The organism is Brachymonas moutaii (nom. illeg.), from assembly GCF_049977365.1.
GTDB lineage: Bacteria > Pseudomonadota > Gammaproteobacteria > Burkholderiales > Burkholderiaceae_C > Brachymonas.
Genome location: NZ_JBNGEN010000011.1, coordinates 1 through 52340, shown reverse-complemented (window position 1 = coordinate 52340; position 52340 = coordinate 1). Strand labels below are relative to the sequence as shown.

Annotated in this window: 45 protein-coding genes and 2 tRNA genes; 23 read left to right on the top strand and 24 right to left on the bottom strand. The window is 66.8% G+C overall.

The genetic code is table 11. From position 1 onward, the window contains the following. The first annotated feature begins 39 nt into the window (after positions 1–39). The 11 genes from ACP2WS_RS10690 (at position 40) to ACP2WS_RS10640 (ending at position 10391) form a co-directional block, all read left to right on the top strand. Entirely contained in the window at positions 40–1122 is a 1083-nt protein-coding gene (locus ACP2WS_RS10690) for a pilus assembly protein PilM (protein ID WP_426460775.1), read from the top strand. Then, on the top strand, positions 1119–1739 hold the full coding sequence (locus tag ACP2WS_RS10685; RefSeq protein ID WP_374493779.1) for a PilN domain-containing protein: 621 nt from the start codon (positions 1119–1121) through the stop codon (positions 1737–1739). The genes ACP2WS_RS10690 and ACP2WS_RS10685 overlap by 4 nt, the downstream gene beginning before the upstream one ends. Before the next feature lie 3 nt (positions 1740–1742). Further along, the gene (locus tag ACP2WS_RS10680) at positions 1743–2462 is read left to right on the top strand and encodes a type IV pilus inner membrane component PilO (RefSeq protein ID WP_374493778.1); all 720 of its coding nucleotides are present in this window, start codon (positions 1743–1745) and stop codon (positions 2460–2462) included. Next, positions 2459–3022: a pilus assembly protein PilP gene (locus tag ACP2WS_RS10675; RefSeq protein ID WP_426460770.1), complete on the top strand. Its 564-nt coding sequence runs from the start codon at positions 2459–2461 to the stop codon at positions 3020–3022. The genes ACP2WS_RS10680 and ACP2WS_RS10675 overlap by 4 nt, the downstream gene beginning before the upstream one ends. Positions 3023–3027: 5 nt before the next feature. Beyond that, positions 3028–5103 carry a type IV pilus secretin PilQ gene (gene pilQ / locus ACP2WS_RS10670; protein ID WP_426460769.1) on the top strand — a complete coding sequence of 692 codons (2076 nt, stop codon included), beginning with the start codon at positions 3028–3030 and terminating at the stop codon, positions 5101–5103. 200 nt (positions 5104–5303) lie between these two features. Beyond that, positions 5304–5921, top strand: a complete 618-nt coding sequence (locus tag ACP2WS_RS10665) for a shikimate kinase (protein ID WP_426460768.1) — start codon at positions 5304–5306, stop codon at positions 5919–5921. A gap of 81 nt (positions 5922–6002) precedes the next feature. Next, on the top strand, positions 6003–7199 hold the full coding sequence (gene aroB / locus ACP2WS_RS10660) for a 3-dehydroquinate synthase (protein WP_426460767.1): 1197 nt from the start codon (positions 6003–6005) through the stop codon (positions 7197–7199). A gap of 21 nt (positions 7200–7220) precedes the next feature. After that, a complete protein-coding gene (locus ACP2WS_RS10655; RefSeq protein WP_426460766.1) occupies positions 7221–8414 on the top strand; it encodes a deoxyguanosinetriphosphate triphosphohydrolase in 1194 nt (397 codons plus the stop codon). 30 nt (positions 8415–8444) lie between these two features. Beyond that, the gene (locus ACP2WS_RS10650; protein ID WP_426460765.1) at positions 8445–9074 is read left to right on the top strand and encodes a DUF1415 domain-containing protein; all 630 of its coding nucleotides are present in this window, start codon (positions 8445–8447) and stop codon (positions 9072–9074) included. Between the two features lie 4 nt (positions 9075–9078). Then, complete coding sequence (locus ACP2WS_RS10645; protein WP_426460764.1) at positions 9079–10077, top strand: class I SAM-dependent methyltransferase; 999 nt, start codon at positions 9079–9081, stop codon at positions 10075–10077. Positions 10078–10151: 74 nt separating this feature from the next. Then, positions 10152–10391, top strand: coding sequence for a DUF2789 domain-containing protein (locus ACP2WS_RS10640; RefSeq protein WP_374493765.1), 240 nt, complete (start codon positions 10152–10154; stop codon positions 10389–10391). A 160-nt stretch (positions 10392–10551) separates the two neighbouring features. On the opposite strand, the gene ACP2WS_RS10635 is transcribed toward ACP2WS_RS10640, so the two are convergent. After that, positions 10552–10866, bottom strand: coding sequence for a PsiF family protein (locus ACP2WS_RS10635; protein WP_426460763.1), 315 nt, complete (start codon positions 10864–10866; stop codon positions 10552–10554). 269 nt (positions 10867–11135) lie between these two features. On the opposite strand from ACP2WS_RS10635, the gene ACP2WS_RS10630 reads away from it, so the two are divergent. Beyond that, positions 11136–11789, top strand: a complete 654-nt coding sequence (locus tag ACP2WS_RS10630) for a DUF1345 domain-containing protein (protein ID WP_374493763.1) — start codon at positions 11136–11138, stop codon at positions 11787–11789. A gap of 94 nt (positions 11790–11883) precedes the next feature. Here ACP2WS_RS10630 and ACP2WS_RS10625 read toward each other — a convergent pair whose 3' ends face one another. The 5 genes from ACP2WS_RS10625 to ACP2WS_RS10605 all read right to left on the bottom strand — a co-directional run bounded on the left by ACP2WS_RS10625 (position 11884) and on the right by ACP2WS_RS10605 (position 20351). Beyond that, positions 11884–12195 (bottom strand): hypothetical protein, encoded by a 312-nt coding sequence (locus tag ACP2WS_RS10625; RefSeq protein ID WP_426460762.1) that lies wholly within the window; start codon positions 12193–12195, stop codon positions 11884–11886. A 214-nt stretch (positions 12196–12409) separates the two neighbouring features. Then, positions 12410–12484 (bottom strand) — tRNA-Arg (locus ACP2WS_RS10620). A gap of 64 nt (positions 12485–12548) precedes the next feature. Next, positions 12549–16811: a translocation/assembly module TamB domain-containing protein gene (locus ACP2WS_RS10615; RefSeq protein WP_426460761.1), complete on the bottom strand. Its 4263-nt coding sequence runs from the start codon at positions 16809–16811 to the stop codon at positions 12549–12551. A 110-nt stretch (positions 16812–16921) separates the two neighbouring features. Next, positions 16922–18997 (bottom strand): autotransporter assembly complex protein TamA, encoded by a 2076-nt coding sequence (locus tag ACP2WS_RS10610; protein WP_426460760.1) that lies wholly within the window; start codon positions 18995–18997, stop codon positions 16922–16924. A 169-nt stretch (positions 18998–19166) separates the two neighbouring features. Further along, positions 19167–20351, bottom strand: coding sequence for a vWA domain-containing protein (locus ACP2WS_RS10605; RefSeq protein WP_426460759.1), 1185 nt, complete (start codon positions 20349–20351; stop codon positions 19167–19169). 300 nt (positions 20352–20651) lie between these two features. Here ACP2WS_RS10605 and ACP2WS_RS10600 point away from each other — a divergent pair, with 300 nt between their 5' ends. Both ACP2WS_RS10600 and ACP2WS_RS10595 read left to right on the top strand, forming a co-directional pair. Next, positions 20652–21218: a hypothetical protein gene (locus ACP2WS_RS10600; RefSeq protein WP_374493754.1), complete on the top strand. Its 567-nt coding sequence runs from the start codon at positions 20652–20654 to the stop codon at positions 21216–21218. 185 nt (positions 21219–21403) lie between these two features. Further along, on the top strand, positions 21404–22138 hold the full coding sequence (locus tag ACP2WS_RS10595; protein ID WP_426460758.1) for a hypothetical protein: 735 nt from the start codon (positions 21404–21406) through the stop codon (positions 22136–22138). A 92-nt stretch (positions 22139–22230) separates the two neighbouring features. Here ACP2WS_RS10595 and ACP2WS_RS10590 read toward each other — a convergent pair whose 3' ends face one another. From ACP2WS_RS10590 to ACP2WS_RS10565, 6 genes are read right to left on the bottom strand one after another with little or no spacing between them, the layout of a single operon-like run. Then, on the bottom strand, positions 22231–22848 hold the full coding sequence (locus ACP2WS_RS10590) for a GNAT family N-acetyltransferase (RefSeq protein WP_426460757.1): 618 nt from the start codon (positions 22846–22848) through the stop codon (positions 22231–22233). 40 nt (positions 22849–22888) lie between these two features. Then, positions 22889–23812, bottom strand: a complete 924-nt coding sequence (locus ACP2WS_RS10585) for a cation diffusion facilitator family transporter (RefSeq protein WP_426460756.1) — start codon at positions 23810–23812, stop codon at positions 22889–22891. A gap of 18 nt (positions 23813–23830) precedes the next feature. Next, the gene (locus ACP2WS_RS10580; RefSeq protein WP_374493748.1) at positions 23831–24676 is read right to left on the bottom strand and encodes an AAA family ATPase; all 846 of its coding nucleotides are present in this window, start codon (positions 24674–24676) and stop codon (positions 23831–23833) included. Between the two features lie 59 nt (positions 24677–24735). Then, positions 24736–25596, bottom strand: coding sequence for a hypothetical protein (locus ACP2WS_RS10575; RefSeq protein ID WP_374493746.1), 861 nt, complete (start codon positions 25594–25596; stop codon positions 24736–24738). A gap of 39 nt (positions 25597–25635) precedes the next feature. Further along, positions 25636–26499 (bottom strand): PPK2 family polyphosphate kinase, encoded by an 864-nt coding sequence (locus tag ACP2WS_RS10570; protein ID WP_426460755.1) that lies wholly within the window; start codon positions 26497–26499, stop codon positions 25636–25638. A 55-nt stretch (positions 26500–26554) separates the two neighbouring features. Further along, on the bottom strand, positions 26555–26995 hold the full coding sequence (locus ACP2WS_RS10565) for a DUF1841 family protein (RefSeq protein ID WP_374493743.1): 441 nt from the start codon (positions 26993–26995) through the stop codon (positions 26555–26557). 154 nt (positions 26996–27149) lie between these two features. Here ACP2WS_RS10565 and ACP2WS_RS10560 point away from each other — a divergent pair, with 154 nt between their 5' ends. From ACP2WS_RS10560 to ACP2WS_RS10550, 3 genes are all read left to right on the top strand, one after another. Continuing rightward, positions 27150–27833 carry an AAA family ATPase gene (locus ACP2WS_RS10560; RefSeq protein WP_426460774.1) on the top strand — a complete coding sequence of 228 codons (684 nt, stop codon included), beginning with the start codon at positions 27150–27152 and terminating at the stop codon, positions 27831–27833. Between the two features lie 148 nt (positions 27834–27981). Further along, entirely contained in the window at positions 27982–28578 is a 597-nt protein-coding gene (locus ACP2WS_RS10555) for a malonic semialdehyde reductase (protein ID WP_426460754.1), read from the top strand. A 34-nt stretch (positions 28579–28612) separates the two neighbouring features. Next, complete coding sequence (locus ACP2WS_RS10550) at positions 28613–29524, top strand: DUF5672 family protein (RefSeq protein ID WP_374493738.1); 912 nt, start codon at positions 28613–28615, stop codon at positions 29522–29524. A gap of 52 nt (positions 29525–29576) precedes the next feature. On the opposite strand, the gene trmL is transcribed toward ACP2WS_RS10550, so the two are convergent. Together trmL and ACP2WS_RS10540 are read right to left on the bottom strand one after the other, a co-directional pair. After that, complete coding sequence (gene trmL / locus ACP2WS_RS10545; protein WP_374493737.1) at positions 29577–30050, bottom strand: tRNA (uridine(34)/cytosine(34)/5-carboxymethylaminomethyluridine(34)-2'-O)-methyltransferase TrmL; 474 nt, start codon at positions 30048–30050, stop codon at positions 29577–29579. A gap of 15 nt (positions 30051–30065) precedes the next feature. After that, complete coding sequence (locus ACP2WS_RS10540) at positions 30066–30866, bottom strand: ComF family protein (protein ID WP_426460753.1); 801 nt, start codon at positions 30864–30866, stop codon at positions 30066–30068. Between the two features lie 121 nt (positions 30867–30987). Between ACP2WS_RS10540 and ACP2WS_RS10535 the strand changes: the two genes are divergently transcribed. The 3 genes from ACP2WS_RS10535 (at position 30988) to ACP2WS_RS10525 (ending at position 34001) form a co-directional block, all read left to right on the top strand. Beyond that, entirely contained in the window at positions 30988–31914 is a 927-nt protein-coding gene (locus ACP2WS_RS10535; protein WP_374493734.1) for a methyltransferase domain-containing protein, read from the top strand. A gap of 133 nt (positions 31915–32047) precedes the next feature. Next, entirely contained in the window at positions 32048–32674 is a 627-nt protein-coding gene (locus ACP2WS_RS10530) for an SCO family protein (RefSeq protein WP_426460773.1), read from the top strand. A 145-nt stretch (positions 32675–32819) separates the two neighbouring features. Further along, positions 32820–34001, top strand: a complete 1182-nt coding sequence (locus ACP2WS_RS10525; protein WP_374493732.1) for an aminotransferase-like domain-containing protein — start codon at positions 32820–32822, stop codon at positions 33999–34001. 129 nt (positions 34002–34130) lie between these two features. Here ACP2WS_RS10525 and ACP2WS_RS10520 read toward each other — a convergent pair whose 3' ends face one another. Then, positions 34131–35675, bottom strand: a complete 1545-nt coding sequence (locus ACP2WS_RS10520; protein WP_426460752.1) for an aminotransferase-like domain-containing protein — start codon at positions 35673–35675, stop codon at positions 34131–34133. Positions 35676–35875: 200 nt separating this feature from the next. On the opposite strand from ACP2WS_RS10520, the gene ACP2WS_RS10515 reads away from it, so the two are divergent. Further along, positions 35876–36535, top strand: a complete 660-nt coding sequence (locus ACP2WS_RS10515) for a LysE family translocator (protein ID WP_426460751.1) — start codon at positions 35876–35878, stop codon at positions 36533–36535. Positions 36536–36557: 22 nt separating this feature from the next. Here the strand turns inward: ACP2WS_RS10515 and priA are convergent, their stop codons facing one another. Then, positions 36558–38759 carry a replication restart helicase PriA gene (gene priA, locus ACP2WS_RS10510; protein ID WP_426460750.1) on the bottom strand — a complete coding sequence of 734 codons (2202 nt, stop codon included), beginning with the start codon at positions 38757–38759 and terminating at the stop codon, positions 36558–36560. A 1707-nt stretch (positions 38760–40466) separates the two neighbouring features. After that, a complete protein-coding gene (gene hemE, locus ACP2WS_RS10505) occupies positions 40467–41606 on the bottom strand; it encodes a uroporphyrinogen decarboxylase (RefSeq protein ID WP_426460749.1) in 1140 nt (379 codons plus the stop codon). Positions 41607–41890: 284 nt separating this feature from the next. On the opposite strand from hemE, the gene ACP2WS_RS10500 reads away from it, so the two are divergent. Next, positions 41891–42397, top strand: coding sequence for a hypothetical protein (locus ACP2WS_RS10500; RefSeq protein ID WP_374493724.1), 507 nt, complete (start codon positions 41891–41893; stop codon positions 42395–42397). A gap of 121 nt (positions 42398–42518) precedes the next feature. On the opposite strand, the gene ACP2WS_RS10495 is transcribed toward ACP2WS_RS10500, so the two are convergent. From ACP2WS_RS10495 to ACP2WS_RS10485, 3 genes are all read right to left on the bottom strand, one after another. Next, a complete protein-coding gene (locus ACP2WS_RS10495; protein ID WP_374493722.1) occupies positions 42519–43253 on the bottom strand; it encodes a hypothetical protein in 735 nt (244 codons plus the stop codon). Positions 43254–43258: 5 nt separating this feature from the next. Further along, positions 43259–43705, bottom strand: coding sequence for a CoA-binding protein (locus ACP2WS_RS10490; protein ID WP_374493720.1), 447 nt, complete (start codon positions 43703–43705; stop codon positions 43259–43261). Positions 43706–43789: 84 nt separating this feature from the next. Beyond that, positions 43790–46090, bottom strand: coding sequence for a protein-disulfide reductase DsbD family protein (locus tag ACP2WS_RS10485; RefSeq protein WP_426460772.1), 2301 nt, complete (start codon positions 46088–46090; stop codon positions 43790–43792). Between the two features lie 234 nt (positions 46091–46324). Between ACP2WS_RS10485 and ACP2WS_RS10480 the strand changes: the two genes are divergently transcribed. Beyond that, complete coding sequence (locus ACP2WS_RS10480; protein WP_426460771.1) at positions 46325–47161, top strand: creatininase family protein; 837 nt, start codon at positions 46325–46327, stop codon at positions 47159–47161. Positions 47162–47208: 47 nt separating this feature from the next. Here ACP2WS_RS10480 and ACP2WS_RS10475 read toward each other — a convergent pair whose 3' ends face one another. The 4 genes from ACP2WS_RS10475 to ACP2WS_RS10460 form a co-directional block, all read right to left on the bottom strand. Continuing rightward, entirely contained in the window at positions 47209–48120 is a 912-nt protein-coding gene (locus ACP2WS_RS10475; protein ID WP_374493718.1) for an alpha/beta hydrolase, read from the bottom strand. Between the two features lie 195 nt (positions 48121–48315). Then, a tRNA-Thr gene (locus tag ACP2WS_RS10470) sits at positions 48316–48391 on the bottom strand. A gap of 108 nt (positions 48392–48499) precedes the next feature. Then, positions 48500–50104, bottom strand: coding sequence for a phospholipase D family protein (locus tag ACP2WS_RS10465; protein WP_426460748.1), 1605 nt, complete (start codon positions 50102–50104; stop codon positions 48500–48502). A 49-nt stretch (positions 50105–50153) separates the two neighbouring features. Continuing rightward, positions 50154–52055: an ATP-binding cassette domain-containing protein gene (locus tag ACP2WS_RS10460; RefSeq protein WP_426460747.1), complete on the bottom strand. Its 1902-nt coding sequence runs from the start codon at positions 52053–52055 to the stop codon at positions 50154–50156. Positions 52056–52340: the final 285 nt, after the last annotated feature.

Genomic DNA, 52340 nt, shown 5'->3' with positions numbered 1-52340 from the left:
TATCTTTTTTCAAAACACCGCAGCAGCAGGGGGGCTCCGTTGAGCATACTTGACAATCTGCTTCGCAGAAAACCGCCGGCCATGCTCGGACTGGACGTGGGTTCCGCCAGCGTGCGCCTGGTGGAGCTGGATCGTGATGCCGCCGGCCACTGGGTACTTGAGCGCTGTCTGGCCGAGCCCCTCGAAAAGGGGGCTGTGGGAGCCGACGGCCAGATCGAGCAGTTCGATGTGGTGGTCGACACCATCCGCCGTGTGGTTCTCAAGTCCGGCACCAAGGCACGACAGGTTGCGGCAGCCCTGCCGGCCTCCGCCGTCATCGCCAAGAAGGTCGTGCTGCCCGAAGGGCTGCGCGAAGATGAGCTCGACCAGCAGGTCGAAGGCGAAGCGGGGCAATACATTCCCTTCCCGCTGGAGGATGTCAGTCTTGACTACTGCATCATGGGGCCCTCCATGGTGTCGGCCGGCGACGTGGACGTGATGATCGTGGCGGCGCGCCGCGAGCGTGTGGATGACATGCAGGCCGTGATGAGCGCCGCCGGGGTCGAGCTCAAGGTGCTCGACGTGACGGCCTACGCCGCACAGCTGGCCGGCGGGCGGCTGGTGTCGACCCTGCCCAAGGGCGGGCGCGACGCGCTGATTGCCCTGGCCCATGTCGGAGCCGAAAGCACCACCGTGTATGTCATGCGCAACGATGAGGTGCTGTTCGAGCGCGAGCAGACCTTCGGGGGCATCCAGCTGACCCAGCACATTGCCAAGTACTACGGCATGACCTTCGAGGAAGCCGAGGCCAAGAAGGTCAATGCCCAGCTGCCCGACGATTATTCGCATGTGGTGCTTCAGCCCTTCATGGAGCGGCTGGCCCAGGAGCTGCAGGCGGCATTGCAGTTCTTCTACAGCAGCACGCCCTATCACAAGGTGGACTACATCATGCTGGCAGGAGGATCTGCCGCATTGCCCAAGCTCACCGAGGTCATTACCGCGGCAGCCGATGTGCCCTGCCTGCTGGTCAACCCCTTTGACGGCATGACCATGGGCCCGGCGCTCAAGGACCGCAAGCTGCGTCGTGATGCACCTGGCTTCCTGACGGCATGTGGTCTGGCCATGCGGAGATTCGCATCATGATTCTGGTGAACCTGCTTCCCCATCGCGAGGCGGCGCGCAAGCGTCGCCAGCAGATGTTCAATGTGGTGCTGGGCATGGCCGGAGTGGCTGGCTTGGCACTGGCCGGGCTGGTCTATGCCTACTACCAGATCCTCATTTCCCAGCAGGAAGGGGTGAATACCTTCATCAAGGCGGAAAACAGCGCCCTCGATGTGAAGATCAAGGACATCCAGAACCTGGAATCCGAGATTGCCGCCCTGCACGAGCGGCAGCAGGCGGTGGAAGGTCTGCAGCAGCAGCGCAACGATCCGGTGCAGCTCTTCAATGAGCTGGCAGCCAAGCTTCCTGACGGTGCCTATCTCACCAGCATCAAGCAGACCAAGGACACGGTGGCCATTGCCGGTGTGGCACAGTCGAATGAACGGGTGTCCGAGTTCCTGCGCAACCTGAGGGATTCCACGCTGCTGGCCAAGAGCCCCCAGCTGGAAGAAACCACGGTGCAGGACGTCACGCTGCCTAACAACAAGGGCAAGAGCAAGGCCTATGGCTTCAAGATGACCCTGACGCTCAAGCAGCCAGAAACCAAGGATGCACCGGCTGGCAAGCCCAGGGCGCCTGCAAGTGCGAACAAGGGGTAAGGCATGGCAACACTCAAAATCAAGAAGGACATCGATTTCGTCGAGCTGCGCGAGCGGATCGCGGAACAGTTCCGTGGCCTTGACACCAGCAATCCTTCGTCCTGGCCCCTTCTGCCGCGCATCCTGCTGTGCGTGGGCGTGGCACTGGTGGTGTTTGCCGGGGCCTGGTATTTCCTCATCAACGATCAGATGGATGAACTGGCCAAGCGTCAGAAGCAGGAGACCGAGCTCAAGAAGGACTACGTGGATAAGTACGCCAGGGTCGTCAACCTGGAGCCGCTGCGCAAGCAGCGCCAGCAGGTCGAGCAGTATGTGGTGCAGCTCGAGAAGCAGCTGCCGGGCCGTGCCGAAATGGATGCACTGCTCTCCGACATCAACCAGGCCGGTGTGGGGCGGAGCCTGCAGTTCGAGTTGTTCAAGCCAGCCAAGGAAGAAATCAAGGACTACTATGCCCTGCTTCCCGTCGACATCAAGGTGTCCGGCAGCTTCCCTGACGTGGCCGGATTTGCGGCAGACATTGCCCATCTTTCGCGCATCGTGACCCTCAGCAACATCGAGGTCACGCAGGCCAAGGAAGGCGGTGCGCTGGGGCTCCATGCCACGGCGAATACCTACCGCTATCTGGACAAGAGCGAAATGGCCGTGCAGCAGCAGAACGCCAAGGGCAAGAAGGGCGGTGCACCGGCTGCATCCGCCTCGCAACCCGCAGGAGGCAAGCCATGAACCACACCCTGTTCCGTGCGTCGCTGAGCGTGCTGGGCGTTTCGCTGGCGCTGGTGGGATGCAGCAATTCCACCATCGACGGCACCAAGGAGTGGATGCAGCAGCAGCAGCGTGCAGCCCGTCCGTCGGTGCGGCCCTTGCCCGAGCCCAAGCCCTATGTGGCCCTGGATTACAAGGCGCCCCAGCAGGGGGCCGATCCCTTCAGCTTCGACCGTCTGGCGAATGCCCTCGGCATCAATGCAGCAGCAGCCAACAACCCCCTGCTGCTCAAGGAGCAGAACCGGCGCAAGCAGCCGCTCGAATCCTATCCGCTGGACACGATCTCCTATGTGGGCATGCTGCAGAAGAACGGCCAGCCGATCGCACTCGTGAAGGTCGATACCCTTCTGTATCAGGCGCACGTGGGGGACTACATGGGCCAGAACTACGGGCGCATCACTGAAATCAAGGAAAATCAGGTCACGCTGCACGAAATCGCGCAGGATGCGGCCGGTGAATGGATCGAGCGCACAACCACGCTGGATCTGCAAGAGGGCACCAAAGAGGGAACCAAGAAATGAAAACCATGCGTCATCCTTTTGGCAGGCTGGGCATGCGCTGTCTGGTGGGGCTGGCTGCAGTCGTCGTCAGCGCGGCAGCCATGGCACAGAATGCCATCGAACACGTCTCTGGCTCCCTGCAGGGCGGTACCGAAGTGGTTCGCATCGACATGGCAGAGCCGCTGTCCAAGGTGCCGGAAGGCTTCGTGGTACAGAGTCCGGCACGGATTGCACTCGATTTTCCGGGCGTGGGCAGCAAGCTGCCGCGCGGCATGATCGAGCTCAACCAGGGCAATCTGCGGTCTGCCCAGGTCGTGCAGGGCGGTGAGCGTTCCCGTGTGGTGCTGAGCCTGAAGCAGGCCACCAATTACCGCGCCACCATCAGCGGCAAGACGGTGCTGATCACGCTCGATCCCGTGGCAGCAGCCACGGTTGCGAATGTGGCTCCCCGCACCTTTGCCCCCAGCGTCAACCGGCATGTGATGGGGCTGCGGCACATCGACTTCCGCCGTGGCGCGGACAACAGCGGCCGCATCGTGGTGGATCTGCCCAGCAGCCAGGTGGGCGTCGACATCAAGCCGCAAGGCCAGAATCTGGTGGTGGACTTCCTCAAGTCCTCGCTGCCGCCTTCCCTCAGCAAGCGTCTGGACGTGACCGACTTCGGCACCCCGGTGCAGAGCGTGACCACGACCCAGACCGGCGACCGGGTGCACATGGTCATTGCTGCGCGCGGGGAGTGGGAGCATTCTGCCTACCAGAGCGACAACCAGCTGGTCATCGAGGTGCATCCGCTGCAGACCGATCCCAACAAGCTGACCCAGGGGCGTGGCTATCACGGCGAGAAACTGTCGCTCAACTTCCAGAACATCGAGATCCGGGCGCTGCTGCAGGTCATTGCGGACTTCACGAACTTCAACATCGTGACTTCCGACTCGGTCAACGGCAGCGTCACGCTGCGGCTCAAGGACGTTCCGTGGGATCAGGCACTCGACATCATTCTCCAGGCCAAGGGTCTGGGCATGAAGAAGAGCGGCAACGTGATCTGGATTGCGCCCAAGGACGAGCTAGCCGCCAAGGAAAAGCAGGAACTGGAAAACCGCAAGGCGGTCTCGGATGTCGAGCCGCTGCAGACACAGTCCTTCCAGCTCAACTATGCCAAGGCCGTGGACATCGCCAAGGGGCTGAGCGGACAGAGCAGTTCGGGCGGTTCGGGCAACTCGACCAAGATGCTGAGTGCACGGGGATCGGTGATCGCCGAATCGCGGACCAACCAGCTGTTCGTGACGGATGTGCCTTCGGTGCTGGAGCAGGTGCAGGCCCTGGTGCAGAAGCTCGATGTGCCGGTGCGTCAGGTCATGATCGAGGCACGCATCGTGGAGGCCACCGACAGCTGGGGGCGTTCGCTGGGGGCCAAGCTGGGGATCAACGGGACGACTGGCACTGGACGAGGGTCTTCCACCAGTGGAGGCATCGGAATCGATACCTCGAATTCCACCAACGGCGGCACGCTGTTCAATCTGCCGGCCACGGCACAGAACGGCTACAGTGCGGCAGCCATGGCGGTGTCGATCTTCTCGTCGGGTGCCTCCCGTTTCCTGACGCTGGAAATCTCTGCGCTGGAAGCGGACGGCGAGGGCAAGGTGGTGTCGAGTCCCCGTGTGGTGACGGCGGACCAGACCAAGGCCATCATTGAGCAGGGTACGGAGCTGCCCTACCAGTCCGCCACGTCGAGTGGTGCCACTTCGGTGCAGTTCCGCAAGGCCAACCTCAAGCTGGAGGTGACGCCGCAGGTCACGCCCGAAGGCAATGTGATCATGGATGTCGACGTGACCAACGATTCGGTCGGACAGGCCACGACCGATGGCTACGCCATCAACACCAAGCATGTCCAGACCAATGTCCTGGTCGAGAATGGCGGAACGGTGGTGATCGGCGGCATCTACACCATGACCAACAACAAGGACGTGACCAAGGTGCCGCTGCTCGGCGACATCCCGATCCTGGGCAACCTCTTCAAGAACACGACCAAGTCGACCAAGAAGACGGAACTGCTGGTCTTCATCTCTCCCAAGATCGTCAGCTCGCGGGCTGCGATGCAGTGAGAGACCGAGAGCACGTGCGACCACAGAAAGGGGCCGGGGAACCGGCCCCTTTTTCTATGGGGCGGCGAGCGTTTCGTTTCAGGTGCATGTGAGGGGACGGATGCTGTCCTTGCACGGGGGCGCTGTTCTGGCCAGAGGTGTCGTTCTAGAATGCCGACTCTCCCTGTCCATCGATCTTCATGCATTGTGAGGCGAACGTCGTGATCATTCTCATCGGCATGCCCGGCTCGGGCAAGTCCTCGGCGGGCCGACATGTGGCCCGGCGCTTTGCGCTGCCCTTCATCGACACCGACCAGGCCATCGAGGAGGAGATCGGCATGTCGATCCGGACTTTTTTCGAGGCCGAGGGCGAGGAGGCCTTCCGGAATCTGGAGACAGCGATGCTGCGCCGGCTGGTGGAAGAGGGCCGCCCGTGCGTGCTGTCCACCGGGGGGGGCTCGGTGTTGCGACCCGAGAACCGTGCGCTGATGCGTCAGGGAGGTACGGTGCTGTATCTGCGCGCCACGCCCGACGAGCTGTTCCGGCGGCTGCGACACGATACCAAGCGGCCGCTGCTGCAGGTGGGCAATCCGCGCGGCAAGCTGCAGCAGATGCTCAAGGCACGCGATCCCCAGTACCGTGATGCAGCGCATTATGTGATCGAGACGACCCGGACGCCGGTGCAGACGCTGGTCAATCACATTGCCATGCAGCTGGAAATGGCCGGCATGGCTCCGCAGGATGGGGGCGACGAGCCTCCGGAGGCATTGCCCCAGCAGCGATCGGAAGGGGGCAGCTCCTGCTCCTCGCCGGAACACCTGCAGCAGGCAGTGCGCTGAGCACCGGAAAAAACGCGGGTGCAATGGGCCCCGCGAGGGTGTCGTGATGGGAAAGGGCCGTTCCTGCGTCACAATGCCAGCATGACCCTCTCCACTGCTTCCGATACTGTTTCCCTCTCCCGTTTCGAAACCCTTGTGCCGCTGCCCGCATGGCAGGCGGGTGGTGCAGGCGTCAGCGCCCAGGTGCCGATTGCGCTGGGGGATCGCAGCTATGCGATCGATATTTCCAGCGGGGGGCTGTACAGCCCGCAGACCTGGGAGGGGCTGCCCAGGGCCAGTCATGCCATGATCGTGAGCAACACCACGGTGGCTCCCCTGTATGCCGATGCGCTCGTGGCGCAACTCGCAGCGCACTATGCCCACGTGCATGTGCTGGAACTGCCGGATGGCGAGGCGTACAAGACCTGGGAATCGTTGCAGCAGATCTTTGATGCCCTGCTGTCACGGCAGTGTGACCGCAAGACGGTGCTGTTCGCGCTCGGGGGGGGCGTCATCGGGGACATGACTGGATTTGCCGCTGCCTGCTACATGCGGGGAGTGCCTTTTGTGCAGGTGCCTACCACGCTGCTTGCCCAGGTCGACTCCTCGGTGGGGGGCAAGACCGCCATCAACCATCCGCTGGGCAAGAACATGATCGGGGCGTTCTACCAGCCCCGCAGGGTGGTGGCGGATATGCGCACGCTCGATACGCTGCCGGACCGCGAATTGAGCGCCGGGCTGGCCGAAGTCATCAAGTACGGACCGATCGCGGACATGGCCTTCATGGAGTGGCTGGAGACGCATGTCGAAGCCCTGCGCGCGCGCGATGCACAGGCGCTGGCCGTGGCAGTGCGGCGCAGCTGCGAGATCAAGGCCTGGGTGGTGGGGCAGGACGAGCAGGAGGGCGGCATGCGGGCCATCCTCAATTTTGGCCATACGTTCGGACACGCCATCGAAGCGGGTCTGGGATTTGGCGTATGGCTGCATGGGGAGGCGGTCGGATGCGGCATGGTGATGGGGGCCGAGCTGTCCTGCCGGTTGGGACTGGTGGATGCGGCTTTCGTGCAGCGGCTGCGTGCGCTGGTGGAGCGGGCAGGTCTGCCGGTGGTGGCGCCCCGTCTGGCGGAGGCGGAGGACGCCAATGTGCAGGCCTGGCTGCATCACATGCAGGTGGACAAGAAGGCGGAGGCCGGGCATATCCGTTTCGTGGTGCTGGCCCATCCGGGGGAGGCTGCGCTGGCCACCGCCCCCGATGCCATGGTGGCCGAGGTCATCGCAGCCTGCTCGGCATCCCGCTGAGGCGCGGCACAGGGCACGCGCATGGCGGTCTACATTCCTGATCTGCACGACGAGGTGCGCGAGGCGCTGGGGGTGGCGCCCGAGGGCCATGCGCCCTGGGCTGCGCATCCCCTGCATTCGCGTGGGCGGCGACATGCCGAACCGGCGGCCCCGACGCGGGGAGATTTCCAGCGTGACCGGGATCGCATCGTGCACTCGTCGGCATTCCGGCGTCTGGTGTACAAGACGCAGGTGTTCCTGAACCACGAAGGGGATCTGTTTCGCACCCGGCTCACGCACAGCCTGGAGGTCGCGCAGCTGGGGCGCAGCATCGCCCGCGCCCTGGGGCTCGACGAGGACCTCACAGAGGCCATTGCGCTCGCGCATGACCTGGGGCATACCCCCTTCGGGCATGCGGGGCAGGATGCGCTGCATGCGTGCATGAAGGACCACGGCGGGTTCGAGCACAACATGCAGAGCCTGCGGGTGGTGGACGTGCTGGAGCAGCGCTATCCGGATTTCGATGGGCTCAATCTGTGCTTCGAGACCCGCGAAGGCATTCTCAAGCATTGTTCGGCCCGCAACGCCCGGTGGCTGGAGGAGCGCGAGCCGGGTGGGGTGGGGCGGCGTTTTGTCGATGGCACACGCCCCGGGCTGGAAGCGCAGCTGTGCAATCTGGCCGACGAGATCGCCTACAACGCCCATGACATCGACGACGGTCTGCGCAGCGGACTGCTGCAATGGGAGCACGTGCTGCAGGTGCCACTGGTGGCTCGCCACCATGCGCGGGTGGTGCGCGAGTGGCCGCAGCTGGCAGGACGCAGGGTGCTGTACGAAACCATCCGGCGCATGCTCAGCGAACAGGTGTATGACGTGATCGACGCGACCCAGGCGGCCCTGAAGGAGCACCGTCCGATGTCGATCGACGACGTGCGGCAGTGTCCGCCGCTGGTCGGCTTCAGTGCCGCCATGCGGGAGGAGTCGGCGCGGCTCAAGCAGGTGCTGCTGCATTCGCTCTACCGCCATCCGCATGTGATGCACACCATGGAGCAGGCGCAGCAGGTGGTGCGTGATCTGTTTGCGCATTACCGTGCACACCCCGAAGCCATGAAACCCGAATTTGCATGCCGCCAGGATACCGAACGGGCCGTGGCGGACTATATTGCAGGCATGACCGACCGCTTTGCGCTCCGGGCCCATCAGGAGCTCACCGGACGCGAGTGGCAGGTGGCCTGAATCCCCGCCCTGGATCTGGAGGAATTTGTCATGTCCGAGAATGTTTCGCATCCTGCCCATCCCCTGACCGATCAGGTGCGTGCCGATACGCTCGAATGGGTGGACAAGGCCGTGATCGGCCTCAACCTGTGTCCGTTTGCCAAGGGATCGGTAGGCAAGGGGCGGCTGCAGGTGACGGTAAGCGCCGCCCAGACCGAGGAGGAAGCGCTGCAGGCCGTGCACGACGAGCTGGTGGCACTGGCCTCCTGTGCACTGGAAGAGCGCGAGACGACGCTGCTGGTGTTTCCGGCCATGTTCGACGATTTTCTGTATTTCAACGACTTTGCCGGGGCAGCAGAGGAAATTCTGGCGGACCTGGAGCTGGAGGGGGTGTTGCAGATTGCCACCTTCCATCCGCGCTACCAGTTCGATGGCACCGAGGAAGACGACATCGGCAATGCCACCAACCAGGCCCCCTATCCCACGCTGCACCTGCTGCGCGAGGAGAGCATCGATCTGGCGGTCGATACCTATCCGGATGTCGAAGGCATACCGGACCGCAACATGGCCCTGCTGGAGGAGATGGGGCATGAAGGCTGGGAAAAGCTGGGCATCACGGCCCATGTGACCCCGGAGGAGTGGGTGTCCCGCTGCCCGGTGCATGGGCATACACAGGAATGAACGCATGAATGACACACGGACTGTCCGCCCACGCGGACAGGAGCGCTCTCGCCACGCGGCGGCTGGCAAGGCCGAGGCACGGCAGGAGCAGGTGCGGCAGGCCCTGCGGCCGGGGCAGTCGATCGAGCTGCTCAAGGAGCTGCACATCCTGACCCGCGAAGGCGAGCTCAACCAGGATTCGCGGCGCAAGCTCAAGCAGGTCTATCACCTCTACGGATTCATCGAGAAGATCCTGCAGGATCTGGAGGCAGGGGGACGGCAGGAGGTCACGCTCGCCGATCACGGGGCAGGCAAGTCCTATCTGGGCTTCATCGTCTATGACCTGTATTTCTCGCAGCGTACGGGTGGCACGATCTACGGCATCGAGACTCGACGCGAGCTGGTGGAGCGGTCGCAGGAGCTCGCGCGCCGACTCGGATTCGAGCGCATGGCCTTTCTGCCGCTGACCGTGCAGGAGTCCGAGCACAGCGCGGAGCTGCCCGAGCAGATCGACGTGGTGACGGCCCTGCATGCCTGCGACACCGCCACTGACGACGCCATTGCGTTCGGGCTGGCCAAGCATGCGCGCGACATGGTGCTCGTGCCCTGCTGTCAGGCCGAAGTGGCCTCGTGTCTGCGACAGGGCAAGGCCCTGCAGCTGGCACGCACTCCGCTGGCGGAGCTCTGGCGGCATCCGCTGCACACGCGTGAAATCGGCAGCCAGATCACCAACGTGCTGCGCTGTCTCTACCTCGAATCGCAGGGGTACAGCGTCACCGTGACGGAGCTCGTGGGCTGGGAGCACAGCCTCAAGAACGAGCTGATCCTGGCCCATTACACCGGCCATCGCAAGCGCAGTGCGGCCGAACGCATGCAGGCCATTGCCGAGGAGTTCGGGCTGCATGAGCTGCTGGCCAGACGCTATCCCCGGGTGGCCGAAGTGCTGACCGCAGATGCCGCACATGCCGCCTCCGCTCCGGAGCCGGGGCTGTCCCCGCAGGTTCCCGAAGACGGCCGGATATGATGCAGAGGCAGTTCCCTTTTTGCTGATCCGCCGCGCAGGCGATGCGGATCTTTCCCTTTTCCGAGGAGCACACCATGTATACCGGTAACTACGATATGCCCGCCCTGTTCGAGCAGCTGGGGCTCGATGCCAGTCCCGAGGGTATCGAGACCTTCATTGCCAAGCATCGCACGCTGAGCAATTTTGTTCATCTTCATGAAGCCCCTTTCTGGACTGCCAGCCAGGCACGCTTTCTGCGCGAGGAGCTGTGCCGGGACGGCGGATGGGCCGAAGTGGTCGATGAGCTCTCGGAGCGTCTGCGCCGCAGCGCGTGAGCCTCTGCGCCGGGCATGTTCCGGCACACCGCCGGTCACGCCCATCATGCCCGCCATGACAAAGAGCGCCTCTCGCGAGGCGCTCTTTGTGTTTCGGGCGGCAGGACCATGTGCACACCCGAGACCCCGCCCCGGCATCGAGGAATGCCGGGAGAGGGGCTTACTTGCTCAGGCAGGACTTCATGAAGGCCTTGCGCTCGTCGCCCTTTTTGCCGGCGGCGTTCTTGTTGCAGACCTTCATCTTGTCCTGCTGCGTCAGGGGCTTGGCTGCCGGAGCGGGAGCCGAAGCGGCCATCGGGGCGGCAGGCTTGGCAGACAGGCAGGACTTCATGAAGGCCTTGCGTGCTTCGCCGGTCTTGTTGGCGGCCTTGGCCTGGGCGTTGCAGGTGCCCATGAGCTGTTGCTGGGGCGTCAGGGCGAAGGCGCTGCCGGACATGGCCAGGGCGAGTGCGCCCAACAGAATCACTTTACGCATGGAACATGCTCCTTGTAGGTGGATGGAAACGCCCTCACTTCCGGGCAGTTCGATTGCACCACAAGTCCGTGACAGGAGACAGGCCCAGTCCGGCAGACTGTCGAAAATTCCCGCACAGGAGCTGTCGGGCCTCTCTCGGCCCGGCTCAAGTGTGGCGAAATGACAAAAAATGAAGGTCCTGCCTGCAGGACAATGAAGGCTTCTCCGAAGGGCCTGTCGTCTGCCGTATCGCACGGCCGAGGCAGGATGCCCGTGCTTTCAGGAACATCATGAAGACCCTGCGTTCGCATCCCCGCCTTTTTGCCAGCATTGCGCTGGGCATGGCCGTGGGAGGGTTGCTGCCCTATGTGTGGCATGCCCGTCCGAGCACGCATTTTCTGGTGGCCTGGAACGCGGGGGTGCTGGTGTATCTGCTGGCGGTGCTGCAGATGTGCTGGGGAGCGAGCGTGGACCGCATCCGGCGGCACGCCAAGCTCCAGTCGGAGGCGAGGGGGGTGACCGTGGCGCTGTCGGCCGTGGCCATCGTGCTTGCGCTGGTGGCCGTGGTGGCCCAGCTGGCCACTGCCAAGGACATGCACGGCATTTCCCGGGTGGCGCATGTGGGCCTCACGGCGGTCACGGTGTGCATGGCATGGCTTTACATCCACACCATGTATGCGCTCATCTATGCGCATGACTACTACGAGGCCCTGCGCATCGACTGCAAGGCCAATCCGGGGCTGGAGTTCCCGCGCACGCCGCTGCCGGACTACATGGACTTCTTCTACTGTGCCTTCATCATCGCCACGTCAGGGCAGACGGCCGATGTGGAGTTTTCCAACCGGCATATGCGGCGCACGGGACTCGTGCACTGCGTGATTGCCTATGCCTTCAATGCCGTGGTGCTGGCCATGACGATCAACATCGCCGCCAGCTTTTTCTGAGCGACAGGCATGAAAAAGGCCGCCTGGTGGCGGCCTGTGGAGGAGTGGCAACAGGGGGCTGGCAGCAGCGTGCGCAGCTCCCTGGGCCAGTGCCTTACGGACGGGGAGCGGGCATGCCCACACCCATGCCGGGGCGGTGCTCGGCGCGCATGGCGCGGTGTTCTGCCCGGCGCTCATGGCGCAGGGCACGGCGTTCGGCGCGGTGTTCACGGCGCAGCTCACGGCGTTCGCGGTGAATTTCGCGGCGTTCCATGCGGCGTTGCTGGCGCACGTCGCGATGGGCTTGGTGGGCGGCTTCGGCGCGGGCCATGCCGGGAGCGGCAGCCGGAGCGGACATCTGGGCAAAGCTGGGAGTGCTCAGGGCCGTCACGACGGCAGCACATGCGATAGCGAGGAATTTCTTCATCTGACCTTCTCCAAGTCATCAAGACCGCAAACCCTGCGGTGGGGTAACTGTCTGGATGCATTGTGCGACAGGAACAGCCCGAAAAAACCGCGCGCGCGCAACCAATGTCAGGTATTTGTCACTGTGTGTTGACAATGTCACGTGGCCCAAGCCGGGCCCGTGACAAGGACCATAAAAAACCCGCGATGCCGGAGGCGGCATGCGGGCAGATGGGTGGCGCCCCCGACAGGAATCGAACCTGTATCTAGCGCTTAGGAGGCGCTCGTTCTATCCATTGAACTACGGCGGCTGTCGCGCGGCAGGGGCCTGTGCGATGTGCCGCCATTGTAGCCCCAGAGCGTTTGCTGGGCAGGTCAGTGAAGGTGGTCGTAGCTGATGGTGTAGATGAGGGAGATGGCGCTTTCGGTGCCGGTCTCTCCGCGCAGCTTGAGGTGGCGGGTGAGGTCGTAGAAGAAGTAGAGGGTGCCCATGGTGGCGTCGAGGGAGCGTTCGTAGGCCATGGAGAAGTTGCGGCTGAAGTGCTTGCCGAGGGTGACGCTGCTGCCGGCGAGGCCACTGGAGGTGGTGCTGCTGGACGAGGTACTGCTGGTGGTGTTGCCGAAGGAGAGCTGGTCGAGGCCCAGGGCGTCGGCGAGTTCGCCGGTGAGGCCCTTGCCGTCCTGTCCGGCCAGCAGGGCGAGCGCGGCCTGCTGGAGCAGGGCGGTGTCGGCGGTGCTGCTGGAGGAGCGGCCGAGGACGAGCCAGGAGAGTTTTTCGGGCTCGGTCATCTCGGGGTCGGAGAAGAGCTGCACCGTGGGGTGCTGGGCGGTGCCTCGCACGCGCACGCCGACCTGCACGTCGCTGGACAGGTTGGGGCGCACGGCGGAGATGTCGAGGGTGGGGTTGCTGGCGGCGCCGGTGAAGATGAGGCGGCCGCTGCTGATGGTGAGCTCCTGCCCATAGGCGCGGAAGGTGCCACGGTCGGTGCGGATGGTGCCGTTGAGGCGGGGCAGGGCGTTCAGGGTGGGGCCGTTGTCGATGGTGAGCTGGCCGCGCAGACGGGTGTCGAGGCCGCGGCCGCGCACGCGCAGGTCGTCTCCCATGTCGAGGGTGACGTGGATGTCGGGCACGATGCCGTTGTTCTGCGCGGAGGCCGATCCGGAGGATGGAGCAGTCTGTGCCGGGGTGGTCGTGGGGGCGCTGGAGGTGGAGGAGTTGTCCCGGGCGGTGGCCTGCGTGGCGCGGGGGTGGCGCTTGCTGGGCAGGACGATGACGTCGTCATCGAGGCTGGGGGCGGTGTCGGTGGGCAGGACGAAGTAGGCGTGGTCCACGCGCAGCGCGCCGCGCATGGTGAGGCGCAGGGCGGCGAGCTGGGTCTGCATGTCGCCCGAGAGCACGATCTGCCGGTCGGACAGGGTGGAGAGCTGGAGGCGGTCGAGGTGGGTGGCAAGCTGTGCCCGCAGGGTGTGGAGGAGCGGCTGGCCGCCGTCGCCCCACTGCAGGTTGCCGCTGATGCGTAGGCTGCCGCCGGATTGGCCCTGCTGGGGGGCGCCCTGAAGCGTGAAGGTGTCGATGTCGAGGCGGTTGTCCGACAGGCGGGTGCGGAGGGTGCCGTGGTTGAATTCGATGCCGTCGACGACCGAGCGGACGCCGAGTTCGTCGGCATTCAGGGTGCCCTGCAGGGTAGGGGATTGCAGGGTGCCGCCGACGGTGGCCTGTGCCTGCAGGGTGCCGCGCAGGCGCCAGCCCGGAGGGGCGAACAGGCTCCAGATGCCGAGCTGGGGGAGGTCCGCACGGATGGTGCCCTGTACGGGGGCGGTGCCGGGCAGGCTCCAGCCGCCCGATTGCGACACGAGCCGGGTGGCGAGCTGGAGGTCGGCGGTGCCGGCGTTGGCGCTGTCCCAGTGCAGGGCGGCATGGAGGGCGTTGCCACTGCCCTGCAGGGTGAGGCGTGCGTCACGGACGCCGGCAGCCATGCGCGCGCCGGTGCCTGCGCTGCCGCCGAGCACGACCAGATCCCCCCGGGAGCGGGCCAGGGTGGCGGTAAGGTGCAGCCCCTGGTCGAGTTGGGCGTCCCACTGGCCGGCCAGCACCATGTCTCCGGCGAGGCTGTTGCCGCTGAGGGCGTGGTTGCTGAGGGCATCCAGCCAGCTCAGGGGGACGTCGGCCAGTCGGCCCTTGCTGCTGAGGGTATAGCCCTGTCCCTGCAGCCGGAAATGGAGGGGGTCGGCATCGAGGCGGGGCTGTCCGGAGGCCGCTCCTGCCAGCACGACATGCCAGGCGCCGGTACGCATGTCCAGGGCCTGGGCGTCGCGGGTGAGGTCCAGCGTCACGGGCTGGGTGAGAGTGGCGGTCCAGGGGGCGGCACCTGTGCGGTTTTCGCGCAGGAGGAGTCGGGTGGCACGCAGATGGGCCGCCCAGCCACTGGAGAGCAGGCCGGCGGTGCCGTCGAGGGCCACGGTGAGGTGGTGGGTGGCCTGCTGGGCCTCGGCAGAGGCTTGCAGAACAAGGCGAGACAGAGGGCCACTGGCTGCGAGCAGCATCTGGCGCACCTCGGTGCGGGGAGCTGTGGCAGGGCTCTGGGCCTGCATGGACAAGGTCGGGGCGGCGAGACGGGCCTTGAGCTGCAGGGCTCGTCCCTGGTTCTGCCAGCCGCCCGTCCAGCTGGCATCCAGAGTGGCCTGTCCGGTGAGCGTCTGACGGCGCAGGGCATCGGTGCCTGGCCACTGGGTCAGCCAGGAGGAGAGCTGGTGCAGGTCGGTGATGCTGGCGCGCAGGGTGCCCTGTCCGGTGGCGGCGCCGAGTGCGCCATCGACCTGTGCCGTGGCGCCGGGCAGTGCCAGGGCAAGTCGGCCCGACACGTTCGGAGAGGACGGGGTGTAGCGGGCATGGCCTTGCAGGGTGGCGCCGAATGCGCGCATGTCGAGGGTCGGAAGATCGAGTACCTGGCCGTTCCAGCTGCCCTGCACGGTCACGGTGTCGAGCGCGAGCTGGCGGTCTGCTGCACGGCGGGCTGTGCGGCTGCCGCCGTCCGAGGCCAGCCGTGCCTTGAAGGCGATGGGGGCCTGGGCCGAGACGGCGGCAGCGGCGGTGCTGTGTGCCTCGATCGTGCCGCTGATTGGTGCAGCGGCGAGATGGCTGTCGAACAGGGCGGGGTCGAGATGGCGGATGGACAGGGCGCCCAGCCAGCCGGTCCGGGGGCGGTAGCTTCCGTGTCCCTCGATCTGTCCCTTGGCGATCTGCACGGCCAGGCGGGTCATGTCGAGGGAGCCAGCACGGTACTGCATGAGGGTGTCGAGCCGGTCGAGCGGGAGGAGCCCCCGGTCCCAGGCGCCGCTGCCCTGGTTGGTGATCTGGGCCTTGAGCTGCCAGTGCGCGGGGCCGAGTGCGCCCAGCATGCCGGGGGTGGTGGCGGTGGGGCTGGCCCCGCTGGCGGCGGAGGCACTGCCGGAGAGGGGCTGGAGATCCAGCTGGCCCTGCAGCCGGGTGCGTGGTGCGGCAGGCCAGAAAGCCTGCAGATCCAGTGCCTGCCACTGGGCCTGGGCGCTGGCGATGGGCTGGGTCTGCCAGGGGAAAAGGCGCGCGCGCAGGTCGAGCTGTGTCGGCACATCAGGGGTAGTCGTGCGGGAACCTGACTTGACTGCGGCCGTGGTGTGCGCGCGGCCGGGGGCAGAGGCAGAAGATGCGGCGGGGATCGCCACGGGGCGCACATGGGATTCGACGGCCAGCAGGGCGTCCGTGCCCGACAGGGTGCCTGCTGCACCCAGGGCCGCAAGCAGGCGCTGGGCCGAGCGGTTGGCACTTGCCGGCAGATCGAGCACGGCAGAGGCCTGCGCCTGCAGGGCCATGGGGGCAGCGCCCTGGAGGTCGAGGGCAGCGCGGTAATGCCCCTGCGCGAGGGTGAGCGCATCGATCTGGAGCTGGTGGTGGGTGGTGAGCCGGTCGTAGCGATAGCGCCCGCGCAGCTGGGTGACGACTGTGTCTGGCGAGGCCGGGACCTGTGCCGGCGGCGTGGCGCGGGAAGTGGCCTGCGTGCGTGCAGTCTGCGCACGCTGGGCCGATGCCGCAGCAGAAGCCGCCTCGGCCGGGGTGTCGGCGCGGATGTCGGCCTGCTCCTGCGGCTTGCCCACGAGGCGCAGGGTATCGATCGAGAAGGGCAGCTCTACCCCGATGGGCAGCGTGAGCGACTGCAGGGGCTGCGTGGGGGACGTGAGGGGCTTCTTCACCCGCGTGTCCTGCCAGGTCACGGTGCGTGCATGGACCTGGCTGAACCGGGTGGCCCGATCCCACAGGGCGGCCAGCTCCCAGGCCACGTCGATCCGGTCCAGCGTGACCACCAGCGTGCCGCCGGTGTAGCCGTCCGCATCGGTGCCGGTGCGGGTGTACACCAGCCGCTCGATGTGTCCCCCGTGGCGCACGGTGCCCGATACGCCTTCGGCCTGCAGGGACATGGTGGCAGGCAGGTAGCCCTGCACGATGCGCACCACGGTGGCGAGGGACTGATCCCGCGCCGACCAGGCCCACAGTCCGCCGAGTGCCAGTGCCAGCAGCACGACTCCCCCCAGCAGGGACCAGAGGCTCCAGCGCACGGTGCGGCGTGCCGCGCGCCGTGCACGCTGCCAGCGGGTGGGGGGCACGGGGCGTGCGGGAGCGGTGGATGGCTCTGGAGAGGCGGCTGGCGCCTCCCCGGGGGCGGGCGTCAGGGGCGCTTGCGAATCGGAAGAGGGCGGGAGATCGGAGGCCGGCATCAGAACGTGAATCCCAGGTTGAGGTGCAGGCGCAGCTTGTGGGTATAGAGCCCGTAGGCGACCGACATCTGGATCGGCCCGACCGGGCTGCGATACAGCGCCCCCGTGCCGATGCCGATGCGCAGCGGGTGCAGGCCCGATGGCGCATCGGCCACGGCACCGGCGTCGACATAGGCCACGCTGTCCCAGCTGGTGCGCTTGCCCGCGCTGAAGATGGGGCGCCGGTACTCCACGCTGCCGGTGACCAGGTAGCGCCCCGGCACCACGATGCCGTTGGCGTTGGTGACGCCCAGTTCCTGGTAGCCATAGCCGCGCACCGTGGTGTCGCCGCCAGCCAGAAACAGCAGGTTCGGCGGAATCACGGCATCGCTCTTGGTGTAGACACCGGCGCCTTCGATGCGGAACACCAGCTCGCCGTTGCGGCGCTGCCGCTGGCGCAGGGCAGCCGCCGCCTGCCGCTGCAGGTCGTCGGAGGCGTCGCTCGCGGCGGCAGCCTGACCCGTGGCGGCTGCCTTGATCTGCGAGGGCAGCGGCAGGGCGTCGCGCAGGCCCTGCCCGAGGCTGTCGTCGAGGGACAGAAAGCCCAGATACCGCCCCACCACCCGCGTGAACGGAATGCGGCGCGGGTGCAGCGTCATGCCGCCGCCGACCTCGATGCCCACGCCATAGCCGCGCGTGGGAAAGGTGGTGCTGTTGAAGCGGCGATAGGTCCAGATGAAGTTCGCGCTCAGTGCCTGTGCGTTGATGCGGCTGCCGTCCGTGTAGTCGGCCTTGCTGCGGTCGTAGGCGAGATACACGGTGCGGTCGATCTCCCGGTCGGTCTTGGTGCGGCCGAACTTGAGCTGCTGGGTGGTCTGGGTATGGTCCGTGAGATGCTCGTGCGAGGCGGTGGCATTGGTCATCCAGTGCCAGAGCCCGTCATCCGGCGGCGACAGCAGGCTGGTACTGAAGGTCTGGAGCTTCTTGTCGACTTCCAGCTTGGTCAGCGCGCGCCAGCCGAGGCCGGGGAGCTGGTTGTGGGTGTGGTCCATGGTCACGCCCGGCCCACGATCGGTGCTCACACCCACCCCGAGCACTACGCGCTGCAGCTTGGCCTCGCGCACCTGAGCCGTCACCGGCGCGGCGGCCGGATCGGTGTGGGCGTCTGTATCGAGGGTGACGAAGGCGCTGTTGTAGTAGCCGCTGTCGAGCAGGCGCTGCTGGGCATCGAGCAGGTCGCGCTGGCGGTATTCGGAGCCGACCGGCAGGCGCACCAGACGCTCGATGATCTTGGGGTCGTACCGCTGGGCGCCCTGGATGCGCAGCGGGCCATAGCGGTAGAGCGGGCCCGAGTCGTAATCGACCACGAGGTGCGCCGTGTGGGTGTCGGGATCGACTTCGGCGCGGCTCTGCACGAGCCGTGCCGTGGGAAAGCGCCGGTTCTGCAGGCGCTGCAGCGTCTCGGCCTTGGCCGTGCTCCAGGCCGTCTGGGTGAACGGGCTGCCTGTGGGCAGGGACCAGCGCGTGCGTGCAGAGGCAAGCTGCCGGACGGCCGTGGGAGCGGAGGCAATGGCGCCCGCAAAGCCCACATCCACCGCGCCGATGGTGGTCTTGGGGCCGGGGTCGATGGTGATGTGCACCTCAGGCAGCGCTGCCGCAGGGGCTGACGCGGAGGCTGCGGGGGGCGTGGCCGATGCCGGTTCGAGCTTCTGCGTGATGGTGGGGGTGAAGTAGCCCTGCGTGCCCAGCAGCTGGCGGATGTTGGTGTCGGACAGGTCGAGCAGGCGCTGCAGCTCGACCGCGTCGAGGTCGCTGACCTTCTGGTACTTGTGCAGCTCCAGGTAGTGGTCCACGAAAGTGCGGATGTCCTCTGGCGCCTCGATGCGAATGGTGAAGGTCTGCCCCTGGGCCACCGGCGCAAAGCCGGGCTCCGAGGCAGACGCAGAGGACGCGGGAGATGCCGCAGCAGAGGCCGCAGCGTGCGTCGAGGCAGCCAGCGGAACCGATGCCGGTGAAGACGGCAGCAGCACCGCCGATGCGGCAGCAGCAGGGACGGTGCCCGAAGCCGTACTGCTGGCGGCCCAGGCCAGGGGCATGGCCCCCAGGCACCCTGCCAGGCACGCACGCAGACCCTGTCCCGCCGCGCGGGGGAACAGGAGAAGGGAGACAGCCCTGTCAGTGCGGGCAAGCGGTCGCGGAGAATTCATGGAACATGCGCATCGTGACCTGCCGACTGTAGCGGATTCCGGTACGGTGCGCCCTGCTTCAGGTCAGCAGCTGCACACCCTGTTCGAGTCCCTTGAGCGTCAGCGGCACCATGTGGTCATGGCCGATGATCTGGCCGATCAGGTCGACGCTGGGGCGGTAGGGCCACACACCCTGCGGCTCGGGATTGATCCACAGATACTTGGGGAACCCCTGCAGCAACCGCTGCAGCCACACGGCGCCGGCCTCCTCGTTGGTGTACTCCACGCTGCCGCCGGGCTGGAGAATTTCGTAGGGACTCATGGTGGCATCGCCCACGAACACCAGCCGGTAGTCCTTGTTGTAGGTGCGCAGAATGTCCCAGGTGGAGAACTTCTCGGCGTAGCGGCGATGGTTGTTGCGCCACACGTGGTCGTAGACGCAGTTGTGGAAGTAGAAAAAATCCAGATGCTTGAACTCGGCGCGCGCGGCGCTGAACAGCTCCTGCACCCGCTGCACATGGTCGTCCATGCTGCCACCCACATCCATGAGCAGCAGCACCTTGACAGCGTTGCGGCGCTCGGGGCGCATGCGGATGTCGAGCCAGCCGGCATTGGCGGCCGTGGCACGGATGGTCTCGTCGAGCGCCAGCTCGTCGGCGGCGCCCCGCCGTGCGAAGGAGCGCAGCCTGCGCAGCGCCATCTTGATGGTGCGGGTGCCGAGCTCCTGGGTGTCGTCGTAGTCGCGGAAGGTACGCTGCTCCCACACCTTCACGGCGCTGCGGTTGCGGCCCGGCCCCCCGATGCGGATGCCGGCCGGGTTGTAGCCGCCATGCCCGAAGGGCGATGTGCCTCCGGTGCCGATCCACTTGTTGCCGCCGGCGTGGCGCTCCTTCTGTTCCTCCAGGCGCTTGCGCAGCGTCTCCATGAGCTCGTCCCAGCCCATGGCCTCGATGGCGGCCCGCTCCTCCGGGCTCAGGTGACGCTCCAGCGTCTTGCGCAGCCAGTCGTCAGGCAGCTCGCGCAGCACATCCAACACCTGTTCGATGCCCTGGAAGTACAGGCCAAACGCCTGGTCGAAGCGGTCGTAGTGGCGTTCGTCCTTGACGAGGCAGGTGCGGGCCAGGTGGTAGAAATCGTCCATGCCGCAGACATCGGCTTCCGGGCCGATCACCTGCGCCTGCAGGGCTTCGAGCAGGGAGAGGAACTCCCGCACCGACACCGGGACGCCTGCCTGGCGCAGAGCCTGGAAAAAGGGGATCAGCATGAACGATTGACTTCCATCAAAACAGCGGTATTCGGCGCCCTATAAGGCAAAAAAACCACCCACCACCCTATGGTGCACAGAAAAGCTGCGTGCTATAACTCCAAAACTGCGCATACATGCATACCCGGGTGTCAGGGGCATGACGCAGCATGCACTTTCTGCCGAAAGAGAAGTTCAGGTGGCAGGGAGATCGTTGAAGTTATAGCAGAAAGCATACGGATGTTGATGGAATGCACAGAGGCTGGCCGGCAAGCTCTCAAAAACGGTTCGCGTGTACTGTCCGTGCGGGAGCGCCAGATCATGCGGCTCGCCACCAGCGATGCTGAATGCAATATCAAGCTCCTCGAAGCCATGGGTGCAGAGGGCGAGCATCTGGTGCGCGAGCTGCAGACACGGGGGTTCCTGAAGGTGCCGGGTGCACCTGAGGCGGTGATGGGGAGTTTTCTCGATGCCGACTTCTATGCGGCGGCCAAGCCCCAGAGCGCAGAGGAGCGCCGTGCCGCCGAAGAGGCCCTGCGCAGCCTGTCGGACATGACGGCCCATGCAGCTGCCATGGCTCCCGCCCCCGAGGCTCAGCCGGCAGCCCCGGATGCCGCCGACAGCAGCCCCGTGCGCTCGGCCAAGGCCACGCAGCTCTACCTGCAGGCGATGCTGCGGACCCTGGCGCAGCCGCGAGCCGAGGAACTGGCCCTCCAGATCGGAGCTGCCAGTGAGCCGATCGACCTTCTGCGGGCCTTCACCGAAGGGGCAGGGTACTTCCTGCGCATGGCGGGAGAGGAGCGCGCGGGCCACATGCGCACCAAGCTGCGCGACATCCTTCCGCTCGAATACACCCAACGCATGGCCAGTCTCCTCAAGGACGACTGATCGAGCCGGTGGATCTTCGGGGTCCATCGCAGGGGGCTGCGTCTGCGGGAGCTGCACCCGTGTGAAACTGCCCATCTCCCCACGTGCACAGGGGAGATGTTTCATCGTATTGTCAAACAGACTTCCTATAGTCGCGCCCGTAGGGTTGTCAGCGCGGGTGGTGACGTGCCACCGGGGAGGAAGTCATGGAATACACGGCAGCAGGGCTCGAAATTCTGCAGTCACGCAGCAAGACGCTCACGGTGCGGGAGCGTCAGATCATGGTGCTGGCCACGGGGTCGGACGCCAGCCGGCGCATGCTCCAGACCATGGGCGAGGAGGCGCTGCACATTCTCATCAAGCTCGAAGACATGGGACTGATCCGTCCGGTGCGCACGCCCGGTGCATCCGCTCCGCATGCGGCTCCGCCGAGTGCTTCTGAGGGGCGGCCGGAAGATCAGCGTTCCCTCCTCGGTCGGCTCTTTGGCTCCCGCGAGGCCACGCCCACCCCATCGCAGGCGCCTGCGCCCATCGTGACCCGGCCTGCCGTTCCGGTGGCGGAGCCTGTGGCCGAGCGTGCGGCCCGCCCGGTGGAAAAGGACACGACGCCTGCCGTGGCTCCCATCGTCACGCGCGAAGAGGCCGAGCCCGTGGCTGCGGCTGCGCAGCCGGCCCGGACACGCCCGGCCGCGCGGCGGTCCATCGTGGCGGCCAAGATGTACATCCTCGACATGCTCCAGCTTGTGCGCAGCATGGAGGCCTCTGCCCTGGCGGTGGACATTCAGACCAGCGCGGATGAGAACGAGCTGGTGGGGCACCTGCTGCGGGGCGCGCGCCATTTTGCCGAGGCGACCAACCCCACGTATGCCGCCAAGGTGCAGGAGCGCCTCTCCGAAGTGCTGCCCGAAGAACACCTGCCCAGGCTCGCCAGCCTGCATTGAATGAGTGTGTGCGGACGGCGGCAGTCGACCGGACTGGTCCTGCCTTGACTTGACCCGGCCGCAGTCAGTCCGCTCCTGACTGAGCAGCGGTTCTACAGCCCGGATGCGTGGCGGGTCAGCCGTTCCTGCAGATGGGGGCGGGCTGCCGGCCATTCCTCCCGGAGCATGCTGTACATGACGGTGTCGCGCACGGTGCCGTCGCGGCGCAGGGCATGGTGGCGCAGCACGCCGTCCCTGCGGGCGCCGAGCCGTTCGATGGCCTGCTGGCTGGCCGTGTTGAGGATGTCGGTGCGCCATCCCACGACGGCAGCTCCCAGCGTATCGAAGGCGTGGGCAAGCAGCATGAGCTTGCAGCTCGTGTTGACATGGCTGCGCTGGACGCTGCGGGCGTACCAGGTGTAGCCGATCTCCAGCCGTCCGATGTCGCGCAGGATGCCGTGGTAGCCCGTGGAGCCCAGCACGCGCCCGCTGGCCTCGTCGATCACGGCAAAGGGCAGGCGCTCTCCTGCGGCCTGCATGCGCAGCGCCGTGGCGATGTAGCTGGCCTCATCTCCCGGAGCCGGCACACTGGCCACCCGCAGCTCCCAGAGCGCGCCATCGGCGGCAGCTGCGGCCAGTCCCGGGGCATGCGTGGGGGCGAGCGGTTCGAGCCGGATGCCCTGCAGGCGCAGGGTGACTGGAACGGGATCGATGGGGCGGGGCTGGGACATGGCAGAAGCGAAAAAAACGGGAGAGGGCCGGTGCCCGGCCTCAGACCGGGTCGATGTGGGTCATGACGTTGAGCACCTGCGGCATCGCGTCGAGCACGCGGTCGCGCGCGCGCAGGGCGATGTCATGCCCCTCCCGCACGTTGAGGGTGCCGGCCACCTCGACGTGGACGTCCACGAGGATGAGGTCGCCCATCTTGCGGGTGCGCAGGTTGTGCAGTCCGGCCACCTGGGGCGTGGTGCGGATGAGGTCTTCGATGCGGGCATTGTCCGCCGCGTCGGCCGAGTGGTCCATGAGGTCGCTGAGCGCCGCCCAGGTGAAGGAAAAGCCCATGCGCAGCACGAACAGCCCCACCACCAGCCCGGCAACGGGGTCGAGCACGGGGTGGCCAAGCAGGCTGGCCCCGATGCCCACGAGCGCGATCAGCGAGGAGGCGGCGTCCGAGCGGGCGTGCCAGGCGTTGGCCACCAGCAGGGTCGAGCGCACGCGCTGGGCCACGGCCAGCATGTAGCGAAAGAGCAGTTCCTTGGCGATCAGGGCTGCCCCCGCGACCCACAGCGCACTGGCGTGGGCGGGCGTGATGGCCTCGGGGGCGAGCACCTTGTGCACGCCGGACCACAGCATGCCGGTGGCCACGGCCAGCAGCAGCAGGCCGATGACGAGCGAGGCGGCGTTCTCGTAGCGGTAGTGGCCGTAGTGGTGGTCCTCGTCCGAGGCGGCGGAGCTGAAGCGGTTGGCCACCAGCACGACGAAGTCGGCGAACAGATCGGAGAGCGAGTGCAGCCCGTCGGCCACCAGAGCCTGGGAATGGGCCACGAGGCCGACCAGGATCTGCGCGCACGACAGACAGAGATTGACGCCGACGCTGACCCAGGTGCTGCGGCTGGCGGCCCGTGCGCGCTCGGCGCTGCTGACGGGTTCGTCCGCAGGCAGGGCGGCGGTGGAGTTAGAGGGATGTTTGTCCATGGCAGGGGCGGAGGAGGTTCAGCGGCGGCGGTTCTGCATGGCGACGAGCTTGTCGAACAGGGAGAGATCCTGTTCGTTCTTGAGCAGGGCGCCCAGCAGCGGCGGGGTGGTCATGCTGCCGCCTTCGCCGGTGCGCAGGGCTTCCGGGGGGATGTGCTCGGCCATGAGCAGGCGCAGCCAGTCGAGCAGCTCGCTGGTGCTCGGTTTCTTCTTGATGCCGGGCACGGAGCGCAGGGTCTGGAAGGCCTCCAGCGCGGCGGCGAGCAGGTCCTGGTGCAGGGTGGGGAAATGCACAGCCACGATCTTTTCGAGCGTGGGTGTGTCGGGGAACTGGATGTAGTGAAAGAAGCAGCGGCGCAGAAAGGCGTCGGGCAGCTCCTTTTCGTTGTTGCTGGTGATGAAGACGAGGGGGCGGTGCCTGGCGCGGACCAGCTCGCGCGTCTCGTAGCAGTAGAACTCCATGCGGTCGAGCTCGCGCAGCAGGTCGTTCGGGAATTCGATGTCGGCCTTGTCGATTTCGTCGATCAGGAGTGCCACTGGCTGCTCGGCCGTGAAGGCCTGCCACAGCACGCCCTTGACGATGTAGTTGCGGATGTCACGGACGCGGTCCTCGCCCAGCTGGGAGTCGCGCAGGCGGCTCACGGCATCGTATTCGTACAGGCCCTGCTGGGCCTTGGTAGTGCTCTTGATGTGCCACTGCAGCAGGGGCATGTCGAGCTCGCGGGCGACTTCCTCGGCCAGCATGGTCTTGCCGGTGCCGGGTTCGCCCTTGACCAGCAGCGGCCGCTGGAGGGTGATGGCGGCGTTGACGGCCAGGCGGAGGTCATCGGTGGCGACGTAGTGGGAGGAACCTTGGAATTTCATGGCGTGGGGCAGAAAGGAAAGGAGCAGCGGAGCGGTGCAGGGGGGACGTGCCGGAGGCCTCAGGCCGGACCGGCGGGGTTGGCGTGCAGGTACTGCATGCCGTGGAGTTCCATGGGCAGGCCGACCGGCGCGCCGACGGCTCCAGGCAGGTTGGCGGCGAGAGAGGCGGCAAAGTCGCCCCGGTAGAGCTTCTGGCCCTGGTGGCTGAGGTTGGAGTTGGCGTCGAGGTGGATCTTGCCGCCCATCTGCGACCACAGCCAGCAGAAACCGTAGTCCTCGGAGAGGTAGCGGCGCGAGACGGGGTGCACCATCACGTCGAAGAAGCGGTAGTGCAGGCCCTGGTCCTCGTGGCCGATGCTGTCGGGCACGTAGCGCAGCTCGGGGTAGTGCTGCATCATGGCCAGGAAGACTTCGCGCCGGATGGCCATGAAGCCGGTGGGGGCCTCGGTGACGGTGAGGAAGCCGTCCTCGTCGATGTCGAGCACCACCTTGCCATCGGTGTTGGCGTCGGTGTTGACGGTGTAGCGCGCATGGCGGGCGTTGAATTCCTCGCGGGTCGTGCCGGCAGGGACGCCTTCGGCGGGCCAGTTCTCGTACTTGAGCGGGTAGACGCCGGCAGCGATGTCGTGGTTGGAGAGCAGCAGGCGGAACACGGCATCGGGCGAGAAGCCGATGTCGGAGTCGATCCAGATGAGGTGCGTCCAGGCCGGGTTGGCGAGAAAGGCTGCCACGCAGTTGTTGCGTGCGCGGGTGATGAGGCTCTCGCCCGCGTGCAGGCTGATCTGCAGGTCGAGCCCGAGGCGCACGCTGTGGGCCTGCAGGTTGAGCAGGCTCACGATGTAGTTGTGAAAGTACTTGCCGTCATGGCTGGGAGTGCACACGAGGGGGCGGAAGTCGCGCAGGGCGGAGACGGGCAGCATGGTGAGTGGAAAAGATGCAGTGGAAAGGGGAAAGGGAGGTCAGTCGATGTGCAGATTGCGCAGCTCGGGAATGGCCGGCGGATAGTGCAGCCCGAGGCTCTGGAGCACGTCGCGCACCAGGGTGGCGATCATCAGGTTGCGATGGGTCTTGCTATTGGCCGGCACGATGGTCCACGGCGCCCACGGGGTGCTGGTGGCACCGAGCAGCGCGGCGTAGGCGGCCATGTAGTCGTCCCAGTGCTTGCGGGTCTCGAGGTCGTCGACGTTGAATTTCCAGTTCTTGGTGGGGTCGTCGATGCGGGCCTGCAGGCGCTGGCGCTGTTCGTCCTTGCTGATGAGCAGCATGCACTTGATGATGACGGTGCCGTTCTCGGTGAGCATGCGCTCGAAGTCGTTGATCTGGGCGTAGCGCTGGCGGGTGGTTCTGTCGTCGATCTGGTGGTCCACCACGGGCACGAGCACGTCCTCGTAATGGCTGCGGTTGAAGAGCATGATCTCGCCGTCGTGCGGCATGGCGGCATGGATGCGCCAGAGGTAGTCGTGGGTGCGTTCGAGGTCGCTGGGAGCCTTCCAGCCGACGGTGCGCACCCCGAGGGGGCTGGTGCGGCTGAAGACGCCGCGCAGGGTGCCGTCCTTGCCGGCGGCATCGAGCCCCTGCAGCACCACCAGCACCTTGTGCGACTTGCTGGCGTAGAGCAGTTCCTGCAGGGAGTTGATGTCCTCGGCCAACGCTTCGAGGGCGGCACGGTCGGTGGCCTTGTCGCCGGTCGAGAACGGACGTGCATCGGGATCGAAGTGGTCGAGCCGGATGGGGGAAGGCCTGGTGGAGCGGAGGTCGGCCTCGCTGGTGCGGGGCTGCCAGTCCTCGAAGCGGCTGGCGGACTTGTGGGCGGTGCTGGACATGGGGAAGAATCGGAATGGAATTGGAATGGAATAGGAATGGAGAGCGGGCGGCTGGTCAGTCGCGGGTGGCCTTGCGCTGCACGCAGTCGAGGTAGGCCTGGCCGTCGGGCGGGCGTCCGCTGCGCTGGCTCTCCCAGATCATGCGTCCCAGGCAGTCCATGACGGCGTGGTGGGCCTCGTGCAGGTCCTTGCGGCGGGCCGCGAGCAGTTCCACGGCCTGCCGAATGCCCCGGGGCTGGTCGATGCTGCACTGCTCGCTGATGGTGAGGTGCATGGACAGGTGCAGGAAGGGGTTGGTGGCACCTTCGGTGTCCGGGACGTGCATGGCGGCGAGGGCTGCGTCGGTGTCGGCGAGCGCGGCATGGAACTCGGGGTGTTCCGCGATCCATCCGGCGATCAGGGATTCCATGGGGTCGAGCGTGGCGCCGGTCTGGGATTTGGCGTGGACGGCGCAGAAGTAGCGGCGCACGTCGGCCTGGCTGGGTTGCATTAACATGGGAGAAATATAAGCGATCTGTGCGCGGGCAGGGCGACGGGAGGTGCAGGGTGGCCGTCCGCAGGCTGTTCCGGCGTGCAGTCGGTCACGCCCCGGCCCGTGCCGGGGCCCCATATGGGACAGGAGGCCTGTGCGGCCTACGGAAGGAGCGGATGTGCCGGTCATCGTCGTGATCAATCCCAAGGGAGGCGTGGGCAAGTCCACGCTGGCAACGCAGGTGGCGGGGTACTTTGCCTCGCAGGGGGCGTCGGTGATGCTCGGAGACCTGGATCGGCAGCAGTCGGGGCGCCAGTGGCTCGCGCTGCGGCCGTCCTCGGCGGCGCCCATCCTGCCCTGGGAGCTCGATCCCGAGGCGCGCAAGCTCAAGGTGCCGCGCGGGGTGACGCATGTGGTGCTCGATACTCCCGCCGGCTTCGACGGCAAGCCGCTGCGCGAAGCCCTGCGCATGGCCACCAAGGTGGTGGTGCCGCTGCAGGCGAGCGTGTTCGACATGATGGCCACGCGCGACTTTCTGCAGCAGCTCGCCGAGCATCGCAAGCTGCTGCGCCAGCTCGATGTGAGGCTGGTGGGCATGCGGGTGAAGGAGCACACGATCGCGCTGGCACAGCTGCGCGACTTTGTGGCCGATCTGCCGTTTCCGCTGCAGGCGGTGATCCGGGATACCCACAACTACGTGCATCTGGCCGCGCAGGGGCTGACGCTGTTCGATGCCGGGACGGTACGGCGGTTCGAGCGCGATCTGGCACAGTGGGAGCCGCTGTGCCGCTGGCTCGATGCACCTTCGCAGCCGAGCCTGGAGGAAGCCCCTTCACCCGAGGCGCCCGAAGTCTGGTACTGATGCCAGGAATCGGGGCTGATCCATGCCCATCCATGCCTCTGCGGCGGTGTACAGGCGGGTGTGCGTGGCGCATCCACCGGCGCCCCACGCACACTGCCATTTTCTGCACCGCCATGCGGCGATGCAGCCCTCACACAAGGATATTGCCATGCATACCCATGCCCCACTGGAAGCCGCTGCGCTGGCCCAGCTCTTTGCCGAGGCCCGCACGGCCAGTGGCTTTCTCGACCGGCCCGTCTCCCTGGAGATGCTGCGGCGCATTTACGCGCTGGCGAGCTGGGGCCCCACGGCCATGAATTCCCAGCCCGCGCGGTACGTGATGCTGACCACCCCCGAGGCCCGGGAGCGGCTGCTGCCGCATCTCAAGGAGGGCAACCGCTCCAAGGTGATGGAAGCCCCCGTCTGCGTGATCGTGGCGACGGATACCCGGTTCTACGACCATCTGCCCGAGGTGTGGCACGACGCCTCGGCCCGCGAGCTGTTCGCCGGCCAGCCTGCCCTGGCACAGGCCACGGCCAGCCGCAACGGTACCCTGGGAGGCGCCTGGTTCCTGCTGGCCGCCCGGGCGCTGGGGCTCGATTGCGGTCCCATGAGCGGATTTGATGCGGAAGGGGTGAACCGCACGTTCTTCCCCGATGGTCGCTGGCAGGCGAACTTCCTGCTCAATCTGGGCTACGCCGATCCGGCCAAAACCCATCCGCGCCAGCCCCGGCTGTCGTTCGACGACGCCTGCCGCGTGCTGTGAGGCGCGGGGTGCACACGATGGTGGAGGCCCGGCCGTGAGCGGCACCTTTGCGCCCCTCACGCTGGTGGCGGTCGACGGCAGGGCCGATGCGGCGGGGACGGCGCTGGGGCTGGTGTGGAGCCTGGAGCAGATGCCGGGCGCGTCGGCGCTGCTGTGCAGTCCGCAGCGCCCTGCGGAGCTGCCCGCCTCGATTCGCCATGTGCCCGTGGCGCCGCTGGACTACCAGGGCTATTCGTGGTTTGTGCTGTATGCGCTCGGCCCGCTGGTGCAGACGGAATTCGCGCTCATCGTGCAGCAGGATGGCTGGGTGCTCGATGCCGCCAACTGGCAGGATGCCTTCTATGCCTGCGACTATCTGGGCGCGCCGATCCACCTCGCACGCGTGCTGCAGGCAGGCCGCGAGCAGTGGATGCGGGGCTTCGAGTGGACCGAGGCGGCGCTGCCCGACGGCGCGCGCATCCTGCCCGTGCTCAATGGGGGATTTTCCCTGCGCAGCCAGCGCATGCTGCGTGCGCTGCACACCTACCGGGACCGCGTGCGGGTGACGATCGACCCGCCGGACCGGTTGTGGCGTGCTGGAGAAGACCAGCCGCTGGCGCTGCACTGGATGCATGACCCGCTCAACGAGGACGTGCAGCTCACCGCCGTGCTCCGGCCTGCGCTGGAAGCCTGTGGCCTGCGCTACCCCACGCTGGAGCTGGCGCGGGACTTTGCCATCGAATACGCTGCCCCTGCGCTGCATGCAGGCATGGATGTGCGCCGGCTGTTCGGGCAGCATGCGCCGCTGCGCAAGCTCGTGTCCCTGCGGCCGCCCACGGTGCGCTACGCCTGCACACGGGCACAGGCCCTGCGGATTCATGGCGAGGCGGCCATGGTCGCGCTTCTGGAGGGGCGAGGCTATCGGGTGGGCTTTGCGGACGAGGGGGGCGCAGCCTCCGCCGGCTGACAGCGCACGCAGCCCGAGGGTGGCAGCGGGGCCGGAGACGTCGGCAGGCACATCATGCCGTGGCGCCTTCGAAGCCACACTGGCGCCACGCCTCGTAGACCGAGACGGCCACGGCATTGCTCAGGTTGAGGCTGCGCTGCCCGGGACGCATGGGCAGGCGCAGACGCTGCTCCGGTGCAAACCGGTCGCGCAGCTCGGGGGGCAGTCCGGCCGTTTCGCAGCCGAAGACGAACCAGTCTCCCGGGGCAAAGGTGGCGCTGTGCACCGGGCGCGCCCCCCGGGTGGTGAAAGCGTACATGCGGGCGGGCTCCGGGTGCGCGCTGCGCAGGAACTGTTCCCAGTCGGCATGGCGGCGCACGTCGGCGTATTCGTGGTAGTCGAGCCCGGCGCGGCGCATGAGCTTGTCTTCCATGCTGAAGCCCAGCGGTTCGATGAGGTGCAGGTCGCAGCCGGTGTTGGCGCACAGGCGGATGATGTTGCCGGTGTTGGGGGGAATCTCGGGATGCACGAGGACGACGTGGAACATGGGGGGCGGTTTCCTTCAGGGACGGTCGGCACGGGCGAGCACCACGGCCTGCACCGAGGCACAGCCTGCCCGGCGCAGCACGCGCGCCGCTTCCTGCAGCGTGTGGCCGGTGGTCATCACGTCGTCGAGCAGCAGGGCATGGCGCCCCTGCAGATCGGCGCCGGTGTGGCCGGCAGGCACGGCAAAGGCGCCCCGCACGTTGCGCCGGCGGTCGGTGGGGTTCAGGGTGCTTTGGGGCAGGGTGGAGCGCACGCGCTGCAGGGCCTGCGGGCGCAGCACGGCACGGTCGTCTGCACCGCCGAGGTCATGGCGCCACAGGCGGCGCAGGGCGCGAGCCAGCAGCAGGGACTGGTTGTAGCCGCGCTGGGCCAGCCGGTCGGCCGACAGGGGAATCGGCACGAGCAGATCGGCCTGCCGGAGTGCGTCCGCGATGCCGGAGTGGGCAGCCATGCGCTCGGCCAGGGCGGTGGCCAGCCCCGGCTGGGCATGGAACTTGAAGCGGTCGATGCAGCCGTTCCAGGGCCATGCATAGGGCAGGGCTGCGTGGCAGCCGGCCAGGGCGGCAGGCGGTGCGGTCAGGCAGCTGGCGCACAGCGTGGCATCGGGGTCGGAAGCGGGCAGGGGCAGGGCACAGGCCCGGCAGCGCCGCACCGGCACATCGAAGCGCTCCACGCAGGTCTGGCACACCAGCCGGGCGGGCCACGCATGGCAGATGCTGCACACGGAAGGCATCTGCAGGGTGCGCGGTGTCAGGAGCCGCTGCAGCCAGCCACGGGGTGCGGTGCCGCGGGAGATCGAGGTCGGGAACAGGCTCATGCAGGGGCTCCGTCAGCCCCGCCGCACACGGCATGCGGCACCTTCCGATCACGGACGGCGCGCATGGGCATGGAGGGGCAGGGGGCAGGCAGATGCATGGCTGCCACTATACTGCGGCCCCGTGAGTACCCCGGATCTTCCCCCCAGCATCGATCCCCGTGCCGCGCGGCGCTGGCAGCAGCTTGTCCTGCCCCAGAGCCCCTGGCTGCACGAGGAGGTGGCGCGCCGCATGCAGGAGCGCCTCGACGTCATCACCCTGCAGCCCCGGCAGTGGCTGCACTGGGCGCCGCTCAAGGGCGGGCGCGCCGCGCATGCGCTCGTGCGCGGGCACTATCCGCAGGCCGAAGCCTGGGCGCTGGAGCCGGGCCTGCCGCCGGCGCGGGCGGCGGGGCTGGCGGAGGCGCTCGACGCCCCGGCTGCAGCGGCCGAGGCGTCTTCCGGCTGGCTGCAGCGCACCTGGAGCCGTCTGCGCGGGCCGCACACCCACACCGAAGCCCCCCAGCCCGGCAGCATGGACATGCTGTGGGCCAACATGGCGCTGCACATGGCCGCCGATCCGCAGGCCCTGCTCGCCCGCTGGCGCGAGCTGCTGGCCGTGGATGGCTTCGTGATGTTCTCGGCCCTGGGGCCGGACACGCTGCGCGAGCTGCGCGACCTGTATGCCCGGCTGGGCTGGCCAGCCCCCACCCACACCTATACCGACATGCACGACTGGGGCGACATGCTGGTCGGGGCCGGGTTTGCCGAGCCGGTGATGGACATGGAACGCATCACCCTCACCTTTGCCACTCCCGAGCGCGCCCTGCAGGAGCTGCGCGAGCTGGGGCGCAATCTGGCCGTGGACCGCGATGGCGTCACGCATGGCCGCGCCTGGCTGGGTCGGCTGCACGAGGGGCTGCGCAGCCTGGAGCGCAACGGCTCCATTGCGCTGACGTTCGAGATCATTTATGGCCATGCCCTGCAGCCCTCGCCCCGAGCGGGGGCCGACGGCACGACCGCCATCGGGCTCGACCAGATGCGCCGCATGCTGCGCCGCGACCGTCCCTGACATTCCCTGCATGTTCCACAGACGTGCCGGGTGGCCTTGGACGAGCAGGCCTTCGTACAATGCCGGCATGACACGCGAACACCCGCTTTCTTCCTTCTCCTCCTCCACCATGGCGCGCCGCCGTGTGCTGCGCATGGTGCCGGGCCTGGGACTGGCGGCGGCTGCCGCTGCTGCTGTTGCACTGGGGCTGGCCGGCTGCGATGCCGGATCTTCCTCGGCGGGCAAGCCGGGCAGTACCGGCAGCTTCAACAGCCTGGACGTGAGCGGGGCGAACTACGCCAAGGACTTCTCCCTGGCCGACATGCACGGCCAGCGGCGCACGCTGGCGGACTTCCGCGGCAAGGTGGTCGCCATGTTCTTCGGCTACACGCAGTGCCCCGACGTGTGCCCGACCACCCTGTCCGAGATGGTGCAGGTCAAGCGCCTGCTGGGAGCCGATGCCAGCAGGCTGCAGGTGCTGTTCGTCACGGTCGATCCTGCCCGCGACACGCCCCAGATGCTGCAGCAGTACATGGCCAACTTCGACCCGACCTTTCTCGCACTGGTGCCCACCCCGCAGGAGCTCAGGGACCGCGTGGCCCCGGACTTCAAGGTCTACTACCACAAGGTCGAGGGCAGCACTCCCACGAGCTACACCATGGACCATACCGCCGGCGTGCTCCTGTTCGACCCGCAGGGCCATGTGCGCCTGCACAGCAACTACGGCTCCAAGCCCGAGGCCATGGCGGCCGACATCCGGCGCCTGCTGCAGGGGCAGTAGGGCGCGGCTGGCAAGTCCCCGCCCTGTGCGGGGGACACTGTGTCCGCGTGCGGGCGCAGGGCCCGGGTTGCGCCACAATAGGCACATCTTCTGCGCCCATCGCCCCGTGTCGGACGGAGCGGGGGTGCGGCATCCGGAGCCCTTCATGAAACACTGGCAGTTTGCCACCCGTGCGGCCACCATGAGCCCGTCGGTCATCCGCGAGATCCTCAAGGTCACCGAGCAGCCCGAAATCATCAGCTTTGCCGGGGGCCTGCCCTCGCCGGAGGCCTTTCCGGTCGAAGCCTTCAACGAGGCCTACGCCAAGGTGATGCGCGAGCATCCGCGCGCGGCGCTCCAGTACGCGGCCAGCGAGGGCTATGGTCCGCTGCGCGAGTGGGTGGCCGAATCGCTGCCGTGGGACATCTCGCCGAGCCAGGTGCTCATCACCACCGGCTCCCAGCAGGCTCTGGATCTGGTGGGCAAGATCCTGCTCGACGAGGGCAGCCGGGTGGCGGTGCAGACCCCGTCCTACCTGGGGGCGCTGCAGGCGTTCTCGACCTACGAGCCGGAAATCTTCAGCGTGCCCAACGACGCGGGCGGGTCCATCAATCTGGACGTGCTGGAGCGCGAGCAGCTGCGGTATGCATCGCGCTTTCTGTACCTGCTGCCGACCTTCCAGAACCCCACCGGGCTCACCATGACGGCCGAGCAGCGCCAGGCCGTGGGGCAGACCTGCGAGGCCCTGGGGCTGCCCATCGTCGAGGACAATCCCTACGGCGAGCTGTGGTTCGATGCACCGCCGCCTGCTCCCATCAGCAGCCTGCACCCCGAGCACAGCCTGTATCTGGGCTCGCTCTCCAAGGTGCTCTCGCCGGGCCTGCGGCTCGGCTACATCGTGGCTCCCGATGCGGTGTACCCCAAGCTGCTGCAGGCCAAGCAGGCATCCGACCTGCACAGCCCGAGCCTCAACCAGCGTCTCGCGGCCGAGGTGCTGACCAAGCCGGGCTTCCTGCCCGCGCATCTGGCCCGCATCCGGGAGCTCTATCGCACGCAGTGCCATGCCATGCTGGACGCGCTCAGGCGCCACATGCCGGAAGATGTCACCTGGAACACGCCCACCGGGGGCATGTTCCTGTGGATGCGCCTGCCTGTGGGCATGGACAGCGTCAAGCTGCTGCCGCAGGCGATCCAGAAGGGGGTGGCCTATGTGCCGGGGTCGGCGTTCTACGACACCAATCCCGACATGCGCACGCTGCGGCTGAGCTTCGTCACGGCCACGGCCGAGGAGATCGACCGCGGCATCCAGCTGCTCGCGCAGGCCATCGACGCTGCCCGCGCAGGCTGAGCACCACTCCATCATCTCCAGCCCTTCGTCCGTCCGGGCGCTGAGGGCGCTTTTTCGCAGGCCCAGGGCCGGCAGCCATCCAGGTGCCGGCCCTTGTGCTGTCCCGCGCTGTCTGGCGGCTTCGGGGCTTCAGGCCGATGTCGAGGGAGAGGGCGCTCCCAGGGCCCGGATCTCGTCGGCCAGGCAGCGCCAGAAGGCAGCCTCCTGCGACACTGCAAAGTTGATGCGCATGCAGGTGCTGGTGCGTCGCTCGGGATAGAAGAGGTGGCCGGGCGCGATGAGCCAGCCATGGTCGAGCAGCCGCTGGCCGAGCCGCTCGGTATCCACGCCCGTCTCGATCCAGCCGAACAGGCCTGCTGGCGGTGCGGCCAGATGCAGACCATGCTGGCGGGCCAGGCGCACACAGCGGCTGCGGGCGGCATCGAGCCGGGCGCGGGTGGCTTCGGCATGGCGCCTGAGCCAGCCCTGCTGCAGGCACAGCGCAAGGGCACGCTCCGTGGGGGTGGGGGTGTTGAGTCCGGCGATGAGCTTGGTGTCGAGCACGGCATCGGTCCACCGGGGCGGGCAGATGACACAGCCCACGCGCCAGCCCGGGGCCACGATCTTGGCAAAGCCGGTGACGTAGAAGGTGCGCTGCAGTCCGTCGAGCGCGGCCAGCCGGGGACTGTGCGCAGGCGCAAAAGCCGCGTAGCTGTCGTCCTCGACGAGCAGGAAGTCGTGTGCTTCGGCCAGCTGAAGGATGCGGTGTGCCTCGACGGGCGAGAGGCTGTGGCCGGTGGGGTTGTGCAGCACCGAGACGAGCGAATACACGCGTGGCCGGTGGCGTGCCGCCAGCTGGGCGAGCGCCTCCAGGTCGATGCCGTCGCCGCTGCGGGGCACCGGCAGGAGCCGTACCCCCATGCGTGCCAGACGGGCGTACTCCACCGACCAGCCGGGCGCATCGACGAGGGCGCAGTCGCCGGGGCGCAGCAGGGTGCGTGCCACCACATCGAGCGCATGGGTCGCGCCGGTGGTGGTGACGATCTGCGCGGCACTGGCCTGAATGCCCAGGGCCTCCACGTGCTGCACCAGCATGGCGCGCAGCAGGGGATCGCCCTTGGGGCTGCCGTACAGGGCGCCGCTGGCCTCGATGTCCTGGCTGCCGGCGCGGCGCAGGGCGCGCGTGAGCAGCGAGGGATCGAGCCATTCGGGTGGCAGCACGCCCGATGCGGGAGAGGGCTTGCCGAGGTGGTGGCTCGACATGGCGGGCGCCTGATGCATGGCCGTGGGCGTGTGCTCGTCCTCGGGGAGCTGCACCCCTGCGGGAAACATGGTGCGGATGAGCGTGCCCACGTCGTTGGGCACGCCAGCCGGTACCGATTCGGAGGCAGGGGCGCTGGCGCTTTGGCTGGCGGCCGAGGTGCGGAGGTCACGCACATAGAAGCCGCGCTGGCTGCGGGCCTCGATGAGGCCGCGCGCGAGCAGCTGGTCGTAGGCGGCCACCACGGTGTGGGGGCTCACGCCATACCGCGTGGCGGCATCGCGCACCGAGGGCAGGCGAGCGCCGGGGGCCAGCAGCCCGGCCACGATGCGCTGTCCGAACAGGGCGGCAAGCTGGTCGGTCAGTGCGATGCCGGACTCGCGGCGCAGGACTGTGGACTCATCGGAAGAAGGCGGGGGCGCAGCAGGTGTCATGGTGGCTGTATCGGGAAACTGTAGAGGTGATGCCGGCAGTACAGTGAGTTATGTGATCCGGTCAACTGTGCTGCTACTGTATCGGATGTGGCGTATCCAATGAAGTCCTGTCGCGGGTCTGGCCGGACTGGAGCGGGAGATTTTCTGCCGTCGTCCTGTTCTGCTCCCCCGCGTGCCCTGTCTTTTGCGGAGATGCCCTCATGACTGCCCTGTCCATGGCGCCGGCGCTGGCTGGCCCGATCGTGCTCTACACCGTGGTGACGTCGATCACCCCGGGGCCCAACAACCTCATGCTGCTGAGTTCGGGCGTGCGCTTCGGCGTGCGGCGCAGCGTGCCGCATGTGATGGGCATTTCGATCGGGGCGGCGGTGATGGTGGCCCTGACGGGGCTGGGGCTTGCACAGCTGTTCGTGCGCTGGCCGGTGCTGCATGGTGTGCTGCAGGGGCTGGGCATGGCCTATCTGCTCTGGCTGGCCTGGCAGCTCACGCGCATGCCGGCCCCTCGGGAGGCCGAGGGGCGTGCAGGCGAGGGCCATGAAGGCGAGGGCAGCTCCCCGCAGGGAGTGCGTGCGCAGCCTCTGGGATTCTGGGGGGCGGCGGCTTTTCAGTGGGTGAATCCCAAGCTCTGGGTGATGGCGCTGGGCCTGTACACCACCTATGTGCCGGCCGGCAGCGGCGTGCCGATGGTGCTGGGGGCGGCAGCCCTGTTCGGAGTGATCAATCTGCCCTGCGTGAGCGTGTGGGCCGGCATGGGGCAGGCCCTGCGCCGCAGTCTGCGGCAGCCCCGCGTGCTGAAGGCCTTCAACTGGAGCATGGCGGTGCTGCTGCTCGCGTCGATGGCGCCAGCCTGGATGCATTGAGGCGTGCGCACAGCGACAGGGATCAGATGGCCAGAGGATCGACGTCGATGGCCCAGCGCAGGATGGCACGGTCCCGATGGGCGTGCAGCATCTGCGAGAAATGGTGCAGAAAGTGCTGCAGCGCGGCGCGGTTCGGGCTTTCGAGCAGCATCTGGGCCCGTTCCTGGTTGGCCACGCGCTGGGGCGTCATGGGGACGGCGGGGTAGCAGTACACGCCGGTGGCAGCAGCCAGCTCGCCACAGGCCTCGGCGGCCGTCCGCAGAAATCCCTGGGCGGCCTCCTGGCTGCGGCTTTCGGCGCGCACGAGTGCCTGGTGGCTGTAGGGGGGCAGGCCCGCATCATGCCGCTCCTCCAGCTGCCGGGCCGCAAAGGCAGGGTAGTCGTGTGCGCGCAGGGCCGCAAAAAGCGGGTGGGTGGGGAACTGGGTTTGCACCCACAGCTCGGCGGGGGTGTCGGGCCGCACCAGCGCCGCGTCGCGGCCGGCCCGTCCGCCCGCCTGCATCAGCAGGGCAAAGAGGCGCTCGGGGGCGCGGAAGTCGCTGCTGAACAGCGCCCCGTCGGGGTTGAGGGCCGCCACCAGGGTGACGCGGCGGAAATCGTGCCCCTTGGCAATGATCTGGGTGCCCACCAGCACGTCCACATCGCCGCTGTGCACGCGGGCGAGCTGGGCTTCGAGCGCGCCGGCATGGCGGGTGGTATCGGCATCGATGCGGGCGATGGCAAGGGGGGCGCCATCGGCGCGCCGCAGGGCCTGCAGGTGCTCGGCCAGGGATTCCTCCAGCCGCTCCGTGCCCTGGCCCAGGGTGCGGATGTCGAGATTGCCGCACACAGGACAGGCCCGAGGGACGCGTTCGGTGTAGCCACAGTGGTGGCAGCGCAGGGTGCGGTCAGCCTTGTGGAACACCCGATAGGCACTGCAGTGCGGGCATTCGCTTTTCCAGCCGCAGTCGGGGCAGTGGAGCACGGGGGCGTAGCCGCGCCGGTTGAGCAGCACCAGGGTCTGTTCTCCCCGGGCGGCACGTGTGCCGATGGCTTCGAGCAGCAGCGGGCTGAACACGGCTCCCCGTGGCGCATGGGCCATGTCGACGAGGCGCACCCGCGGCAGGGGTGCTGCGCCGATGCGCTCCGGCATGGCGAGCCGCAGATAGCGTCCTGCCGGTTCGTCTCCTTCGGCCGGGCGGCTCTGGTACCAGCTCTCCAGCGAGGGGGTGGCCGAGCCGAGCAGCACCCGCGCCTGCTGATGGTGCGCACGGTAGATGGCCAGATCACGGGCGGAGTAGCGCGCACCTTCCTGCTGCTTGTAGCTGGGGTCGTGCTCCTCGTCCACCACCACCAGCTGCAGGTGGGGAATGGAGGCCAGCACGGCCATGCGCGTGCCCAGCACGATGCGCGCCGCGCCGGTATGCGCTGCCAGCCAGTGCTGCAGCCGCTGCGCAGGCGTGAGGCCGCTGTGCAGGGCGGCAATGCGTTCCTGCGGGAAGCGGTCTGCAAAGCGAGCCTGGAGCTGCGGAGTGAGGTTGATCTCGGGCACCAGCACCAGCACCTGGGCCTGCGGGGTGGCGGCCAGGGCGCGCGCCACGGCGTGCAGGTACACCTCGGTCTTGCCGCTGCCCGTGCTGCCGAACAGCAGGCAGGGGCGTGGAGCCTGCCCGCCAGCCCCCTCGCCCGAGGTTTCGAGTGCCTGCAGGGCCTGTTGCTGCTGCGGGGTAAGGGGAGGTGGCACAGAGGCGGGCGTGTCCGGCGGCTGGGCCGTGGCGGTGGCCTGGAGCTTGCGCAGGCGGCGCCCGAGCTGCACGGCATCGAGATCGCGCAGCTGCGGAGGCAATGCCGAGAGGGCCACTTCCCCGGGGCTGCGCTGGTAGTAGCGCCCCGTGAAGGCGATGAGCTGGCGCCAGTGCGCATTGAGCGGGGGCAGGTCGGTGAGGGCTGTGCGCACGGGGCGGATGGCCTCGGGCGCCACCTCGGTGCCGGGCATGTCGGCAGCCTCGTCCCAGACGATGCCCAGCACCTCCCGCGCTCCCAGCGGGACCCGAACCAGGGTGCCGGGCGACAGGGCCGTGTCGTGCAGGTAGGGCAGCGGTGCCATCGACAGCGGACTGTGGGCCGGCAGGGCTACCAGCACGTCGAGCCGCACCCCCGCACCGGGGAAAGCGGGGGGGGATGGCGAGGGGGTGGGCGGTTCCAGGTCCGGGAACAGGGCCTCGTCGGAAGGTGGGAGCTGCATGGCACCGACTGTACCCGCAATCGTCTGTGGGCATGTCCCCACCGCCTGTGGACAAAGGTGTGGGCCGTGCGTGACAGGGAGGCGCAACTCCTTGATTTGTATGGAGTCACACCATGCTGCCTGGTAAATAGGCAGCTCCTGCGCAGAGCTCTTCCTTGCCTTCATGAGAGGTCCTGGCATCCGGCGCACACGCAGCGCAGGGAGCTTCCCCTTGCCGATGTCGGGGCCAGACAGGGAGGCTGCCGTCAGCCGGACGGAGAGAAATTTTCCATGCACAGAGCCTGTGGATAACTTTGTGCATGACCTTGGGACGGAGCGCGTAACCCCGCGTCACGCCACGCGGAGCTTGGCCTGCACCCATTTCGGGCAATCTCATGCAATATCAATAAAATCAATAACTTGCATTTTTTGTGTAATCTTCATGTCGCGTGCAGGAGCGCCCAAAAAAGACTTGACACTGGAATCCCTTTGTTGTGTACAAGTCCCATCGCTTCGGAATGGGCATCCCCTTCTCGGCATATGAAAAACCGTGCATGGTGAGCCCTTGCGGTTTCGGTGTGACGCCCCTGGGTGGGCAGACATGTCCCCCGGCAACGGCCCGGCGTGCATGCACTTCGCCACCTTTCCCCTTTCTGCTCGTCCATTGTGGGGCGCAATCTGGGGGATGCACCTGTGGTGCAGGGAGTGCCAGGGCGTGTCAGACCTCACGTGGCAGATATCCCTCGATTCTGTGGACAACGGTGTGGAGCCGGAAGTGCGAAACCGCTGGAAGCCGCATGGCACAAGGCTTTCAGCGCGATGCCTAAATGACAGGCAGATGAGGCCGTATGGGCAGAAGGGTCGGGTTGGAGCTCTTCTCGGAGCCTTCTGGGACAGATTTTTTCGGGATTGGCGGCCCGACAGGTCGCTGCGGTGCCGCGCATGTCACTTGGCGCTGAGTGTGCAGGACAGGCAGGTGAATTCATCCCCGGATCATGGGGACAAGGCTGTGGAGTCCCACGTGCGAAACCGCTGGAAGCCGCATGGCACAAGGCTTCCAGCACGATGCCTGAAAAATGGTCACGCAAGGATCTGGCGACAGGAAACGCATGGGAAGGTGCCCCAGCAGACGGTGCACTTCCATGCGTTTCTTCATCCCGACCGCGCATGATCGGCGCCAAGCCCCGGTTTCCAAAGGCTTTTTTACCCCCTCGTCAAACCTGTGGATAACTTTGTGCATAGTGCCTGCACAGCACGGGACAACCCAGCCGTGTCCTGTGGATGAGTGGCACGGACAAGCGTATGGCATTCGCAAAAAACATGCATCTTTTCAATAGGTTGGCGATTTCATGCTCATGCGCATCGCCAGGCATGGCCGCCTGAGGAGCGGGTCTGTTCGCTTGCCCATTTCTGTGCACAAGTCCTGTGCCGATGGGCAAGAATCGGGGAAAAATGCAGGGCGTCGCACGCATTTCCGGCGTGCGAGCCCCCAGACGCCTCCTGTGCTCGGGTGCGTGACTTTCTGGAGGGGGCGTTGCCCGGCGCTGCAGCTGATGTGCGCAATATTCCTGCGCACGTGTGCATGCGTCCTGCGTGTGTGCGCAACGAAAAAGCCCTGCAAGGGCAGGGCGCGCATCAAAGAGTCAGTCAGCCCCAAGTGCCCCTGCGCAGGGGCATGCGGGGCGGACGGCGGCTGACGCCACAGGCTTCAGTAGAAGCTCGGCCTACCTATGCCCGCAGCGTGCGGGAGTGGGCGTGCACCGTTTCGACCAGAGCTGACACATGTTCCGGGGGCGTGAACTGGCTGATGCCATGCCCCAGGTTGAAGATGTGCGTGGGGCCGCGTCCGACGCCCTGGTGCGGGGCGCCGAAGCTGTCCAGAACCCGGCGCGCTTCTGCGGCCACGGCCTCGGGCGGCGCGAAGAGAGCCATGGGATCCATGTTGCCCTGCAGGGCCTTGCCCTGGCCGTGCTCCCACAGCTGGGCACGCGCACGGCCGAGGTGGACGGTCCAGTCCACGCCCAGCACCTCGCAGTCCAGCGCCTGCATGGCGTCGAGCCACAGACCCCCGCCCTTGGTGAACACGATGCGTGGCACGGGCTGGCCATCGGGGCCGCTGCGCTTGAGCAGGGCCAGCACCTGCGCCGTGTAGGCCAGGCTGAAGGAGCGGAAGGCGGCATCCGACAGTACGCCGCCCCAGCTGTCGAACACCATCACGGCCTGTGCACCTGCGTCGATCTGTGCGTTGAGATAGGCCGCCACGCTGCGCGCGTTCACTTCCAGAATGCGATGCAGCAGGTCGGGGCGGGCATAGAGCATGGTTTTGACGGTGCGGTAATCGTCACTGCTGCCCCCTTCGACCATGTAGCACGCCAGGGTCCAGGGGCTTCCTGAAAATCCGATCAGCGGCACGCGTCCCTGCAGGGCTCGCCGGATGCTGGTCACGGCATCGAACACATAGCGCAGGCGCTCCAGATCCGGGACGGCCAGTGCCGCCACTGCGGCCTCGTCCCGGACGGCACGGGCAAAGCGCGGTCCCTCGCCCTGCTGAAAGCTCAGGCCGAGCCCCATGGCATCCGGCACGGTCAGGATGTCGCTGAACAGGATGGCCGCATCCAGTGCATAGCGCTCCAGAGGCTGCAGCGTCACCTCGGTGGCGTAATCCACCTGCGTGGCCAGTCCCATGAAGCTCCCGGCGCGGGCGCGGGTGTCGCGGTATTCGGGCAGGTAGCGGCCCGCCTGTCGCATCAGCCACAAAGGGGTGTAGTCGGTGGCCAGACCCATGCAGGCCCGCAGGAAAGTGTCGTTCTGCAAAGGCGCAAAGGACGTGCCAGCAGGGGAGATCGGTGCAGTAGAGGCTTCAGTCATGCGGGCTATTGTCGCAGGGAATTCTGATTCCACTCCCTGCCCGACTTGCGCGGGATCAGCGAGAGCCCGCATGGCTGCCAGGACTCTGTTGCTCAGCGCGGGGCGGCGCTGCTCCGCACGGGGCACGCTCCGTGATCTGCGTCACTGGTGTGGACTTTGGTTGCAAGCTGTTGCCAACACGTCGGCTGCCATGCTCTGTCCATGCCCGATACTGTGGGCGAAGGGTGTCCCTTGCAGACACGGGGGCGCCTTCTTCTTTCCTTTTTCCACCTTCAGGAGAAACCATGGGACTGCTCGACGCACTCACGCAACTTGTTTCCACCGCCACCCAGCAGGGCGGCACCCAGTCGCATCAGGTGGATGCGGTGGTCGACCAGGCTTCGCCCGATGTGCTGTCCCAGGGACTGCGGGCGGCCTTTGATGCCACCGACACACCGTCCATTGGCAATCTGGTGGGGCAGATGTTCGGGCAGTCCAGCAGCCAGCAGCAGGCAGGGCTGGTCAACCAGATCATCCAGGCGCTGGGCCCGGCTGCCGCTGGTGCGCTGGCAGGCGGCATTCTGCAGAAGGTCATGAAGCCCGGTGCCCAGCAGGTCAGCGAAAGCGAAGTGGCCCAGCTCTCTCCCGCCGAGGTCACGCAGGTGGTGGATGCTGCTCAGGCGCAAAAGCCCGAAATCAGCCAGCAGCTCAGCGACTTCTATGCCCAGCATTCGGGCCTGCTCAAGGCTCTGGGCAGCGTGGCGCTTCTGGCTGCTGCCATCAAGATGAAGCAGTACTCCGAAAAGCACTGAGTCGACATACCACTGCTCCGTCTGCCCTGTGCCCTTTTCTGCAAGGGATGGGGCACCGAGTAGCAGAGGGGGGCAGAAACGGCCTCTGGCAATGCCGCTCCTGCCCCGAAGCACTCCCGGATCAGGAGGTATAGACCACCCGGATCTGCGGGACCATGGTCACTCCCGGCTGCTTGCGCAGGAAGTCGGCGAGGAATTCGGTGAGTTTCTTCTCGCACAGCGCCATCACGGCCGGGTCTGAGGCGATGGTCTTGCCCGTGGCTGCGGCCTGGGCCGATGCCTGCTCATAGAGCTTGAGCACGGCTGCCTTTTCGTCGGTAAAGAGTCCCCCGGACAAAATCTTGTAGCGCAGATCGCGCACTGCAGGCTGTGCCACCAGCGCCGGTTTGTGCAGCCGGATCTCGATGCCGGCCGGAGTCGATCGAATGTCGTAGCTTCCGGGCTGCAGGTCATATCCCACCGGATACTCCACCGTATACCAGATGGCGACCGTGCCGGTGGACGAGAACCCCAGTACCGAGCGCTCCACGACCTGGGTCACGCCTTCCTCGCGCACCACGGTGGCGGTCAGAAGCTTGAGGTGTTCGGCCAGGGACTGCTTGCCCACCGTCAGGTAGGTGCTGTAGCGCGAATAGCCCAGCAGTTCGGCATGGGTCTGCTGCACCTGCCGCTGCAGGGTCTGCACCTCGTCATAGGCCTGCTGCATCCGGCCGCCCATGAGCAGCCAGGTCACGCCCGCAGTGAGGGCACACGCCACTCCCGCTCCAGCCAGATAGGGCAGGTGACGCAGCAGGCGTCTGCCCCGGTGCGCCAGGGGAGCGGCATGGGGCGAGGCGTGTTCGGCGGCGGAAGACATGGCCATCATGCGTGGCGCACAATGCCGCGGTGCCCCAGCTCGATCTTGATGCACTTGTCATGCACCACCGTGAGCCCTGCCGCCTCGGCCTTATGTTCGGCATCGGGATGGTGCACTCCCAGCTGCAGCCACAGCGCGGGTGCACCGATGGCAATGGCCTGGTCGGCCACAGGAGGCACATCTTCCGACTTGCGGAACACGTCCACGATGTCGATCGGATGCTCGCCTGCCTCCTTGAGGGCCTGGGCTGCAGTCGGCAGATCCGGGTAGACAGTCTCGCCCAGCACCTTGGCACCCTTGGCTGCCAGAACGGGGTTCACCGCCACCACCCGGTAGCCGGCGCACTGCAGATAGTGGGCCACTTCATGGCTTGCGCGCTCCGGATTGTCCGACAGCCCCACGACCGCCACGGTATGGCTGTTTTCGAGAAGGCGGGTGATGTTTTCCTGCATGGCAGAGTCTCCTGATGGGTGAGCAAATCAATGGTGGGGTGGTGCGTGACTGACCATTATGGAGAGCCGCGCAGCATCCGGCACCTACAGCGCAGATAGCGCCTCCTGCACATTCTTCAAGCGCAGGACTTCCACCAGCACGTGGGGCCGGTCGGGGTGGCGCGGATCATGCAGCACGTACACGGGCACGCCGCTGCGCCCCAGCCGGGCCAGCGAAGCGGTAATGGCCGGGTCGGCCCGCGTCCAGTCGGCACGCAGCAGCAACACATGGCGTGCCTGCACGGCGCGGCGGAAGTCCTCGGTTTCCAGCACGGTGTGTTTGTTGACTTGGCAGGTCACACACCAGGCTGCGGTGTAATCCACGAATACGGGTTGCCCTGCGGCCAGTGCCTGCTGCACCCGCGCTTCGGACCATGGCTGCCATCCGGCGGCAGTCTCGGTGGCCTGCGCAGTGTCCCCGGCGGGCAGGCTCCTGCCGATCAGCGGTGCGTAGCTGGTCATCAGCCAGATGAGCACGGCGGCAAACAGGCCGCGCAGCGCCCAGCGTCCCCGGCCTTCCAGCGTCAGGGTCCATACCAGCCCGCTGCCCGCCAGCAGCAGCGCCAGCAGGGCGGCGGCGCCATCCATGCCGCTCTGCTGTCCCAGGACCCACACCAGCCAGATCACCGTGCCCAGCATGGGAAAGGCCATCAGGGTGCGGAAAGTTTGCATCCAGGCTCCCGGCCGGGGCAGCCAGCGCGTCAGGCCGGGGAAAAAGCTCCCCACGCCCACAGGCAGTGCCAGTCCCAAACCCATGGCGGCAAAGATCGTCAGAGCCTGCCAGGCCGGCAAGGTCATGGCCAGCCCGAGCGAGGCCCCCATGAACGGTGCTGTGCAGGGCGAGGCCACCAGCACGGCCAGCACTCCCGACAGCAGGGCATCCGTCACCGGATGTCGGGCCGTGGCCTGCATCCAGCGGGCCGGCAAGACATGTCCCACCTCGAACAGGCCGGCCAGATTCAGACCCAGCAGCGTGAACAGGGTGGCCAGCGCCGCCACGGTCCAGGGATTCTGGAGCTGGAATCCCCAGCCGAGCTGCTGCCCCGTGGAGCGCAGGGCCAGCAGTCCGCCAGCGAGCAGCACGAAGCTCAGAATGACTCCCGCCGAATAGGCCAGTCCGCTCAGGCGCTGCTGGCGTGCATCGTGGGCGTGGCGGCTCAGCGCCAGGATCTTGATCGCCAGCACGGGAAAGACACAGGGCATCAGATTCAGAATCAGCCCTCCCAGCAGCGCGGCCCCGAGTGCCAGCCACCATCCCGGCCCCAGGGCACTTTCGGCCGGGCCCTGCGTCGCGGATGCGGCCTGCTGTGCCGATTGCAGGGCAGCCTGCAGGGCAGGAGACACCTCGGCCCGCGTCTGGGCAGGCGCCGGCCAGGTCCCCTGCACCGGAGCCACCAGCCGCAGCGGTGGCACCTGTGCCGCATTGCGCGCGATGCCATCCGCATCTGTTTCGCCCCGCAGGGCGAGCACGATCGGCAGGGCGCCGGGGCTGTCGGTGCGCTGGGCCTCGTCGAGCGGCAGCGTCATCCACCAGGTGGCCCCCGACCATCCTTGCTTGCCCGCATCGGCCGGGGGCGTGATGGTGGGTGTTTCGGGATACAGGTTGAGCGCCTTGCCCTGCCAGGCAGCCGGCAGGCCCTGCACCTCGTAGCGCAGCGCATGCGCCGTGGCGTCGACACGGGCATGGGCGCTGGGCGGCTTGGCTCCGGGCAGTGCCTCAACCGGTACCCGGGCCAGGGCCGCCTCGAAGGCCGGGCGCGAGGCGGTTTGCGCCTGTCCTGTCGGCAGCGTGAGACTGAACTGTCCCTGCTGCGGAATGCATTCCTTGCGGCATACCAACCACTGTGCCTGCAGCCGGAGAGTGGCGGGGGCTCCCGCTTTCCATGCAGGGCCTATATGCACCGCCACCGGCAGCAGCACGGTGCCGTCGTAACCGTAGTTGGCCAGCTGTCCAATCGGCAGCCGGGTGGGCACAGGCCAGCGCACGTCGCCGGCAGTCATGCCGGCCGGCAGCGTCCAGCGCAGGGAGGTGGCCTGTCCACTGTCACCGGGATTGCGCCAATAGGTGTGCCAGTGCGGCTGATGGGTGAGCTGCAGCCCCACCCACAGCGGCTTGCCTGCGGCCACCCCCTCCGGGGCATAGGCCAGCAGGCGTGCATCCACCTGGTCATTGCGCACCTCGCTGGCGTCCGTCGTCAGAGCAGCAAAGGCCGACGCAGAAGAGGCGCTCACGCTGCCAGATACCTGCTGAGCCTGGAGCGGTGCACCCGCCATGCAGGCCCCCAAGGCCAGGGCCATCCCTGCGCTGTTCCTGCGCCATGCCTTCTTTGCCAGCGGAGCCGTCATGTGGCCCTGTGGCAGGGGCCGCACCATGCCCCCACGACTGATCCGCATCCAGCCGGTCACGGCCCGGGCGAATCCTCTGATTGCTTGCTTCATACCTGCATCCTGTATGGCCCTGCACCGTCTCGGCCCGGCAGTCCGGCGAGCACGCCTATGGCTGGTCTGGCAGGGTGCCTGTGTGGCTCCGCATTATGCGCGGGCGGGTAGGGCAGCGATGCGGCAGCTATCATGCTGCCCATGGTTGCCGCATCTCCTTCCCCGTCCCTGTCGCGCTACTGGTCCGATTGGACCACCACCGATCTGGCACGCATTGACCGCCGTCGTGCCATTGCCATTCTGCCCGTGGCAGCCACCGAGCAGCATGGTCCGCACCTTCCTGTGCGCGTCGATGCAGCGCTGGCCGAAGCCATGATCGCCGCCAGCCTGCCCCATCTGCCCCCCGATCTGCCGGCCCTGTTCCTGCCCGTGCAGGCCGTAGGCTACAGCACCGAGCACACCGCCTTCGAGGGCACCCTGACCCTGTCGGCCGAAACCGTGCTGCGGCTGTGGACCGAGCTGGCCGAGTGCGTGGCCCGCAGCGGAGTGCGCAAGCTGCTCCTGTTCAACACCCACGGCGGCAATGTGGGCCTCCTGGACGTGGTGGCACGCGATCTGCGCACCCGCCTCGGCATGCTGGTCTATGGCTGCAGCTGGTTCAACCTCCCGCTCGGCGAGGCCGATGCCGCTTTCGATGCGCACGAACACCGCTTCGGGGTGCACGGCGGCGAGATCGAAACCAGCCTCATGCTGGCCATTGCCCCCGGCCTCGTGCACATGGATCGGGCACAGAACTTCGTCAGCACCTCCGAGTTCCGGGCTGCCCACTTTCCCACGCTCGGCAATGGCCGCAGCGCCAAGCTGGCCTGGCAGGCACAGGATTACAACCCTGCAGGCGCCACCGGCCATGCCGCCGCCGCCACGGCCGCCAAGGGACAGGCCCTGCTCGACGCTGCAGGGCACGCCCTTGCCCGGCTGCTCATCGAAATCGACCAGCTGCCTCCCGACACCCTGCGCGAGCGGCCCCCCGTCGCCTGAGGGCACTGTGCGCCTGCTTTCCCGGACGAGGCAAGGAGCAGGGCGACTCAGAGAGCTCCCTGCGTGTGGCGCATCATGAAGTCCGCTGCCTGGCGCAGGGTGCGCTTCGATTCCGGCAGCTTGGCAAACAGGGCCGGCCACGCATGCACCATGTGGGGCTCCAAATGCAAGGTGGCCTCCACGCCAGCCTCCAGGGCCCGTGTCACCAGCCGGGTGGCATCGTCGCGCAGCATCTCGTGCGCACTCGCAAACACGAGCAGGGGCGGCAACCCCTGCAGATCGGCAAACAGAGGCGAGGCCAGCGGGGTCGCCCGGGCATCGTGTCCAGCCAGATACCAGGCTGCAGCCTGCTCCAGCCAGTGAGCGTGGAACATCACGTCGCTCTCCGCACAGACCCGCACGCTCTTGCCACTCATCGACAGATCCGTCCAGGGCGAAAACGCCACCGCACAGGCCGGCATCGGCAAGCCCGCCGCGCGAGCGGCCACCAGCAGGGACAGCGCCAATCCACCGCCGGCCGAATCCCCGGCCACCAGGAGCCGCCCTGGCTTCACCCCCTGTTCCAGAAGCGTTCGGTACCAAGACAGGGCATCGTCCACTGCCGCCGGAAAGGGGTGCTCCGGCGCCAGCCGGTAATCCGGCACCAGCACCCGCGAGCGTGTCAGCAGCCCGAGCCGCGCGCAAATCTGGCGATGCGTTTCGGGGCTGCCGAAGAAATACCCCCCACCATGCAGGTAGAGCAGGGTGCGTTCGGTCACAGGCCCCTCCACCCAGTCGGCCGGGCACAGGCGACCGCTCCGTGGTGCTGGATGAACCACCACCGTGCGGGGCAGCGGCGGCGCCATGCGCATCACCCATTGCACCCGCTGGCGCACCATGGCGGGATCGAGCGGCACGGACGGGCTGCCCTTCACCATGCGGCGCAGCCAGGCATTGAGAAGGATGCGTTGCAGACTCATGAGGGGAATCCTCCAGACATGCGGCCAAGGCCGATCATGACGGCCTGTCCCGCGGGGCCAGGCCGTCTCCATGCCCTCCATCATGCCCGATGACGGTCTCTGTCCGATCGGCGCACGACCAAGGCGTCCCATCTGGCGCACACAAAACAAAACCCGCAGAGTCCTTGTGGGACCCATGCGGGTTCTGAGAGAGGTTGGTGCCGACTGCCGGAATCGAACTGGCGACCTACGCGTTACGAGTGCGTTGCTCTACCAACTGAGCTAAGTCGGCGCAGCGCGGATTGTAAAGTATTTTTGCCAACCTGGCCCGGTCCTGCAGCCAGCAGGACATCGCCTTGTCGTTCCCGGGCCACGCGAGGCACCCCGAGCCGCCTTTGGTTCACAGCAGTTCGTCTGGCGCAAAGGGGGCCATCAGGCGAAGCATCCAGCGCAGCGGACGACTGGCATCCGGTTCCTCTGTCTGGTCGTTCAGCCCGCTCTCTGGAGGGGCCTGCCACAGCAGGGAGCCATCGGTGCGCAGATGCACCGTCCAGGCGCTTTCGCGCACGATCGGAGTCACCCGCTCCTCGATCATCTGCGCCAGCGTCCGGCTGCGGATCAGCAGCCCCACCTCACTGTTCTGCAGATGCGAGCGCTGGTCAAGATTCATCGACCCCACAGCCACGATCCGGCCATCGATCACCACCAGCTTGGCGTGCAGGCTCGCACGTGCCGCTTTCCCCGCCGAGCCGAACACCGTGCGTGCCGACTGCTTCTGCAGGGCACGCATCTCGTGCAGTGCGACCCCGCTGCGCAGCAGCTCCCGACGATGGCGGGCATAGCCGATATGTGCGGCAGGCGCATCGGTCGACGCCAGCGAATTCGTCAGCACATCCACTTGCACCCCTCGCTGGTGCATGGCGGCAAAGCGGGCCAGCATGTCCTTGCCCGGCACAAAGTAGGGCGAGACGATCAGCACCCGCTGCCGCGCGAATCCCATCAGATCCATCAGGCCATGCACCACGGTGTCGTCGGTGGAGACGCGCCCTCCGGAATCCGCATCCTCGGCTTCCAGCTTGGCAGGGGCATCGGCCAGCAGGGCGCTGGGAGCCCATATCCACGAGGCGTGCAGGATATCCATGGCCGGCGGGTAATGCCCATCCGCCGCAGGGCCGGAGGCCTGCGCCGCCGGCTCCTCCTCTGCTGGTGCGGGTGGAAACGACGGCCGCGTCGAAACCGGCTGCCAGGTGGTTCGCAGCCGATCGAGTTCCCTGCGGCTCAGCAGCCGCTGGACCGGGTAGGCCAGCGGATGGTTCCAGTACCTGTCAAAGCTGTCCGACATCCGGCGCACGATGACCCCTGTGGCCAGCACATCCATGTCGATGAAATTGCTGTCCTCCGCCTGGCCGAAATACGCATCTCCCAGATTTCTCCCCCCCACGATGCCCATGATGTTGTCTGCGATGAACAGCTTGTTGTGCATGCGGTGCTGCAGCCGGGAAAAGTCCCGCAGCGTCACCATGGCACGCCATCCTCCCAGAGCGCGCCCCCCGGGCAACGGATTGAAAAGCCGCATCTCGATGTGGGGAACGAACGCCAGCTGCAGCACCTGCGCATCCGCACCGCGGGTATTGAAGTCGTCCAGCAGAATGCGCACCCGCACCCCCCGGGCAGCCGCTGCCCGCAGGGCCTGCAACAGCACCCGCGTGCTGCCATCGGCGTGGATGGCGTAATACTGCAGATCCAGCGTGCGGGTGGCCTGCTCGATCAGAGCCAGACGGCTTGCCAGGGCCCCGTCCGCACTGTCCACCAGCACAAAGGCACTCGGCTGCCTGCCGCCGCTGTCCTGCATGGCCTTCTGTTCCCAGCGCCGCAGCGGAGTCGCCACGCCAGTGTCAAGTGCAAACGACGCCTCGCGTCCCCGGTTGTCGGGCAAGCCCGCGCAGCCTGCAAGCAGCAGCATGCCCAAGCCCAGAAACATCCAGCCCATCCGGTGTCGCATCATGCTGCTCCTTCCTCTGTCCGGCTCTTGCCCGCACCCCCGGCAGGTCATCTCACGAAGAAGACTGCGTGCTCGACAGCAGCTCCCACCGCTCCAGCGCCTGCATCAGCTCCTCCTCGATCGCCTCGTCGCGCTGCTGCAGCGAAATGGCTTTCTGCAGGTCGCTGGAATACAGACTCCCATCGGCCAGAGCCGATCGGATCTCCCCCTGCTCCGCTTCCAGGGCCTCGATGCGCCCCGGCAGGGCATCGAGTTCGCGCTGATCCTTGTAGCTCAGCTTGCGGCGCGGTGCCGGCGATTTTCCGGAAGCACGAGCCTCGGTGGCCGATGCCGCCCCAGGATCGGTCTTTTCGTTGCGGGGCCTGTCTTCTCGCACCAGCTCTGCAGCACGCTGGGACTGCGTCAACCAGTCCTGCACGCTGCCTTCGTATTCGCGCCAGCGCCCCTCTCCTTCACTCACGATCGTGCTCGTCACCACGTGATCCAGAAACGACCGGTCATGACTCACCAGAAACACCGTTCCCTCATAGCTTTGCAGCAACTCCTCCAGAAGCTCCAGCGTGTCGATGTCCAGATCGTTCGTCGGTTCGTCGAGCACCAGCACATTGGCCGGACGCGCAAACAAGCGGGCCAGCAGCAGCCGGTTGCGTTCGCCGCCACTCAGACTCCGCACAGGAGACGCCGCACGCGCCGGACTGAACAGAAAATCCCCCAGGTAACTCTTCACGTGCTGGCGCCGCTGCCCGATCTCGATCCATTCGCTGCCCGGACTGATGAAATCCTCCAGCGTGGCATCCAGATCCAGCGCCTCGCGCATCTGATCGAAATACGCCACCTGCAGATTGGCGCCCTGTCGCACCGTCCCTGCATCCGGCGCAAGCTCTCCCAGAATCAGCTTCAGCAAAGTCGTTTTTCCGGCGCCATTCGGCCCGATCAGCCCCACCTTGTCGCCGCGCAGGATCGTGGCACTGAAATCCCGCACCACCACCTTCTCCCCGAAACGCTTGTCCACATGCTGGAGCTCCGCCACGATCTTCCCACTGGGAAGCCCACTCGCCACCTCCATGCGCACGCGGCCCACCGCCTCGCGACGTTCCGCCCGTGCCTGCCGCAGACGCTGCAGACGCACCACCCGGCTCTGACTGCGCGTGCGCCGAGCCTCCACCCCCTTCCGTATCCAGACCTCTTCCTGCGCCAGCAGCCGATCGGCCTTGCCCTGGATCACGGCCTCCTGGGCCAGTTGTGCTTCCTTGAGCACCTGATACTGCGCAAAATTACCGGGGTAGCTCCATAGCCGACCTCGATCCAGCTCCACCATCCGGGTACACACCGCATCCAGAAAGGCGCGGTCATGGCTGATCGTCACCACACTCCCCCTGAACCCCTTGAGCAAATCTTCCAGCCACACGATCGAATCCATGTCCAGATGGTTCGTCGGCTCATCCAGCAGCAGCACATCCGGTCGCGCAACCAGCGCCTGTGCCAGCGCCACGCGTTTACGGGTCCCGCCAGAAAGACCACCCACCCGCACATCACGCTCCAGATGCAGCCTCTGCAGCGTCTCGGTCACCCTCTGCTCCCAGTTCCACCCATCAAGCGCCTCGATCCTCCCTTGCAGAGCATCCAGAGCCTGTGCATCCGTCTCGTGCAGAAAACGCTCCCTCAGCGCCAGAACCTCCTCCAGTCCCCGGCTGACCGCCTCGAACACACTCCAGTCCGGATCGAGCACCGGCTCCTGTGCCACATAGGTGACACGCACCCCTTGCTGCACCTGCACAGTCCCTTCATCAGCCTGTTCGAGGCCCGCCAGTATCTTCAGCAGGGAGGACTTGCCCGCGCCATTGCGCCCGATCAATCCCACCCGTTCCTGCAGTTCGAGTGAAAAATCCGCCCCATCCAGGAGCGCCACGTGCCCATACGCCAGATGGGCATTCAAAAGAGTCAAAAGAGCCATGCCGCCATTATCCGTGGGGCGATCACTTCCTGTATGCACCGGTCTGGAGCCCCTGCCTGTCGATCGCAGTGCAACCAGATCGTTGCCAACGCGCAACAAGAAGGGTTTCCCCCAGCTTTGGTGCAAGCAGGACTCGCGCATTGTCAAAAAAGGTGCATAATTCATTCCCATGCCGCAGCGCACCAAGCGAAGCGGCAAGTCAGCAAAACAAGATCTTCAAAAAGTTCTTGACTGATCAAGAAAGCGTGATATAGTAGAGGGCTTCGCTGATCGAGGTGAAGTCTT

Bases quoted from the DNA above. Each gene is read 5' to 3' on its own strand.
- ACP2WS_RS10685 (WP_374493779.1), top strand. From the start codon at position 1,119: ATGATTCTGGTGAACCTGCTTCCCCATCGCGAGGCGGCGCGCAAGCGT.
- ACP2WS_RS10680 (WP_374493778.1), top strand. From the start codon at position 1,743: ATGGCAACACTCAAAATCAAGAAGGACATCGATTTCGTCGAGCTGCGC.
- ACP2WS_RS10675 (WP_426460770.1), top strand. From the start codon at position 2,459: ATGAACCACACCCTGTTCCGTGCGTCGCTGAGCGTGCTGGGCGTTTCG.
- pilQ (WP_426460769.1), top strand. From the start codon at position 3,028: ATGCGTCATCCTTTTGGCAGGCTGGGCATGCGCTGTCTGGTGGGGCTG.
- aroB (WP_426460767.1), top strand. From the start codon at position 6,003: ATGACCCTCTCCACTGCTTCCGATACTGTTTCCCTCTCCCGTTTCGAA.
- ACP2WS_RS10655 (WP_426460766.1), top strand. From the start codon at position 7,221: ATGGCGGTCTACATTCCTGATCTGCACGACGAGGTGCGCGAGGCGCTG.
- ACP2WS_RS10650 (WP_426460765.1), top strand. From the start codon at position 8,445: ATGTCCGAGAATGTTTCGCATCCTGCCCATCCCCTGACCGATCAGGTG.
- ACP2WS_RS10645 (WP_426460764.1), top strand. From the start codon at position 9,079: ATGAATGACACACGGACTGTCCGCCCACGCGGACAGGAGCGCTCTCGC.
- ACP2WS_RS10640 (WP_374493765.1), top strand. From the start codon at position 10,152: ATGTATACCGGTAACTACGATATGCCCGCCCTGTTCGAGCAGCTGGGG.
- ACP2WS_RS10635 (WP_426460763.1), bottom strand. From the start codon at position 10,866: ATGCGTAAAGTGATTCTGTTGGGCGCACTCGCCCTGGCCATGTCCGGC.
- ACP2WS_RS10630 (WP_374493763.1), top strand. From the start codon at position 11,136: ATGAAGACCCTGCGTTCGCATCCCCGCCTTTTTGCCAGCATTGCGCTG.
- ACP2WS_RS10625 (WP_426460762.1), bottom strand. From the start codon at position 12,195: ATGAAGAAATTCCTCGCTATCGCATGTGCTGCCGTCGTGACGGCCCTG.
- ACP2WS_RS10610 (WP_426460760.1), bottom strand. From the start codon at position 18,997: ATGCCCCTGGCCTGGGCCGCCAGCAGTACGGCTTCGGGCACCGTCCCT.
- ACP2WS_RS10605 (WP_426460759.1), bottom strand. From the start codon at position 20,351: ATGCTGATCCCCTTTTTCCAGGCTCTGCGCCAGGCAGGCGTCCCGGTG.
- ACP2WS_RS10600 (WP_374493754.1), top strand. From the start codon at position 20,652: ATGCGGCTCGCCACCAGCGATGCTGAATGCAATATCAAGCTCCTCGAA.
- ACP2WS_RS10595 (WP_426460758.1), top strand. From the start codon at position 21,404: ATGGAATACACGGCAGCAGGGCTCGAAATTCTGCAGTCACGCAGCAAG.
- ACP2WS_RS10590 (WP_426460757.1), bottom strand. From the start codon at position 22,848: ATGTCCCAGCCCCGCCCCATCGATCCCGTTCCAGTCACCCTGCGCCTG.
- ACP2WS_RS10585 (WP_426460756.1), bottom strand. From the start codon at position 23,812: ATGGACAAACATCCCTCTAACTCCACCGCCGCCCTGCCTGCGGACGAA.
- ACP2WS_RS10580 (WP_374493748.1), bottom strand. From the start codon at position 24,676: ATGAAATTCCAAGGTTCCTCCCACTACGTCGCCACCGATGACCTCCGC.
- ACP2WS_RS10575 (WP_374493746.1), bottom strand. From the start codon at position 25,596: ATGCTGCCCGTCTCCGCCCTGCGCGACTTCCGCCCCCTCGTGTGCACT.
- ACP2WS_RS10570 (WP_426460755.1), bottom strand. From the start codon at position 26,499: ATGTCCAGCACCGCCCACAAGTCCGCCAGCCGCTTCGAGGACTGGCAG.
- ACP2WS_RS10565 (WP_374493743.1), bottom strand. From the start codon at position 26,995: ATGTTAATGCAACCCAGCCAGGCCGACGTGCGCCGCTACTTCTGCGCC.
- ACP2WS_RS10555 (WP_426460754.1), top strand. From the start codon at position 27,982: ATGCATACCCATGCCCCACTGGAAGCCGCTGCGCTGGCCCAGCTCTTT.
- trmL (WP_374493737.1), bottom strand. From the start codon at position 30,050: ATGTTCCACGTCGTCCTCGTGCATCCCGAGATTCCCCCCAACACCGGC.
- ACP2WS_RS10540 (WP_426460753.1), bottom strand. From the start codon at position 30,866: ATGAGCCTGTTCCCGACCTCGATCTCCCGCGGCACCGCACCCCGTGGC.
- ACP2WS_RS10530 (WP_426460773.1), top strand. From the start codon at position 32,048: ATGGTGCCGGGCCTGGGACTGGCGGCGGCTGCCGCTGCTGCTGTTGCA.
- ACP2WS_RS10525 (WP_374493732.1), top strand. From the start codon at position 32,820: ATGAAACACTGGCAGTTTGCCACCCGTGCGGCCACCATGAGCCCGTCG.
- ACP2WS_RS10520 (WP_426460752.1), bottom strand. From the start codon at position 35,675: ATGACACCTGCTGCGCCCCCGCCTTCTTCCGATGAGTCCACAGTCCTG.
- ACP2WS_RS10515 (WP_426460751.1), top strand. From the start codon at position 35,876: ATGACTGCCCTGTCCATGGCGCCGGCGCTGGCTGGCCCGATCGTGCTC.
- priA (WP_426460750.1), bottom strand. From the start codon at position 38,759: ATGCAGCTCCCACCTTCCGACGAGGCCCTGTTCCCGGACCTGGAACCG.
- hemE (WP_426460749.1), bottom strand. From the start codon at position 41,606: ATGACTGAAGCCTCTACTGCACCGATCTCCCCTGCTGGCACGTCCTTT.
- ACP2WS_RS10500 (WP_374493724.1), top strand. From the start codon at position 41,891: ATGGGACTGCTCGACGCACTCACGCAACTTGTTTCCACCGCCACCCAG.
- ACP2WS_RS10495 (WP_374493722.1), bottom strand. From the start codon at position 43,253: ATGTCTTCCGCCGCCGAACACGCCTCGCCCCATGCCGCTCCCCTGGCG.
- ACP2WS_RS10490 (WP_374493720.1), bottom strand. From the start codon at position 43,705: ATGCAGGAAAACATCACCCGCCTTCTCGAAAACAGCCATACCGTGGCG.
- ACP2WS_RS10485 (WP_426460772.1), bottom strand. From the start codon at position 46,090: ATGACGGCTCCGCTGGCAAAGAAGGCATGGCGCAGGAACAGCGCAGGG.
- ACP2WS_RS10480 (WP_426460771.1), top strand. From the start codon at position 46,325: ATGGTTGCCGCATCTCCTTCCCCGTCCCTGTCGCGCTACTGGTCCGAT.
- ACP2WS_RS10475 (WP_374493718.1), bottom strand. From the start codon at position 48,120: ATGAGTCTGCAACGCATCCTTCTCAATGCCTGGCTGCGCCGCATGGTG.
- ACP2WS_RS10465 (WP_426460748.1), bottom strand. From the start codon at position 50,104: ATGATGCGACACCGGATGGGCTGGATGTTTCTGGGCTTGGGCATGCTG.
- ACP2WS_RS10460 (WP_426460747.1), bottom strand. From the start codon at position 52,055: ATGGCTCTTTTGACTCTTTTGAATGCCCATCTGGCGTATGGGCACGTG.